Source organism: Streptomyces sp. SCPE 10 (assembly GCF_051980735.1).
In the GTDB taxonomy this organism is placed as follows: Bacteria; Actinomycetota; Actinomycetes; order Streptomycetales; family Streptomycetaceae; genus Streptomyces; species Streptomyces misionensis.
The window spans coordinates 618,745-674,822 of record NZ_CP197069.1 but is presented as its reverse complement, the minus strand read 5'-3'; the positions used below and the strand labels follow the sequence as shown (position 1 = coordinate 674,822).

Genomic DNA, 56,078 nt, shown 5'->3' with positions numbered 1-56,078 from the left:
CCGACGACCAGCACCCGGGCGTGCGGGGCCCGGGCGTGCACGGCCCGCAGCACCTGGGCGATCTTCGGTGCCGTCCGCCGGACGGCGAGGGCCAGTTCGTCCTGCCCCGACGCCTCGTAGGCACGCTCACACGGGTTGCCCGTCGGGTCCTTGAGGCCCAGGCCGGCGCATCTGCTGATGATCGGGCCGAACCCGACGTCGTTGCCGCCGATCTGCACCGTCACCAGGTCCGTGTCCCGGGACAGCGCGTCGAGCTGGGGCGGGTTGCCGCCCTGGGCCTGCCACATCTGCGCGGTCGTCGCCCCGGAGCAACTGGCGTCGGTGAACGTGGTCGCTCCTTCCCGGCCGGCCACCAGCGAGGGGTAGTTCCGGTCGGAGCGTGCACAGGCGGCGTCCACCTGCGTGGGGATGGCGGGACCCGAGGTGTAGGAGTCGCCCAGGGCGACGTAGTCGAGCCGGTGTCCGTGGTGCTGCGCGGGGTGCGCGGCGGCCGGGACGGCAAAGGCGGCGACGAGGGCGCACCCGCCCACCGCCGCCGCCACGGTCGCGGCCCGCCGCCGGACTCTCGCCCCGCCCGCCGGACGACTGTCGTTGCTCATGGTTCCCCCCTGGGACCGGTACGCGGCGCGGACGGCGCCGTACAGCGGCGTCCGCGCGATCGACCGGTTCTGTATACCGTCCGGTAGGTCCCGCCGACCAGGAGCCGGGGGCGACGAGTTCGGGGGAGTGGCGGGGCGCCTTCGGGGTCAGGCGGCGGACCCCGTCCGCACGGGCGCCGGTTCCTGGAGCAGCGAGTCGTCCTCCGGGCGCGCACCGGACAGCCGGTGGCGGGCCGCGATCAGCGCCATGTCGACGTCCCGCGTGCCGGTGGCCACACACAGGGTGTAGGAGATGTCCGCGAGCCTTTGCCGCGCCCCAGGGGTGCTCTCCTCGGCGCCGAGCAGGGTGAGGGCCTCGTACTGGGCGATGAGGTCCTTCAGTACGGCGGGGTGTGCCATCAGCATGGGGTGGGCCTCCGTGGTGTGTCGCCGATGTACGAAATCGCAATCGCGATTACCCCCGTTCACGCCCCGCATGCCACCCCGGTCGCCCCTTTCCCACGGTCCGCTCCGGACGCGCGGTTCCCGTGTCCGTGCCCGCGTCCCGCACGGGCAGGAGGGAGAGTCCATACCGGACAGGAAGACGGAGCGTCACTCGCAAGGGTGCTCTCCGGTGGCCGTGCGCCGGTTGCGCCCTCCTCGCCGGGGTCCTTCCGTGATCATGCCGGTGTGAGTCTGCACATGCGAAGTGCCGTACCGCGCCGGGTCGTTCCGGCCGTGCTCGGCACCCTCAGCGTCCTGTCCCTGTTGTCCGCCCTGCCCGCCGCCGCGCAGCCGGCGCGCCCGGGTGCCCGGCCCGCCGCGCCGCCGCCCCGGCAGGTCACGGCCGCCGAGGCCCGCACCGACGCCTATCTGCGCTCCGTCAAGGACCGGCCCGCGGCCCTGCGCGCCTTCTTCCGGGAGCTGCCCAAGGGCGGCGACCTGCACAACCACCTCTCCGGCGCGGTGAACACCGACTACCTCGTCGAGCTGGCCGCCGAGGACGGCCTGTGCATCGACACCGCGACGATGACCGCGGTCCCCCCGCCCTGCGGGGCCGGCACCCGCCCCGCCGCCGACGCGCGCACCGACCGCGCCTTCCACGAGGCGATCGTGCGCGCCTGGTCCATGCAGGACTTCCCGCCGGACCAGAACGGCCACGACCACTTCTTCGACACCTTCGGCAAGTTCGGCGAGGTGACCTGGCGGCACCGCGGCAAGCTGCTCGCCCAGGTCGCCGACACCGCCGTGCGCAACAACCAGTCGTACCTGGAGACGATGGTCACCCCGGCCTCGGACGGCGCGAAGAAGCTCGCCGACGAGGTGGGCTGGGACGCCGACCTCGGCGCCCTGCACCGCAGGCTGGTCGCGGGCGGCAGGCTGGACAAGCTGGTAGCCGACGCGCGCAAGGAGGCCGACGACGGCGACGCCGAGTTCCGCGCCACCGAGCACTGCGGCACCGCCGGGGCCCGGCCCGCCTGCGGGCTCACCGTCCGCTGGATCTCCCAGGCGTCCCGGGGCAGTTCACCGGTGCGGGTGTTCACCCAGCTCGCCCTCGGCATGCGGCTGGCCGAGGCGGACCCGCGCTTCGTCGCCGTCAATCTCGTCCAGCCCGAGGACTGGGACAGCTCGCTGCAGAACTACAGCCTGCAGATGCGCATGGTCGGCTATCTGCGCACCCGGTACCCGAGGGCCCATGTCACCCTGCACGCCGGCGAGTTGTGGCCCGGTCTGGTCAAGCCGGCGGATCTGAGGTTCCACATCAAGGAGGCCGTCGACGTCGCGCACACCGAGCGCGTCGGGCACGGCGTCGATCTCGTTCACGAGGACGACTGGCAGCGCACCGCCCGCACCATGGCGGCCCGGCGGATCGCCGTCGAGGTGCCCTTCTCCAGCAACGCCCAGATCCTCGGCGTCAAGGGCGCCGAGCACCCCTTCACCACCTACCGCCGCTACGGCGTCCCGGTCGTCCTCGCCACCGACGACCCCGGCGTCTCCCGCATCGACATCAGCCACGAGTACCAGTACGCGGCCGCCACCTACGGCCTGGGCTACCCGGAGCTGAAGGACCTGGCCCGGGCCTCCCTGGAGTACGCCTTCCTGCCCGGCGCCGACCTGTGGCAGGGCAACCCCACGGCCCAGGGCTACCGCCCGGTCGAGGTCTGCCGCGCCGAGCACCCCGGGCTGCCGGTGCACGGCGCGCGCTGCCGGCAGTTCCTCGCGGGCAGCGCGAAGGCGCGTCTGGAGTGGCGCCAGGAGGCCGCGTTCGCGGCGTTCGAGCGGGCGCACGCACGCGGATGAGGTGAGCCGCTCGCTCCCGGGCGCCCCTTTGGGGCCCCCTCCCGGTCTCCGCGCGGGGGCCGGGACGGGGCCCGCGCGGCCGGAAACCGCCGAGTGGCCGGGAAACACGCCGTCGCACAACCGGTTGCCCCGGTTCCGCCCATGGGTACGGGTCGTGTACACGCCATTACGCCGGGTGTGCCACGGCATCCCATCCGGCATCGCGCGCCCCCGGGATCACCGCCCGCACGGTGCGCGGATGCCGCACCCACATGATCACCACAGCGCCATCACATCGCCTTCACCGAATGGCCGCTTTCGGTCGGTCGCCTCCGAGGTTTCCGGGACGGGGCAGACGGCGCACGGAGCGCGCCCCTAGCCTCCCGGGCCATGCGATCACCTCTGCTGAGACGCCTCGGTCTCACCGCCGTCCTCGCCGTCGTCCTCGCCGTCTTCGGCTTCACCTCCGGTGCCGGCGCCGACACGGCCCCCGCCTCCCTCTCCTTCGCCACCGACAGCGCCACCACCACCCCCGGTGGCTCGGTCAAGCTGTCGATGACGCTCACCAACAACAAGACGTACGACGTCCTGTTCGTGTACCAGACCATCGACCCGACCTGGCTGACGACCCAGCGCCCGGACCTGAAGTACAGCTTCACCGGATGCAGCCTGGCCGCCGCCGACGGCAGCGCCACCCCCTGTTCCGGCACCGGCCCGACGAACCTCGGCACCGACTACGGTGCCACCATCCCGCCCGGTCAGAGCCGCACCGTCACCCTGACCCTCCAGGTCGCGGCCGACTCCGGCTGCAACGGCAACATCGGCTTCTACTCGTACTTCTACGCCGAGTTCAGCGACAGCACCAACATCAGCGGCGGCCCCGTGTACACGCCCGAGACGCGCGTGCTCTGCGCCTGACGCGCACCACCACGACGTCGCCCGGCGGATCCAGGCGGTCCGCCGGTGCGCCGTGTCCCGCGACCCTCGCGCGGGACGGGAAAGTGGTCATCCGGGTTGCTCCGTACCGCAGTTGGACACCAGCCATTTTCCGTCAGGTTCTGTGACTCGGCCACAAAAGCTACACACATCCATCACTATGTGACGCGACGGATGCGTCGACGACCGGCTTCTGAGGGGGACGCCGGCGTGGCGCGAGGGGGTGCGTCCGCTCCATGTGAGCCGTGCTCACCCCTGTCCGGGGAGGGGACTTCACCGCATGAAGCGGACCATTCGCACCAGCGCGCTGACGGTGGGCGCGCTCATCGCCGCGCTCGGCCTTCAGACAGGACCGGCCCAGGCCGACACCGGCACCCCACGCATCGATCTCCGAGTCCTGGTGGTGAGCGACGGCGGCCCGGCCACCGACGCCATCGCCGCCGAACTCACCTCCGAGGGAACGCCGTTCACCAAGGTCGACCTCACCAGCAGCGGCCGGCCGACCATCGACGCCGGCTTCCTCGCCGACACCGTGGACGGCCGGGCGCGCGCCAGGTACCAGGCCGTCGTACTGCCCAACGACAACCCGTTCCCGGCCGGCAGCACCGAGATGAGCGCGCTCGCCGCCTACGAGCAGACGTACGGCATCCCCCAGGTCGACGCCTACACCTACGCCCGCCCCCAGGCCGGACTCCAGGTCCCGACCTCCGGCGGCTACTCGGGCGGCATCGACGGGGTCCAGGCCCAGGTGACCGCCGCGGGCCGGGGCGGGCCCTTCGGCTACCTCAAGGGCGCCGTGCCGTTCGAGGACAACTCGCCCACCGTCAACGAGAGTTACGCCTACCTGTCGACGCCAGCGCCCGGCGCCGACTTCACCCCGTACGTGCAGGCCACCATCCCCGGCACCACCACCCAGGGCTCGCTCGTCGGCGAGTACCGGCACGACGGCCGGCGCGAACTGGTCATCACCTTCGTCTACAACCAGTACCAGCAGCAGTTCCGGCTGCTGGCCCGCGGCATCGTGGACTGGATGACCGGCGGGGTGCACCTGGGCACCTCCCGCAACTACTTCGCCGTGCACGTGGACGACGTGTTCGCGGCCGACGACCGCTGGGACAGCCAGCTCAACTGCACGCCCGGCGACGTCGACTGCACCAACAGCTCGGGCACGCCCAGCCCGATCCGGATGACCCCCGCGGACGTCGACTACGCCGCTGCCTGGGAGCAGAGCCGCCACTTCACCCTCGACCTCGCCTACAACGGCTCCGGCAGCGTCGACCAGCGCGAGGACAACAACGGCGTCGACCAGCTCGCCGACAAACTCATCGCGGACCGCAACCAGTTCCGCTGGATCAACCACACCTACACGCACGCCTTCCTCGGCTGCCAGCAGGACACCACCGTGGTCCCCTGGAAGTGCGAGACCAACGCCGCCGGCGCCACCCAGTGGGTCAGCCGCCAGAGCATCGACGACGAGATCGCCCTCAACCGGGTCTGGGGGCAGACCAACGGACTCCCGCTCGACAACAGCGAGTTGGTGACCGGTGAGCACTCCGGGCTGCGGATCCTGCCGCAGCAGCCCCTCGACAACCCCAACCTGGGCCCCGCGCTCACCGACAACAACGTCAAGTGGCTCGCCGCAGACGCCTCCCGTGATCCGGCCCAGCGCCAGATCGGCCCCGCCACCACCGTCGCCCGCTACCCGATGAACGTCTTCTACAACGCGGGCAAGGCCTCCGAGGAGGTCGACGAGTACAACTGGCTCTACACCAGCCGCGCCCAGGGCGGCAGCGGCATCTGCGAGGACAACCCCGCCACCACCACCTGCCTGCCCGCCCCGCTGGACACCGGCACCGGCTACCAGGACTACATCGTGCCGCTGGAGACCCGCATCGACCTCGGCCACGTGCTGTCCAACGACCCCAAGCCGCACTTCATCCACCAGTCCAACCTCACCGAGGACCGCATCGCCTACCCGGTCCTCAACGGGGTGCTCGACGGCTACGCCGCGCTGTTCGCGGACAACACCCCGCTGGTGAACCTGCGGATGAAGGACATCGGCGCCGAACAGCAGCGCCGCGCCGCCTGGCAGAGCGCCCTCGACGCCGGACAGGTCACCGCCTACCGGATCGGCAACACCGTCACCGTCCAGGCACCCGCCGGCGTCGACGCCACCGCCACCGTGCCCACCGGCACCACCCTGGCCGGCACCGCGTTCGGCACCGCCTACGCGGGCGAGCGGTCCGGCTGGACCGCCTCCGCAGGCACCCCGCTCACCTTCACCCTCCCCGCCACCGCGTCCACCGCCGCCTCGCACGCACCCGGCCACACCCGGCCCGCGGCCACCGCCCCGGCCCCGCGCACCAAGCTCCCCAAGGGCGTCGCCAAGCAGGTCCCGCACACCCCGGACAACTGAACGCGCACCGACCCGAGGGCCCGTCCGGCACCACCGGACGGGCCCGGGTTCCGGCCGCCCGGCGGCGGCCGGAACCCGCACGACCACCCCACACCTCTGGCCGTGGAGCCCCATCGATGCACGTTCACCACGGTGCGCGCCGCCCGGGCGCGGCGCACGTCACCCTGCTCACCGAAGGCACCTACCCGCACAGCCACGGCGGCGTCAGCGTCTGGTGCGACCAACTCGTCCAGGGCATGCCCGACCTCGACTTCGACGTCATCGCCGTCACCGGCACCGGACGCGAGGCCGTCGTCTGGGACCTGCCCGCCCAGGTCCACCAGGTGCTCTCCGTGCCCATGTGGGGTGAGGCGCCCGAGGGCCGCCCGCCCCGGGGCCGCGCCCTCGCCCGCCTCGCCACCACCTACGAACGCTTCCTGACCGCGCTCCTCGACCCGTGCGCCGAGGACCAGTTCGCGCCCGCCCTCTACCTGCTGGCGCGAGCCGCCGCCGACGGGACGCTGAGCCCGTTCCTGCGCGGCGACCGGGCCGTCGCCCTGCTCGCCGCCGTGTGGAACCGCCCCGGACTCGCCGTCCGCGAGGCCCGCCCCACCCTGCACGACGCGGTCACCGCCACCGCCCTGCTCGAACACGCCCTGCGCCCGCTCGCCGCGCCCCCGCCCCGGCACGGGGTGGCCCACGCGGTCAGCGGCGGCGTCGCCGTACTGCCCGGCCTCGCCGCCCTCGACCGGCATGGGGTCCCGCTGCTGCTCACCGAACACGGCGTCTATCTGCGCGAGCGCTACCTCGGCTACCGCACCGCCCCCTACCGCTGGCCGGTCAAGGCCGTCGTCCTCGGCTTCTTCCGGCTGCTCGCCGAGGAGAGTTACCGCCGGGCCGCGCTCATCACCCCGGGCAACCGCTACAACCGGCTCTGGGAGGAACAGGGCGGCGCCGACCCGCGGGCCATCCGCACCGTCTACAACGGCGTGGACCCGGCCGCCTTCCCGCCGGCCGGCCCCGAACCCGAGGCGCCCACGCTGAGCTGGGCGGGCCGGGTCGACCCGATCAAGGACCTGGAGACCCTCATACGGGCGTTCTCCCTGGTCAGAGCCAAGATACCCGAGGCCCGGCTCCGGCTGTTCGGCGGCACACCCCGGGGCGGCGAGGCCTACCGGGAACGCTGCACGGCGCTGGCCGCCGAGCTGGGCCACGCGGACGCGGTCACCTTCGAGGGCCGTGTCGAGGACATCAAGGACGCCTACGCGGCCGGGAACGTGGTGATGCTCTCCAGCATCAGCGAGGGCTTCCCGTTCACCCTCATCGAGGCCATGTCCTGCGGGCGGGCCACCGTCTCCACCGATGTGGGCGGGGTGCGGGAGGCAGTCGGCGACACCGGGCTCGTCGTGCCCCCGCGAGATCCGGACCGGATGGCGGCAGCGGCCCTGGAACTGCTCGGCGACGGCGCGCGGCGCAGGGCGATGGGGGAGGCGGCCCGGCTACGGGTCATCGAGCAGTTCACCCTGCGGCAGACCATCGACACCTTCCGCTCCATATACCTCGAACTTCCCGACCACGCCCGGCGGTTCGCCGTACAGGCTGTGCCGGAGGCCGAGCCCCGGGCCGCCGCGGGGAGCCTGGCCGGATGAGCGGACCGATGGCCCTGGAACCGGGCGGCGCCGAACAGGACACCCTGGCGTTGCGGCTCGCCCGCCCCGACGAACGCACCCTGGCCCTGCGGCTGCCCGGCCACGGCACCGACGACGCGGCGGTCAGCCTGCTCGCCGCCGAACTCGCCGACCGCATCGGCCCCGCCGTCCACCCCTACGAGGTCGCCGCCCTGCTGGAGGCCGAAGGCCTGACCGCCGAGACCATCAAGGACCGGTACGGCCACCCGAACCTGTTCTCGCTCGCCACCGCGCTCTACGAGCGGGTGCCCCGCACCTTCCCCGAGCCCGCCCCGGCCGCCGACCCCTGGCGCCCCGACCACGTGCGCTGTCTGCTGCGCGGGCTGCTGTTCGCCCTGCCGGGCCTCGCCTACCCGCTCACCGCGCCCCTGTGGCACCCGGGTGGGCACGCCGCCGCCCTGATCGTCGCGGGCCTGGTCTCCTGGGCCTGGGGCCAGGGCCTCGGCCACCGCGCCCACCTGCGGATGACGGCCGGCCGCCGCGAGGCCGCCCGCACCCTGGCGGTCGGCGCCCCCGTGGGGGCCGCGCTCGCCACCGCCACCGCGGCCCCGCTCACCGGCGGCGGAACCGTCCTGCTCGCCGTGGCGGCCCAGTCCCTCTACCTCGCGGCGGCGGGCGTCCTGCTCGTCCTGGCCCGCGAGAAGGTGCTGCTCGCCGCGCTGACCCCGCTCATCGCGGGCACCGCCTGGCAGTCGGGCTGGCAGCCCGGCACCGTACCGCGCCTCGGCCTGCCCCTGCTGGCGCTGCTCGCGACGCTCGCCGCCACCGCGCACGCCCTGCGCGGGCCGCTCACCCGGCCCGCGGCCGAGGGCGGCAGGCGGCCCCCGCTGCGCCGGTCGCTGCCCTACGGCCTGTTCGGGCTGGCCGCCGGGCTGCTGGTGCTGCTCGAAGGGCGGCGGGAGCCGTACGCGGTGATCGTGCTGACCCTCAGCATGGGACCCGCCGAGTGGCTGCTCTACCGCTACCGCGGCCTGTCCGTCGCCGCGCTGCGCGCCACCGCCACCCCCACCGCGTTCCTGCTGCGCTCCGCCGCCGTACTCGGCCTGTGCCTGCTCGGCTATCTGCTGCCGCTGCTCCCCGCCGCATACCTCACCGGCGCCCCGCCGGCCCCGCTGCTGCTGCTCGCGGCCACCCTGTGGACCGCGCTGCTCCTCCAGGCCTTCGGAACCGCCTGGCCGCCCGCCGCGATCTGTCTGGCCGCCGCGGCCGCGGCCGGCGCGGCCACCGTGCTGCGCCTGCCACCCGGCCCCGCCGCGCTGCCGCTCTGCTGCGCGGCCGCCGTGCTGTCCCTGCTGGCGTGCGCGCTGCGGCTGCTCGGCCGCCCGGCGCGGCACGCCTGAACCCACACTCTCCGCCAACTCGCTGGAAGGACCACCCAGTTGACCTCCCAACCGCTCGCCGCCGTCACCGGGGCCGAGGGCTTCATCGGCTCTCACCTCACCGAGGCGCTCGTCGCCTCCGGGCACCGGGTGCGGGCCATGGCCCAGTACAACTCCTTCTCCTCCTACGGCTGGCTGGAGACCCTCGCACCGGACGTCCTCGACCAGGTGGAGATCGTCCTCGGCGACGTCCGCGACCCCGGCTCGGTGCGCGGTCTGCTCGACGGAGCCGACGTCGCCTACCACCTGGCCGCCCTGATCGCGATCCCGTACTCCTACCAGGCGCCGCACAGCTACGTGGAGACCAACGTCACCGGCACCCTCAACGTCCTCGAAGCGGTCCGCGCCCTCGGCACCCCCCGCCTGGTGCACACCTCCACCAGCGAGACCTACGGCACCGCGCGGACGGTGCCGATCACCGAGGACCACCCCATCAACACCCAGTCCCCGTACGCCGCCTCGAAGGCGGGCGGGGACCGGCTCGCCGACAGCTACCACGCCAGCTTCGGCACCCCCGTCGTCACCCTGCGGCCGTTCAACACCTTCGGCCCGCGCCAGTCGATGCGCGCGGTCATCCCCACCGTCATCGGCCAGGTCGCGGCCGGGGAGCGCACCATCACCCTCGGCGATCTGCGGCCCACCCGCGACTTCCTGTTCGTCAAGGACACCGCGCAGGCCTTCCTCGCCGTCGGCGGCGCCCCCGCCGAGCACGTGGTCGGCCGCACCTTCAACGCCGGCACCGGCGGCGAGATCTCGGTCGGCGACCTCGTCGCCCTGATCGGCAAGGTGATGGACACCCCGCTGGACGTCCGCGCGGACCCCGCGCGCATCCGCCCGGCGGCCTCCGAGGTGATGCGGCTGGTCGCCGACGCCGGGCGGCTCACCGGCGCCACCGGCTGGCGGCCCGCCCACACCCTGGAGCAGGGCCTCGCGCACACCGTGGAGTTCTTCCGCGACCCGGCCAACCTGGCCCGCTACAAGACCGGCATCTACAACATCTGACCCGTCCGGCACGTCACGACGTCTTCCAAGGAGGAACCCATGCACGCAGTGATCCTGGCGGGCGGCAAGGGCGTCCGGCTGCGGCCCTACACCACCGCGCTGCCCAAACCGCTCGTCCCCATCGGCGACCAGCACGCCATCCTGGAGATCGTGCTGCGCCAGCTGTCCTCGGCCGGCTTCACCCGCTGCACCCTCGCCATAGGCCACCTCGGCGAGATCATCCGCGCCTACGTGGGCGACGGCTCCCAGTGGGGCATGACCGTCGACTACGCCACCGAGGAGAGTCCGCTCGGCACCATGGGCCCGCTGCTCAACCTGAGAGAGAGACTGCCCGAGCACTTCCTCGTCATGAACGGCGACATCCTCACCGACCTCGACTACGCCGACGTGCTGCGCCGGCACCGGGACTCCGGCGCGCCGCTCACCATCGCCACCTACGCGCGCAAGGTGCACATCGACTTCGGCGTGCTCACCACCGACGCCAGCAAGGTCGTCGCGTTCACCGAGAAGCCCAGCATGGACTACCGGGTCTCCATGGGCGTCTACGGCCTCTCCCGCGCCACCCTCGACGGCTACACCCCCGGCCTGCCGCTCGGTTTCGACGAACTCGTCCTCGATCTGCTCAAGGCCCAGAACCCGCCGCACGCCTACGAGTTCGGCGGCTACTGGCTGGACATCGGCCGCCCCGACGACTACGACCGGGCCAACGCCGAGTTCACCACCCGCAAGTCCCTGCTGCTCAAGGGAGCCTGAGTCCCGCATGCGCATTCTCGTCCTGGGCGGCACCGGATACCTGGGCCGCCATGTGACGGAGCGGCTGCGCGCCCTGCCGGGCGCGCGGCTGTCCGCGGCCGGCCGCACCGGCGCCGAGTACGCCGTCGACCTGGCCGCCGACCGCCCCGAGCGGCTGGCGAAGACGCTGGCGGCGGCCGCCCCCGACGCCGTGGTCAACTGCGCGGGCGCCACCGGCGGCGACCCCGTCACCCTCGCGGAGGTCAACGCCCGCGGGCCCGCCGTGCTCTGTGCCGCGCTGCGCGAGGCGGCCCCGACGGCCCGCCTGGTCCATCTCGGCTCCGCGGCCGAGTACGGCCCCGGCACCCCCGGGGTCCCGGTGACCGAGTCGGCGCCCGCCCGCCCGGTCACCCCGTACGGTGCCACCAAGCTCGCGGGCACCCTCGCGGTGGCCACGGCAGCCCTGGACGCGGTGGTGCTGCGGATCGGCAACCCGGTGGGCGCCGGGGCGCCGGCGGCGGGCCTGCCGGGCCGGATGGCCGCGCTGCTGCGCTCGGCGGGCCCCGACCCCTCGGCGGTGCTGCGGCTCGGGGACCTCTCGGCCTACCGTGACTTCGTGGACGTCCGCGACGTCGCCCGCGCGGTGGCCCTCGCCGTCACCGCGCCCGGACCCCTGCCGCCCGTGCTCAACATCGGCGGCGGCGGGGCCGTACCGGTGCGCGAACTGGTGCGGGGACTCGCGCGGATGGCCGGTTTCCGCGGCCGCCTGGAGGAGAGTGCGGGCGGCTCGGCGCGCTCCGCCGAGGTGTCCTGGCAGTGCTCGGACGTCTCCGCCGCGGCCCGCGTCCTCGGCTGGCGCCCGGCCCACGGCCTGGACGACTCCCTCGCCGCGCTCTGGGCGGCCACGGCATGAGCCTGCTGGTCCCGCTGTACGTGCATCCGGCCGAGGACCCGGGCGCCTGGCACCGGCTGATCACCGGGGCCGCCCGCACCCACGCGGTCGTGCTGAACCCGGCGAGCGGGCCCGGCACCGCCCCCGATCCCGCCTACACGGCGGCGGCCCGGGCACTGCGCGCGGCGGGCGCCCGGCTGCTCGGCTACGTCGACACCGACTACGGCACCCGGGACCGCGCCGAGATCACCGAGGAGGCGCGGCGGCACCGGGACTGGTACCGGACCGACGGCTGCTTCCTCGACCGGGTCACCGCCACCCCGGCGGGCCTGCCCGCCTGCCGGCGCCTGGTGCGCGAACTGCGCCGGCAGGGCGCGGGCACCGTCGTGTTCAACCCCGGTGTCCATCCGGCGCCGGGGTACGTCCGGCTCGCCGACCTCACGGTCACGTTCGAGGGACACTGGTCAACGTACGTCTCGGCGTTCACCCGGCCTTCCTGGATCGCACGCCAACCGCCCGAACGGCTCTGCCATCTCGTCTACGGCGTCCCGGCGGCCCTGGTCCCGCTCGCGGTGCGCACGGCGGCGGAGCGGGGCGCCGGGGTCTGCGGGCCGGTGACGGGCGAAGGGCCCAATCCCTGGGCCGCGTTGACGCCCGCGCTGACCTGGGCGAACGGTGTGCGAAGCTAAGGCGGTCCATTCGCGCACCAGGGGAGAGCCGCACCGCCATGGCCGTCATCCATCACACGACCCTCCAGCCCTCCAAGCTCGACCTGCTCACCGAGTGGCTGCCCACCCGCCCCTGGTACCGCGGCGGCCCGGACGCCCCGGTGCTGGAGAAGTCCGGCGGCTTCCGGCTGGACGACCCCGCGGGCGAGGTCGGTATCGAGTTCATGATCGTCACCGATACCGCGGGTGCCGAACCCACGGTGTACTTCGTGCCGTTGACCTACCGCGGCGCGCCGCTGGCGGGGGCCGAGCACGCGCTGGTCGGCACGATGGAGCACGGCGTGCTCGGCAAGCGCTGGGCGTACGACGGCCTGTGCGACCCGGTGCTGGTCACCGAACTGCTGCTGCTCGTCGAGGGCAAGGCGCAGGCGATGGCCCAGAGCATCACCGACACCCCGGACCACGAGGTGTCCCGCGCCTACGCGGGTGCCCCGTTCGCGCCGGAGGGCCTCACCCCGGCACCGGCCGACGACACGGACGGCACCCGTCTGCCCGCACCGCACGGCACCGTCCTGCACATCCACCGCGTCCTCACGCCGGCGCCGGCGGACGAGAACCCGCCGCTCCCCGCCGAGGACGCCCTCGGCCACGTGGCCACCGGCTGGCCCACCCCGGCCGGTGACCGGCGGCGGGCCGTCCTCCTGACCCTGCGCCAGGCCTGAGCCGCCCGTCCGCCGCCCGCCCGGCGCGGGCGGCGGACGACCGTCCTCCTTTTGCCGTCCCGGCCGTCCTCGGCGCGTCCCACCCCCGGCGTGCGCCCTTCCGTCCGCCCAACCGGCGGAAGTGTATGGCATGTCCGGGTCAAATCTGTCACTCTTTCGGCAGTCGCCGCCCCGGTCCCAGCGGGGCGCGACCGGCTCCCCGGCACAGCACCGGACCACGGCCGCCCCGGCGCACCCCGCCGGCCGGACGGCCATCGAGCAGGCCGGAATCCCGGCCGCCGCAAAGGAGTAGCGTGTGAGACCGACCCCCCACAAGGCCGCGGGCACCGCCGCGCTCACCGCCGCCGCCCTGGCCGCCTTCTTCCTCCCCGCCGTCCCCGCCGCCGCCCGTCCGGCCGCCGCGCCCGCGGACTGCACGGCGGCCCAGGTGGTCACCGACGGCGGCTTCGAGAACGGCGGTTCGGCGTGGACCGCGTCCCCGTCCACCGTGATCACCAGCCGCACCGGGCAGACCGCCCACGGCGGCAGCAGCTACGCCTGGCTGGACGGCACCGGCAGGACTCGTACCGACAGCCTCGCCCAGAGTGTCACCATCCCCGGCGGATGCGGCACCGCGACGCTCAGCTTCTGGCTGCACATCGACACCGCCGAGACGACCTCCGCCACCGCGTACGACAAGCTGACCGCGAAGATCGGCGGCACCACCCTGGGCAGCTGGTCCAACCTGGACAAGAACACCGGCTATGTGCGCAAGTCCTTCGACGTGTCGTCCTTCGCCGGGCAGACGGTGAACCTGTCCTTCACCGGCACCGAGGACTCCAGCCTCCAGACCAGCTTCGTCCTGGACGACATCGCCCTCGACACGTCCGGCGGCACCGCACCCCCGGCCACCGACCCCACCCGCACCCCGGCGGCCCCCTCGTACACCGTGAACCTGAGCAGCGACACCAGCGGCACCGCCTGGACCGGGCACGAGAGCGCGACGTTCACCAACGCCTCCGCCACCGCGCTGAACGAGGTCTACCTGCGGCTGTGGGACAACTACCACGGCACCTGCGACGCGATGCCGATCAAGGTCACCAACGTCACCGGCGGCACCGCCGGCGACCTCTCCGTGGCCTGCACCGCCCTGAAGGTCACCCTGCCCGCCCCGCTCGCCCAGGGCCAGAGCGCCACGATCGGCTTCGACCTCGGCATCACCGTGCCCAGCGGCGCCGACCGCTTCGGCCACGACGGCGCCTACAGCTTCATCGGCAACGCGCTGCCCGTCCTCGCCGTCCGCGACGCGGCGGGCTGGCACCTGGACCCGTACACGGACAACGGTGAGGCCTTCTACTCCCTGGCCGCCGACTTCAAGGTCACCCTCGACCACCCGAGCGGTCTGCTGGTCCCGGCCACCGGTACCTCCACCGACACCCCCGGCACCGGCGGGCGCACCGTCACCACGGCCACCGCCTCCCGGGTCCGCGACTTCGCCTGGGCCGCCGGGCCCTTCACCAAGATCTCCGGCACCTCGCCGTCCGGGGTCGCGGTGAACGTCTACTCCGTCTCCGGCATCAGCTCCACCAGCGCCCGCTCCATGCTCGGCACCGCCGAGTCCGCCGTGGACGCCCACGCCGCCCGCTTCGGCGCCTACCCGTACGGCGAACTGGACGCGGTGCTCGACAACAACTACTGGTTCGGCGGGATGGAGTACCCCGGATTTGTCCTCGACCTGGTCAGCAGCACCGCGCTCACCCATGAGATCGGCCACCAGTGGTGGTACGGCATCGTCGGCGACGACGAGTACAACAGCCCCTGGCTGGACGAGTCGTTCGCCGACTACGCCACCGACCTCGCCCAGGGCAACACCGGCACCAACTGCTGGAACAGCGTCTCCTGGGCGTCCAGCACGGAGAAGATCACCAACTCGATGGCCTACTGGGACGCGCACTCCTCGCGCTACTCCACCGTGGTCTACGGCTACGGCAAATGCGCCCTGCACGATCTCCAGCGCGTCCTCGGCGACACCGCCATGGCCAAGCTGCTGAAGGACTACGCGACGGCGCACTGGTACGGCGTGTCGACCACGGCCGACTTCAAGGCCGCCGCGCAGGCCGCGACCAGTACGGACCTGACGTCCTTCTGGACCCAGCACCGCATCGACGGCTGACGGGCACCGGCCGGTCGCGGGCCCTGCCGTGACCGGCCGGCACCCCTGTGCGGGCCACTCGGATGGCCCAAACGCGGTATCGGGCGGGCGCGTTGGGCGGGGCCCGGAGTGCGGCGCCGCCCGATGCCGGGTCAGATGGAATCCGTGCGAAGCTCGATACTCCTCACCCGCGGCCGTGCACGCCTGACCGTCACCGGCGTGCTGACCGGCCTCCTCCTCACCCTGTCCGTCCCGGCGGCCGTGCCCGACAGCGGCGCCGTGACCCCCGAGCGGGGCAGCGCCTACATGGGCATGGGCGTCCTCGCCCACGACGGCAGCGCCGCCGACGCCACCGACGACTCGCTCTCCGACTCCCGCACCGGCCAGACGGAGGGCGTCGACGTCTCCAGCCACCAGCGCGACGTCGCCTGGTCCACCCTCTACGGCAGTGGGGTGCGCTGGGCGTACACCAAGGCCACGGAAGGCACCTCGTACCGGAACGCCTACTTCACCCAGCAGTACAACGGGCCCTACCAGCTGGGCATGGTGCGCGGCGCCTACCACTTCGCGACCCCGGACAGCACCGGCGGCGCCGCCCAGGCCGACTACTTCGTGGCCCACGGCGGCGGTTGGTCGGGCGACGGCAGAACGCTGCCCGGCGTCCTCGACATCGAGTGGAACCCGTACGGACCGGCCTGCTACGGCAAGTCGAAGAGCCAGATGGTCGGCTGGATCCGGGACTTCCTCAACCGCTACAAGGCGCGCACCGGCCGCGCGGCGGTGATCTACACGGCCACCAGCTGGTGGACCCAGTGCACCGGCAACTACGGCGGCTTCGGCGCGAACCCGCTGTGGGTCGCCCGCTACGCCTCGACGGTGGGCAAGCTGCCGGCCGGCTGGTCCTCCTACACCATGTGGCAGTACACCTCCACCGGCAAGACGGTGGGCGACCACGACCGCTTCAACGGCAACCTCGACCAGCTGCGCGACTTCGCCTCCGGCTGACATCTCAGGCTTGTGGCGCGCCACCGCCCGCGGCCAGGCGCGTGAGCCACTCACGCAGCAGGCGCTGCTCGGCGTCGCTCAGGACGCCGGCGCCGTCCGGGAGGGCGGCGCGCAGCGCGCGGGCCGCCGCGGCGGGACCGGACTCCGCGGCGGGGACCAGCGGCTCGGCGCGCGTGACGGCCGCGATCATGGACTCGCGCAGGATGGTCAGCAGCGCCGGATCGCGGCGGTCCGCGGGGGTGGCGTGCCAGGTGGTGACCGCGCCCTGACCGGTCGCCTGGATGATCTGGGCGGCCAGCTCCTCGTCGACCCGCAGCCACCCCCCGGCCGCCAGCCGGCGCACCCGGCCGTGGAGGATCTCCAGGCCCGCGCGGTGGGCCGCGTCCGATCCCCGGCCCGCGGCCCGGTTCATCACCGCGAACAGCTCGGGGCGGGAGACACCGAACTCCACCACCATGTCCCAGCCGCGGCGCAGCTCCTCCACCGGGTCCTGCGGGGCGGGATCGAGCTGTGCGCGCTTCCGCTCCAGGAACTGCGCGTAGCCGTGCTCGGCGACGGCTTCCAGAAGCCCCTCCTTGTCGCCGAACAGGCGGTAGATCGCCGGCGGCTGCATGCCGGCCGCGGCCGCGACCGCGCGGGTGCTCACCGCGTCGGGGCCGCCGTTCTCCAGGAGCTCGACGGCGGCCTCGACGATGCGGTGCCGGGGACTGTCGGTTGCGTCGCGCATAGCCATGAATCGATGATACCGAAAATCTGGTTCCACTGGAATTTCCAGTGTTACTGTTGCTGAGCTTCCATCGGAAACAGCCACGGAGATATCGATGATCATCGTTACCGGAGCCACCGGAAAGCTCGGCCGCCGCACCGTCGAGCGCCTGCTGGAGCGCATCCCCGCCGACCGGGTCGGCGTCAGCGTCCGCGATCCCCGCAAGGCCCGGGACCTCGCCGACCGCGGCGTCCGGGTGCGCCAGGGCAGCTTCGACGACCCCGCCTCGCTCGCGCACTCCTTCGAGGGCGCCGAGCAGCTGCTCCTCGTCTCCCTCGACCGCACGGGCCGGGAGTGCGTCGACGGCCACCGTGCCGCCATCGACGCCGCCGTGCGCGCCGGCGTCGGCCGCATCCTGTACACCAGCCAGATGGGCGCCGCCCACGACTCCCGCTTTGAGGCGTGCCGGGACCACGCCGAGACCGAGGACCTGCTGCGCGCCACCGGTCTGCCCTGGACCGCGCTGCGCAACGGCTTCTACGCCTCCAGCGCCCTGCAGTTCCTGGAGTCCGCCCGCCACACCGGTGACATCGCCCTGCCCGCCGACGGCCCGGTCGCCTGGACCGGCCACGACGACCTCGCCGAGGCCACCGCGGCGCTCCTCGCCGGGCAGGCCCGCTTCGAGGGGCCCACCCCGCCGCTCACGGGCCCGGCGGCGCTCGACTTCGACACCGTCGCCGAGATCGCGTCCAAGGCCACCGGACGCGCCTTCACCCGCACCGTCGTCCCCGACGACGCCTTCCGGGAGCAGACCCTGGCACACGGCGCCCCGGCCCCGATCGCCGACCTGCTGCTGAGCATCTTCGCCGCGGCGCGCAACGGCGAGTTCACCGCCGTCGACCCGACGCTGGCCGACCTGATCGGGCGAAAGCCCGCCGACTTCGGCACCCAGCTGGAGCGCGCCTGGGCCGAATAGAACCCGGCCGTGTCAACGGCCCGGCGGCCGACCCGACTGCCGGGACCCGTCTCCTCGATCAGCGTCACGCGGCAGTACCGGCTCGAGTTGCCGCCGGCTGCGTTCCGGGTTACTTTCGATACGCAACCGTAGCGTATCGAAAGTGGGGGGGCGGAGTGGCCAGCGCACCGAGTGACCCACGGGCTCACGGCACCGACGGGGCGCCCGCCGTGGGGCGGCCGCGTGACACCAGTCGCGGGTTGGCCATCCTTGAGGCAACGCTGTCCCTGCTCACCGAGGTGGGGTACGAGCAGTTGTCCATGGAGGCGGTCGCGGCGCGCTCCGGGTCGGCGAAGACAACGATCTACCGCCGCTACCGCGACAAGGCCGCGCTGGTGGCCGCGGCGGTCGAGCACCGCGCACAGGCCACGCCTCCCGAGCCCGCCGCGGACGATTTCCGGGAGAACCTGCTCGGGCTCGTCTCCTGGCTGGCCCGGCAGATCGCCGAGCAGGAGATCGGTCTTCTCGGGGCGCTGTTCGCCGGGATGCGCAGCGATGTGCGGCTCGCGGAGGAAATGCGCCGGATCCTGCGCCGCGACGAGGCCGCGATGACCGACGAACCGCTGCGCAAGGCGGTCCGGCACGGAGAACGGCTCACCCCCCGGGCCGCCGGTCTCTTCGCCGAGGTCGCCCCGGCGGTCATCGTGCACCGCATCGTGATCGCGGGCGAGCCGTGCGACGAACCGTTCGTCGCACGGCTCGTCGACGACATCCTTCTGCCGCTCCTGCGCAGCCACTGACCCCAGACCGCCACACGTGTCGAACGCGCGCAGCAGGAACGAAAGGACTCCCTCAACGTGATCGTCATCACCGGTGCGACCGGCGCGCTCAACGGCGCCACCGTCGAACATCTCCTCAAGCGCGTGCCCGCAGAACAGATCGGTGTCAGCGTCCGCGACACCGCCAAGGCGCAGCACTTCGCCGACCGCGGGGTGCGGGTGCGCCAGGGCTCCTACGAGGACCCGGCCGCACTGCGGCACTCCTTCGAGGGCGCCGAGCAGGTCCTGCTCGTCTCCTCCAACGACCCGCACGCCGACGCGGTCGCGCTGCACCGTGTCGGCATCGACGCCGCCGTCGCGGCAGGCGCCCGGCGCATCCTCTACACCAGCCACCAGGGTGCCGGCGCGGACAGTCCCTTCCGTCCGGCCCGCGACCACGCCGCCACCGAGCAGCTCCTGGCCGACTCCGGCGTCGCCTGGACGGCACTGCGCAACGGCTTCTACGCCCACAGCCTGGGCTGGCTGCTGGGCCCCTGGCAGCAGACCGGCACCATCACCGCCCCGGCCGACGGCCCCGTCTCCTGGACCGACCGCGCCGACGCCGCCGAAGCCGCAGCGGTCATCCTCGCCGGAGACCGTGCCTTCGAGGGCCCGGTCACACTCACCGCCCGCCAAGCCCTCACGTTCGACGACGTCACCGCACTGGCCTCCGAGAAGACCGGCCGTGACATCGAGCGCATCACGCTGGACGACGAGGAGTGGATCGCGGCCAAGGTCGCCGCCGGCACCCCGGAGGCAATGGCGCGGATGATGCTCACCACCTTCCGGGCCGCCCGTGAAGGCCGCTTCGCCGGAGTCGACCCGCTGCTCACCGAACTCCTCGGCCACGAACCCCGGACCGTGGCCGACCAGCTTGCAGCGGACATCGACGCCGCCTGAACGGAGGAGCCGACGGCGTGCTCGGCAGGGAATCTCACCGATGACGATCGGCCTGGGCCGGCTCCGGAGACTGCCGGACAGCGCCCGGCGGCCGACCATCCGGCTCAGGGCGTGGCCGAGGCCAGGAGCTGGTCGGCCAGGCGGTTGGCCTGGGTGAGGAGGGCGCCGTAGGTGGCGACCTCGTCGGGGTCGTCGGTGGTGGAGCGGGCCAGGTCGCGGCGCAGGGTGCCGAGCGTGTCGCGCAGGCCGGCCACCTCCGTGCGCAGCTCGTCCTCGCAGTCGTCGCCGAACCTGCTGTGGCTGTAGAGCCGCAGCGCGCGGGCCGTCCGGTACAGGAACCGGGCGTAGCTCAGGGCGAGTTCGGGATGCGGGCGGCGGGCCGCGCGTTCCTCGGTGACGGCCTCCAGGACCGTGCGGGTCACCCCCGCGGTGTGCACGGCCGCGTAGTCGAGCACCGCGAGCGCGTCGTCGTACCCCTTGCCGGGCAGCGGCAGCGCACCGGTGCGGCGGCGGACGTTGGCGCGCAGGCTCTCCCGGCTCCATTCCACCGTGGAGCGGGCCTGGTCGACGAGTTGGTGCAGCCGCAGCGCCCGGTCGTGCCAGGCGCTCGCCTCCTCCGTCTCCCAGCGTCCCCGGGCCAGTCCGTCGGCCACCTCGTGCAGGATGTCGTGGGCCTCCTCGGTCGCGTCCCGCAGCACCGCCCGGGTGTCGCGCAGATACAGCGGCGGGCGGACGAGCGCGTTGACGGCGATGCCGACGCCCGCGCCGAACAGCGCCGCGGCGATCCGGTCGGCCGAGGTGGCGACGGTGACGGCGCCGTTGGTGAGGACGAACAGCGCGCCGGTGGCCGCGTAGATGCCCTGGCTGCCCAGCCGCCGCCAGTGCCCGAGCAGCATCGCGGCCGGCAGTACCACCGCCATCGTCACCGCCGTGCTGTGCACCAGCAGCCCGACCGCCGTGGCCGTGACCGTCCCGGTGGTGATCGCCGCGAGCTGCTGGAGCCCGTGCGCCAGCGACCGGTAGACCGTGGACTCCACCAGGACCACCGCGACCCACGGCGCGACGAACGCGACCGGCGCGTGCAGCCACCACCCCGCGATCATCCAGGCCACCCACGCGGCCAGCGCCGCCTTCAGCGCCTGGACCACCAGATCCCGCTCCCGGCCGGGCTCCGACCAGGCCCGCCGCGCACTGCGCACCGCCGCCGACAGATCCAGCCGCAACACCTGCCCCGCCCGCCGCACGGCATGCCCGACGGCCCGTACGGCGGCTCCACGCCCACATCGCATGGGTTCCGGGTGGCCACTGCGGGCCGGGATATGCGCCCGCCCGGGGCAGAACCCGCTGGTGACCGCCCCGGGGCGCCCGCCTGGACGGGCCGGCGGCCGGTCGCGCCCCTCGCCCCCGACCGCCGGGCGCACGGCCCTACGGCACCCGCGGTCCGGTCGCCGGCCGCGGCGCCGTCCAGTCCGCGTGGCGCAGGACGGCCCGCATGGTCACGCTCGACGGTGCCAGGCGCAGGGCGGTGTTGCGGAGGGCGACGGCCAGCGGGTTGGACAACTGCTGGCCCATGCGGCCGGCCTGGCGGGCGGCGCGGGCCACGGCCTGGGCACGGGGACGGCGCTCGGCGTCGTAGCGGGACAGCGCCGAGGGGAGGGACGGCGCGTCGGCGAGGGCGGCGGTCAGGGAGGCGGCGTCCTCCAGTGCCTGGCACGCGCCCTGGCCGAGGTTGGGTGTCATCGCGTGGGCCGCGTCGCCGAGCAGGACCACCCGGCCGGAGACGAACGACGGCAGGGGAGTGGCGAGTTCGTTGATGTCGTGGTGGAGGACGTCCTCGGGCCGGGTGGCGTCGAGGAGCGCGCCGACCGTGCCGTGCCAGCCGGCGAGGCGGCGGCGCAGCATGCCGAGCGGATCGCTGTGCCGTACGCCGGGCGGCGAGTTGAGCACCGCGTGCCACTCGGCGTGGCCGTCGGTGAAGGCGATGTGCCCGAACTCCGCGCCCCCGCCCCAGGTCAGTTCGAAGTCCGTGGGCAGTCGCAGCGGACGCTCGGTGATCGCCCGCAGCACCGTGGAGCCGCTGTACGCCGGGCCGGGGTGGTCCGGGAAGAGCCGGCCCCGCAGCCGGCTGCCGACCCCGTCCGCCGCGACCACCAGGTCGGCCGCCATGACGCCGTCCGGCAGCGGCACGCCCACGGTGTCCGGGTCGCCCAGGTGGAGCGAGGGCACGGTCGCCCCGATGCGCAGGCACTCGTCCGGCAGGGCGGCGCGCAGCAGCCGGTGCAGGACCGAGCGGCGGATGCCGACGATCGGCGTGCCCAGCGCGCGCTCCAGCGCGGCCCCGTCCATCCGTGCCAGCCACCGGCCCGACGGGGTGCGCGTGCCCCCGGTGTACTGCGGACGCGCCGCCGCGCGGACGGCCGCTCCGACGCCGAGCGCGTCCAGGGCCCGCAACCCGTTGGCGTGCAGCGAGATCCCCGCGCCCGCGTCGTCCAGGACGGCGGCCCGTTCCACGACCCGTACCCGCCAGCCGATCCGGCGCAGCCCGATGGCCGCCGCCAGCCCGCCGATGCCGCCCCCGACGACCACCGCCGTCTCACCCATGCCGGCCCCCTTCACCTCGGTCTTCTACAGATGTAGAAGACCGTACCGCAGGGTTTCTACGGCCGTAGAAGCAGGGGTGTAGAAAGAAGGGGTGCCCACAGACCGACGTACTCTCCTCGCCGACACGGCCATCACGGTGCTCGCCGACACCGGCATCCGGGGGCTGACGCACCGCGCCGTCGACCGGGCCGCGGACCTGCCGCCCGGCACCACCTCCGCCTACTTCCGCACCCGCCAGGCCCTTCTCACCGCGCTGGTGCGACGCCTCGTGGTCCTCGACCAGGCGGAGCTGGAGGAGATGTCGGCGCGGCTGCCGGTCCGGGACGCCGGTGAACTGGCCGCCGGGATCGCCGCGTTGGTGCGGGTGCGGCTCACCGGGGATGGACGCCGCCGCTCGCTCGCGCGCTACGCCTGCGCCGTCGAGAGCGCCCGGTACCCCGAGCTGCGCGAGATCCTGGTGCCGCGCGAGAACCGGGCGCGGCAGGCGGTGTGCGATTTCCTCGCCGCGCACGGGGTGGCGGAGCCGCAGGAGCGGACGCTCACGTTGCTGACCTGCGTCGACGGGCTCGTGTTCGACCGGCTGGTGAACGGCGGCGACGTCCGGGAAGAGGAGATCGCGGGGCTCGTGGCGGCGGCGCTGCGCTGAATCCGGACACGACGGCGGCGCCGCCTCCGTGGGACCAGGAGACGGCGCCGCCGCGCTTCACACGCCCTGGGGCGTCAGACCAGCCATCCGACGAGGTGGACGAGGCCGGCCAGGACGTTGGTGAGGATGTTCATGATGGTGCCGCTCCTTGCGATGTACCTATGCGTTGGGACTGTGCTCAGCTACGGTCTGCAGCCCGTCACTCGCACAACGTAAGTATCACCCGTTCGAAGCAGTCGATCCGCTCGAATGGACGATGGCCACCTGTTCGAGGGAACAAGTGATCTCTTGTTCGATCATGCGGCTTCCGGCCCCCGGAGTAGTCTCGGGTCGCAAGGCCGCACCCGTCGATGACGACAGCGCGAGGAGAGACGTGGAACTGGAACCGCAGGTGTTACCGGATCAGGTCGGCCCCGAGGTACTGGCCCGCGTGCGGGACAGCTTCGACCGGCAAGGGCTGATGCGTCATCTGGGAGCCCGCATCACGCACATCGCTCCTGGTCGTGTGCACATCACGCTGCCCCGGGGGGAGGAGGTCTCCCAGCAGCACGGCTACATCCACGCCGGCGCGACCAGCGCCATCGCCGACAGCGCGGGCGGCTACGCGGCCTTCACCCTCTTCCCGGAGGACTCCACCGTGCTCACGGTGGAGTACAAGATCAATCTCTTGGCCCCCGCCGGGGGCGACCACATCGAGGCGGTGGGCACCGTGCTCAAGTCCGGCCGGACGCTGACGGTGTGCCAGTTGCAGGTCTTCAGCCACGAAGGGGACGAGAAGACCCTCGTCGCCACCGGACAGCAGACACTCATCTGCCTGGAGTCGCGCCCGGACCGTTAGACCCCGGTCGGCCGTCCGCCGTCCCGCCCGGCGGACGGCCGGCCGGGCGGGGCGGCGGGCCCGGCCGGCCCTCGCGATGCTCAGTCGTCGTAGCCGTCGAGGTCGGAGAGGCGGATGCCGGAGACGGTGTACGTGCCCTGACCCGCCGCCACGAGTTTGCCGCTGTCGCTGTAGACGTCGCTGCGCGTGACGTAGATGGTCTTCCCCGCGGTCACCACCTCGCTGGTGGCCAGGATGCCCTCGTGCCGCACCGGGCGGATCAGATTGATGTGGTAGTCGACGGTGAGGACGCTGTAGGTCTCCTCCATCGAGTTGGCCGCCATGAACCCGGCGGTGTCCGCGACCTCGAACAGCATCGCCGCGTGCAGGAAGCCGGCGTTCTGCGTCAGATCGCCGTTGAAGGGGATGGCGACCCTCGCCACTCCCGCCTTCTCGATCTCGATGGTCTTGTCCAGGAACTGGGAGATCCGGCACTTCATGCAGCAGCGGGTGAGCCTCTCGAAGTGAGTCGACGCGGAACCCAAGGCAATCTCCTTCGGCGAACGTGGGCGGTCGTTCGCGGCTAGGGCCTCTCGTTTGGATCGTGCCGGGCTCGCGGGCCCTGGCACCGCTCCCTGATCCGGCCCGATCCAAAACGAAAGATCCTAGTCCCGCGACACGACGAGACTGGCATTGATCCCGCCGAAACCGAAGGCGTTGATCAGACAATGGCGCAGCTCGGTCCGGCGCGCGTCGACCGGGATGTCGACGTCCGCGAACGCGGGATCGGTCTGCTCGTACTTCAGGGTGGGCGACACCGTCTGGTGCCGAAGCGCCATCAGGGCGGCGGCGAGGTTCATCGGGCCGTTCGCGCCGAACGTGTAGCCCGTGTGGCCCTTGATGGAGGTGACGACCGGTTGCCTGCGGGCGCCCGACACCAGCTCGGTCACGGCGGCGAGTTCGGCCGCGTCGCCCCGCACCATGCCGGACGCCTGCGCGTACACACAGTCGACCGCGTCCGTGGCCACCGCCGCGTCGGCCAGGGCGTCGGCCATGACCCGTACGACATGAGGGGTCGAGATGCCCGTGATGTCGTCGCACCCGCTGTTGGTGGCGTAGCCGGTCAGTTCGCCGTACCACCGCGCGCCACGCGCCTCGGCGTGCGCGCGGTCCTCCAGCAGGAAGACGGCCGCCGCCTCGCCGACGACCATCCCGTCCCGGCGGCGGTCGAACGGGCGAGGCGTGCCCGCCGGATCGTCATGGCGGCTCAGGGCCGTCATGGCCTGGAAGCCGGAGTAGGTGATCGGGGTCGTCACGGCCTCGGCGCCGCCGGCCAGCGCCCAGGTGCGGGCACCGGACCGGATCGCGCGCATCGCCTCGCCCACCGCCTGGCTGCCGCTCGCGCAGGCACCGGCGATCGTCATCTGCTCGTCCGTGATCCCGTGCTGCAAAGCGATCGCGCTCGCGGCCATGTTGGGGATGAGTGAGGGGATCAGAAACGGGCTGGTCCTGCGCACCCCTTGGTTCTCCTGTCTGAGGACACCGGCCTCGATGCTGGGCAGTCCGCCCATGGCCACGCCCAGGAAGACGGCTCCCCCCGGCGGCAGATCCGCCCGAGGGGTGCCTGCGTCGTCGTGCGCCCGTACGGCGAGTCCGCTGTCCGCGACGGCCTGGTCCGCGGCGGACAGCGCGTAGCGGACGAACGCGCTCATCCGCTTGAACTCGAACCGGAACGGGCCCGGGGGGAGTTCCACGGCGGAGTCGTCGACCTCGCCGGCGAGACGGCTGCGGAACCGGCTCGGGTCGAAACGGGTCACCGGCGCGATCCCCGAGCGTTTGGCCACGAGGCCGTCCCACAGCTCGCCGGCCGTCGAGCCGAGCGAGCAGACCACTCCCGCGCCGGTGACCACTACGCGTCGGCGCCGCACCGGGGGCCGGGTCAGGCCTGCTGCCCGGACACGGCCTGGGCGCCGCGGATGTAGTCCTCCAGGTCCTGAAGCGTCTCGATCTTCTCCATGACGGATTCGTCGAAGTCCACCGAGAAGCAGTCCTCCAGGTAGAGCAGCAGCTCGACCAGCTTGAGGGAGCTCATCCCCTCGATGGAGTTGCCGATGTGGGACTGCGGGGTCAGATAGGAGACGTCACGTTCCATGAACTCACCGATGTGCTCGGTGATCCGGGCGAAGAGTTCCCGGTCCTGCTTCTCGTCCTGCATCGTGTTCCCCTTCCGAGGTCATGCCCGTCCGCTCAGTGGTGCCGTGGCCCGGTGCGCGTCGATGGTCCCGTCCTCGATCATCCGCCGGCACAGATGGCGCTGGATCTTGCCGCTGGTGGTCCGGGGCAGTCGCGCGCGGGGCACCCAGTGGTAGGTGACGCCGTTGATCCCGAACGTCTCGTCGAGCGCCTGGCTCACCCGGCCGGTGAGGTCCCGCCGGTCACGGCCCTGGGCGAGCCGTTCGTCGAGCAGGAGGTGGAGCTGTTCGGTGTGCAGCGTCGCGTCCCGGACGCCGACCGCGACGACCGCGGGAGTGCGGGGGCTCCGCATCACGGCCTCCACGAACCGCTCCACCTGGTCGGGGACGTAGTTGCGGCCCGCGATGATCACGATGTCCTTGCTGCGGCCGGTGACGTACAGCTCACCGTCGAGCCGGTAGCCGAGGTCGCCGGTGCGCAGATGGCCGTCGGGCCCCCTGAGCCCGTCCCCGGCCGAGGCGGACACGGTGGCCGGGTCCGCCTCGGCGGTCGCGCCGCCGGGCTCGGGGAGGTAGCCGTCGATCACGCTGGGTCCGGCGACCTCGATCTCGCCGATCACGCGGTCGGGCAGCGGCTTCCCGTCCGGGTCGACCACCCGCAACGCATGGCCGGGCACCACGGGGCCCACGCACATCATGCCCGTGGAGCGCGGATCGCCTTCCGCGCGCGGCTCGGCGTATCCCCGTCCCGCGACCGCCTCGGCGTCGACCCGGTCGACGGTGTACGGCCGGGTGACATCGGAGATGGTCACCGCGAGCGTGGCCTCCGCGAGCCCGTACACGGGCCTCAGCGTCGCCTCGGACAGCCCGAACGGGCCGAACGCCGCCTGGAATTCACGCAGGGTGCCCTCGTGCACGGGTTCCGCGCCGCACAGGGCGACCCGCCAGGTCGACAGGTCGAGACCCTCGGGCGGACGCTTGGCCGCGACCCGCGCGCAGATGTGGAACGCGGAGCTGGGCGCGGGCGACAACGTGCCCCGGTAGCGGCCGATCCAGTGCAGCCAGGACATCGGGTTGCGCAGGAAGTTGAGGGGATCGGCGAGCACCATCGGGATACCCGCGTGCAGAGCGTACGAGATCCCGATGAGCCCCATGTCGTGGAAGAGCGGGAGCCAGCTCACCAGCGTGTCGTCGGGCGTCCCCCGGATCGCCTCCGCGATGGCCCGGACGTTGGCGACGATGTTGCCGTGCCGGATCACGGCCAGCTTCGGCGCGCCGGTCGACCCGGAGGTGGCCTGGAGGTGGGCGATCGAGTCCGGTGTCGCTCGCGGCGCGTCCAGCGGTTCCCGGGTGCCGCGCAGGGCGTCCGGTGTGATCACCGGTACCGGCAGCGACGGGGCGACGGCGTCGGCCAGTTCGGGGGTGGTGACCACCCGCGCGGCCCCCGCGTGTGCCACCAGCCGGCCGAGGTGGGCGCAGTAGCGCGTCATACCGCCGGTGGTGGGCTCCGCCGCGACGACCGGCACGACCCCGGCGTGGAGGCAGCCCAGGTAGACCGAGAGGAAGTCGCGCGAGGTGGGCAGGACGAGGATCACCCGGTCGGCCGCGTCGACGCCCTGTGCCGTGAGCCCGGAGACGGTCCGCGCGATCAGGCGGCACACGTCGGCGTAGCTGAGCGCGAAGGTGTCCTGTGACCTTTCGACGACATGGAACGCCGTCCGGTCCGGGGTGCGCGCCGCGCTGTCGAGGAGCGCGTCGACGACGGTCGCCGCCGGGCGACGGCCGGTCATCGGGCGTACGCCTTCACGAACTCGACGTCCGAGCGCCTGGACGACCCCTGGAGCCAGGTGCGGAGGTCGCCGTACCGGGTGTCGAAGTCCGCTTTGAGCAGGTCTTCCTTCAGGGTGCCGGCCGTGGTGTAGTACGGCTTCTCCAGCTCGGCGAGGAAACGGATGTGCTGCTCCATGCCGGCCCGCCCGCGCTCCACGCTGCGCGCGTACGCCTTGAGCCGGGCCCGCCGCTGCGGCCGCCGCTCGATCTCGAACGCCCGCTTGAAGAAGATGTCGTAACTGTCCAGGATGCCTTGCTGGAGCTCGCTGGGGCGCATGTGGCGGGGGAAGATGCCGACGAAGGAGTAGTGCTGGTACGTCGGCACTTCCATGATGATCCGGTGGTCCTCGATGTCCTGGCGCGCTCCGAACAGCAGGTCCTGGAACGGGTATTCGGCCAGGCACACGAAGACGGGGTGCATGATCCGGGCCTCGGCGCACCAGTACGCGGTGGCCTCGATCGCCTGACGGTCCTGTACGTCCAGTCCGAAGATGATCGCGGAGTGGATCGCGATGTCGTGCTCCGCGAAGCGCAGCAGGCGCTCGGTCTGTTCCGAGGCGTCCACGCGCTTGTTGAAGGCCTGGAGGACGCTCGGGTCCTCCGACTCGACTCCGAGGCAGTACTCCTCGAAACCCGATCGCTTGAGATCGAGGACCAGGTCCATGTCGTCGGCGTGGTTGATCCGGCTCATGGCGATGAACTTGTAGTCGCGGTCGCGGAAGGTCTCGGCGATCTCGCGGCAGTAGTCCTTGCGGGTCGTGAAGTTCAGGTCCGTGACGTAGAAGCGGTTGCAGCCGGTCTGCTGGTGGATGGCGTCGAGTTCGCTGCGCACGTCCTGTGCCGTCTTGGTGCGGAAGCGGCGTCCGAGCAGCCGGATGGCGTAGCAGAAGGAGCAGTTGAACGGGCAGCCGCGTGACATCGAGACCGTCGCCCAGTGCAACTTGGGTGCGCGAGCGAGGAGCTTGGGGTTGATGGCGTTGGCGAAGCTGCCGAACCGGGTGACCTTGTTCAGGGTCAGTCTGCCGTCGGCGCCGATGTAGGCCAGGTTGTCCACGTCCGTGACCGCCTGGCCGTCCTCCAGCGCCCTGATCAGCTGGACGCAGGGGATCTCTCCCTCGGCGGTCACCGCGTAGTCCGCGTAGCGCAGCGCCTCGTAGGGCGCGAACGCCGCGTGCGGTCCGCCCATGACCACCACGCAGTCGGACCGCTTGTGGCGCTTGATCAGCTCCAGCGTCTCGATGTTGGACCAGAAGTGCGTGGCGAGCGCCGAGATCAGGATGTAGTCGTACTCGGCAAGGGGGAAGTCCCCGGGCTTCTCGCCCCAGAACATCTGGCACATCTCGACGCGGGCCGCCGGGAACTCGTGCTGGACGAACGAGGCGACGTAGTAGATGCCGTCGTTGTAGGTGGTGGCCAGCGTCGAGGCGTCCGGATAGGACTCGTGGAAGCCCAGTTGGACGCAGAGGATCTTGAGGTCCCTCATGACGCGGGCTCCGCCGGGGTGGTCTGCCTGGTGGCGTGCCGGCGCGCGAACTCCCTGCGGACCTTGTCCTTCATCTCCTGCTTGAGCTTGGCGGCGATGCGCTCGGGGTCGTTGACCCGCCGCTGCGCCCAGGCCAGCAGGTCCCGCGCCTCGCTGCGGTTCATCTTCGGGTGCTTCCACACCAGGTTGTACAGGTCGTGCTTGCTGAGGTCCGGCTCGTCGACCAAGTGCTCCATCTGCCGGTACAGCCGGGTGCGGTGAAACGGGGTCAGCAGTGTCAGCTGACAGGCGAACAGCCCTTCCTGGCTGAGCTGTTCGATGTCGTACTGCATGTCCTCGATGCTGTCCTCGGCGAATCCGACCATGAAGGTGCCCAGCGCCCGGCGCCCGTTGTCGATCAGCTCGCGCACGGTCTGCCGGACGTTGTAGACGTCGTCGCGTTTCTTCACGTCGGCGACGTTCTTGTCCCGGTACGACTCGATACCGACGATGGCGCCGTCCATGTAGCGGTCGGTGAGTTCGGGGATGCGGCCCCGGATGAGGTCGGCGCGGGTCAGACAGATCCACGGCAGCTCGCGCTCGGCCAGGGCGTCGACGACCTGTTCGGCCAGCGAGTTGGTGAGGAAGAAGCTCTCGTCGTAGATGATGACGTGGCCGACCTTCGCGTCCCGGTAGGCGTCGAGGGCCGCGTAGGTGTCCTCCATGAAGATGGCTTCTTCTTTGGGATTGAAGACCGGGGTCGAGCAGAAGGTGCAGCCGATGTTGCAGCCGCGCTTCGAATACAGGTATCCGACGGGAGAAGTGATCCCGCGGAATCCGCTCTCTCCCATCATCGCGGGGTGCCGGACCCGGGGCAGCGGTGTGCCGTAGACGTACTGGTGGATCGGGGCCTCGCCGGCGCCTTTCACCAGCCTGGTGAAGTGCTCGTCTATATCGGGTGTGAGGACACCGTAGTTCCCGCCCCAGATCTCGGGTACCTCTGCCTCGCGTGCGGCCTTGGCCATCTCGATCGCGACCGGTGTGGACCAGGTGTAGAAGCTGATGCCGACCATGTCCCACGGTTCGGAATGCAGGGCGTCGAGGTATTCCTGCCAGGTCGGGTATTCGAGGATCTCGACGTCCGGCACATTGTGCTTGATGAATCGGAGGCCGGTCGGCGGACACGTCACGGAGAGCCGGTCCTCGATGTCCACGGCGCAGGTCCAGGCCATGTAGGTGTCGGTCCGGTCGTACCAGTTCCCGCCCACTCCATTGGGCTCGATCAATGCCTCTTTGGGAGCAGTGGTCAGGAGCACCCTCTTCATTTACCGTCCCCTTCGCCTGGAATTTGTGGTTCCGCGAACAAGCCGTGTTCGACAGCACGTCAAAATCGTGTGCGCATTGCCGGTGAGATGGATGTGAGCTGAAGGTACTCTGAGTTCGCGACCCTAGGATTGGCTGATCTTATGTGTCAACCCATGAGTGATCGCGAAAACGGGTCGGCATCCGATTCAGGCCACCCCTTGAATCGATATCGCCATCGCCGCCGACTGCGTGCCCGCGGTGTTCGGATCAGGCGGGTGGCGTGCGTCGAGACCGCCTCTCGCGGGGGCCCCGGCGAGGGCCTCGGCCACCGGGACGCCTTACGGGACCGGGTGGGGCAGGGGGCGGCGCCGTCGCCGGTGACGGCCGTGGTCGGCGTCTGCCGGGGGCCCTGGGTCTCGTGGACGACATGCGGCCGGAAACCGGCGGCGGCCGGGTGGTGCCGGGCGGGTGATCAGGGCACGCGCGGCCCAAGGTCCCTCAGCCCCGGTGGGCCTCGGTGTCGCCGTTGACGGTGCGCAGCGTCAGCCGGTGCCGGTGGTCCCCGGAGGCGGCGGCCGGAACGTCCACGGTGGAGCGGCCGTTGGTGGTGCTCGCGTCGGTCGCGTACGGCGGGGCGTCCGCCGGGAGGGTCACGCGCACGGAGCCGTTCCGGGTCACGCCGTCCAGCGTGTCGGGCGAGGTCGTGCACAGCAGGTCGACATCGCCGTCGACCGTCTCGGCCGCCACGCCGCGCGCCGCCAGACCGGTCGCCCGGACCGAGCCGTTGCGGGTCACGAGGCGCTGACGGGCCCCCTTCGTGCCGGAGTCCTGCACGGTGACATCCCCGTTGACGGTGCTCAGGCTCAACGCGCCCCGCACACCGCTGACATCGATCCCGGCGTTGCGGGCCCGCACGGTGAGCGTGACACCGCTGGGCACGCGCACGAGCGGCATCCCGCCGCAGTTGTCCGCGGCCCGGCCGTCGCCCTCGTCGCAGGGCAGGTCGAGGGTGTGCGTGCTGCCGTCGCCGTTCCAGCGGGCGAGGTTCCGGTCGTCCACCGCCACGCTGTCGTCGTCCGTGCCGACCACCCGCACGCCGCCCTGAGTGGTGATGACAAGACGGCTGCCGTCGGCGAGCGCGGCCTTCTCGAACCTCCCGCCGCGTTCGCCGTGCACGGCCCCCGGCAGGGCCCGGTCGCCGCCGTGGTCGCAGGCGGTCAGGACCAGCAGCGGCAGCAGGGCACCCGCGACACAGGCCGCTCGGCCACCACGACGGGACGTGCGCCCGGCGTCCGGGCGGTTGGGGCTGCTCCATGATGACGTCATGGAGATGCGGGTGCCCGCGAGGACGCGGTTGTGTGCACCCCGCTCACGCGCCGGCCGCGGCGGAAGCCCGCACAGCGGTGCCCCGGCAGACTGCGGGGTCGTCAACTCGCCTGTGACAGAACGAAGACGGGGCGAAGAGCCGCCTGTGACTCGGTGCGGGATACAAATACTTCCGACCGCACGCACCGCGCCGCTTCTGGGGGAACACCGTGAAGTACACCCGCATCGCCGCTCTGGCCGCCGTCGGCGTCGCCGCCACCCTCTCGCTCACCGCCTGCGGAGGCAGCGACACCGGCAAGGACTCGTCCGCCCAGGGCTCCTCGGCCTCGTCTTCCTCCTCGTCCACGAACGATGGTCCGGCCACGGACGGTTCGTCCTCCGGCGGCGGTTCGACGCCGGACGGCGGCTCGAAGCCGCAGGGTGGTCCGGGCTCCGGCGCCGCACAGGCCGGCGGCGCCACCGGGTCAGGCTCCGGACAGAGCACCAAGGCCGGTGACACCGGGAGCGGCGCGACGCAGACCGGCGGCAAGGTCACCTTCTGCAAGACGGCGAACCTGGCCATCGACGCCCACAACGCCGCACCCGACACGGTCTCCGGCAGGATCGACGTCACCATGGTCAACCGGGGCTCGACCACCTGCTCGGCGACGGGGTTCGCGGGCGTCGACATCAAGGACGCCGACCACACCTCCAGCCCCATCGAGCGCGGCCCGGCCCAGCCGCGCATCACCATCCTGAAGCCCGGCGACGCCGCGGTCTTCGACATCGCCTACGACATCGACAACAGCGGCAACAGCCTCACGTCCCCCACCGACATCCTGGTGACGCCCCCGAACGAGACGCACACGGTGAGCCTGAAGTGGCCCGCGGGCGCGGGGAAGATCAAGGGCGCCTACACCGACGTCCAGGTCTACCCCACGCACACGACCAAGTAGGGATCCGGCCGCCGGGGACCAGGGGGCCGGCCGCGGCCCGGCGCGGCCGGACGGGGCGGCGCGCGCGTCGGGCCCTACGCGTCGACGGTGATGCCCAGCCGGTCGGCGACGGTGGTCAGGGCCGCGCCCAGGGGGAGGGCGACCCGGCTGACGGCGTGCCGATCGCCCCGCGTCGGGCCCTGGTTGACGATCAGCACCGGCTTGCCGGCCTCGGCCGCCTGCCGGACGAACCGGAGCCCCGACATCACCGTCAGGGAGGAACCGAGCACCAGCAGCGCGTTCGCCTCGCGCACCAGGCGACGGCAGTGCTCGACCCGCTCCGGCGGGACGGACTCCCCGAAGAACACGACATCCGGTTTGAGGATGCCGCCGCAGACCGCGCAGGGCAGCACGCGGAAGTCTCCCACCTGCTCGTCGGAGAGGTCCGCGTCGCCGTCCGGGTTGATCCCGGCGGCCACCGGATCGAAGCCGGCATTGGCCTCCTCCAGCCGCCGCGCGAGCGCGCGGCGCGGGCTGAAGGTGCCGCAGGACAGGCACACCACCCGGTCGAGGCTGCCGTGGAGTTCCACCACGTCCTCACTGCCGGCGGCCTGGTGCAGGCCGTCGACGTTCTGGGTGATCACACCCGCCAGCAGGCCGTGCCGCCCGAACGCGGCCACGGCCCGGTGCCCCGCGTTGGGGCGGGCCCGGCCGAAGGTCCGCCAGCCGAGGTGGCTGCGCGCCCAGTAGCGGCGCCTGGCCCGGGCGTCGGCGGTGAAGTCCTGGTAGGTCATCGGGGTGTGCCGGCTCAGGCTCCCGCCCTCGCCCCGGTAGTCGGGGATGCCCGACTCGGTGGAGATCCCCGCCCCGCTGAGCACCAGCACCCCGCCCGCCCGCAGGGCGTCGACGACCGGCCCCGGGTCCGTGCCGCCCGGCGGCAGCTCCTCGGTGGGTGTCCAGCTCAGCGTGGGTCGCATCCGCATGCGACCAGGTTACGGGGCCGGACTCGTTGCTTAGGGCGGGGCGCCCGGCCGGTGCGGGGGAGCCGGGCACCGCAGACACCCGGCGCCCGGACCGGCCTCCGCCGTGCGGGCCAGGACCGTCCTCCCCGACCAGGCTCCCGTCGCGCCGGGAGGGTGCTCAGGGCGGCACCGCCCGCAGCGCCTTCAGCACCGCCCACACCACCGAGATCAGCGGAACCGCGACGATCGCCCCGACCACCCCGGCGACGATGCTGCCCGCGATCACCGAGAGGGCGACGACCAGCGGATGCAGCCGCACCGCCCAGCTCATCACCACGGGATGCAGCACATGCCCCTCCAGCTGGCCGATCACCACGATCAGCGCCAGCACGGCCAGCGCGACGAGCGGGCCCCGACCGGCCAGCGCGACGACCGTGGCCACCGCGAGCGCCACCGGCGAGCCCACCAGCGGCACGAACGCGGCGAAGAACTCCAGCAGGGCCAGCGGCAGGGCCAGCGGTACCCGCAACAGCAGCAGCGCCACCCCCACCAGCACGGCGTTGGTGGCGGCCACGATGATGATGCCGCGCGTATACCCGGCGAAGGCCCGCCAGGCCGCCCGCCCCGCCCGGTCCCAGCCGCCGCGCGCCCCGGCCGGCACCAGCTGCTCGCGCGCCCAGTTCCACAGCCGCTCCCCGGAGTGGATGAAGAACACCGAGGAGAACAGCGCGAGCGCCGCGCCCGTGGCCAGCTCCACCACCCGGCCGAGGCCGCTGACGGCGCTGCTGAGCAGGCTCGACCGGTGCGCCGAGAGGTAGCTCGTCACCTGGCGTTCGAGCGCGGTCAGCCGGCCGGGGCTGAGCCGGAACGGCGGCCGTCGCAGCCACTCCTCGATGCGGTGCACACCCCCGCCGAACTCACCGGCCAGCCGGGGCCACTCGCCCGCCACCGCGTTGCCCACCAGCGCGAGCAGCGTCAGCAGCACCAGCAGACTGCCGAGCAGCGCGACGGCGACGCACAGCGGGCGCGGCAGGACCCGGTTCAGGAGGTCGGCGAGCGGGCGCAGCACCGAGGTGATGACGAGCGCCAGGAACAGGGCGACCGCGATCAGCTGGAAGCTGCCGAGGACGCTGAAGACGCCGTAGACGACGATGCCGACGAGGATGAGCCGCCAGGCGTAGGCGGCGGCGGTGCGCAGCCAGGGCACGGTGCGCTCGGTCACCGGCACCCGGGCCTCGGGGCGCGGCGACGCCGAAAGACGAACGGAGTACGCGGGGCGGCTGCCGAGCACCGCGCGCCCCGGCCGGTGCCCGCCGCCCTCCGGCCCGGCCGCCCGCCGGCGCGCATCGCCCACCATCGCTCCCGTCCGACGCTCCTGGGAGAACCGTAAGCACAGGGGTGCCCGGGCGGCTCGTCCAACGCGTCCGGGCGCGGGTCACGACCCGTCCACGAACGTCACCGTCTCCGCGAGCGGCGCCCGACCGGTCCGCGGGTACGGCACCGACTGGTCCGCGAACCCGATCGACACACCCGCGAACAGCACCCACTCCGGGCGCGGCGCCGCCACCTCGGCGACCGTGCGCCGGTACACCGACCACGCCATCTGCGGACAGCTGTCCAGCCCCTCGGCGCGCAGCAGCAGCATCACCGTCTGGAGGTACATCCCGAGATCGGCCCACTGGGCGGCGCCCATGTCCCGGTCGATGTACGCCAGCAGCAGGCAAGGGGCGCCGAAACACGCCCAGTTGTCCGCCACGGCCGCCCGGCGGCCCGCGGCGTCCCCGCGTTCGATGCCGAGCGCCCCGAACCGTTGGGCGGCCGCCGCCGAACGCCGCTCGGCGTAGGGCGGCTTCGCCTCCGGCGGATACATCCGGTACTCCCGTTCGTCCCCGGGATCACCGGCCGCGGCGCGCTCGGCTGCGCGCTTCTTCAGCTCGGCCAGCGGGGTGCCGGTGAGCACGCGCAGGTGCCACGGCTGGAGATTGCCGCCCGAGGGGGCGCGAGCGGCGGCCGTGAGGACTCGTTCCAGCACCGCCCGTGGCACCGGCTCGTCCGTGAAGGCGCGCACCGCCCGCCGGCTCGCCACCGCCGCGTATATGTCCATGGCCCGCTCCCGTCCGTTGTTCCCACCGAGATGACGGACACCGGCCAGGAGATGTGACACGGGCCGACTGGTGTGACAGTGGACGTGGGCCACGCGGCCCCGGTGCGGGTGGTGGTCACACGACCTTCACAGTCACCCCGGGTGGGGTGGACCCGCGCCGGGGCACTCGCGGGGTGTCGTCGGCCAGGAGGGGGTACCTCCAGTGATCACCGTCGCGGTTCTGCTTCTCCCCGTGCTCAGCCTGCTGCTGTTCGGTCTCGATCAGGTCGAGGACCGATGGGTGACCCGCCCGTCCAAACCCCGCGCCGAACGCCCGCACAGGCGCCGCCGGGCATGGCGCCGCTGACGGTCACCGACCACGCCGTCCGCGCCGTTCGCGTGGGTTCGGACGGCTATTCGCCCTCGCTCGCCCGCTCCACCGGCAGCAGCTCGCGGATGTCCGCCGGCAGGGCGCCCGCCATCCGCTCGGTCAGCTCCGGGGCGAGCGCCGCGTCCAGCACCTCCAGGACGGCCGCGGCCTCCCGCAGCGCCGTCTCCTCGTCGGTGCCCGCCCGGTCGGCCACGCGTCCCGCGAAGGCGGTCAGCCCGAACCGCTCGCCCGCCGTGCCCTCCGCGGCGGTGGCCGCGGTGGCGTCCGCGGCGAGCCGCATCGCGTCCGCCATGTCGGGCGGCAACTGCGCGGCCACATGCCGGGCCAGCCCGGACGGCAGCCGCTCCGACAGGGTCGTCACCACCGCGTGCGCGGCGCGCTCGGCGGAGCCCCGGTCGGGCAGCTGGGCGAGCGCCTGCACCTTGCCGATCATCTCGTCGTGCCGCATGAGTCCGTCCCCTTCCGCACGAAGCCGGGGCGGTGCCCGGACCCTGGGCACGCCCGCACCGGACGGGTACCCCGGTTGCGCCGGGTGCCGCATGGCCGGTCCGCGCCGACGGGCGGCGGCCCGCGGCGCCCGGTAGCGTCAGGGGACCACCTCGGGGGTAGACGCCAGCGGCAGGACATCGGCGGAACGGCAGGCGAGGTGTGCATGGCGGGAGTGTGGCTGGCGGCACCGTTGTGGGACATACACAACGGCCAGGGACCCAGGCAGCTGGCCGAGCTGGGGCTCGCGCTGGTGCTGTCGACCCTGATCGGCTGGGAGCGCGCGGCCCAGCAGAAGAGCGCGGGCCTGCGCACCCACACGCTGGTGGGCATCGCGAGCGCGCTGATGATGGAGGTCTCCCAGCACGGCTTCTCCGCGGTGCTCGGGCTGGAGCACGTCTCCTTCGACCCCTCGCGCGTCGCGGCCCAGATCGTCTCCGGCATCGGCTTCATCGGCGGTGGGCTGATCTTCGTCCGACGGGACGCGGTACGGGGCCTGACGACCGCCGCCACCGTCTGGCTGACCTGCGCGGTCGGCATGGCCTGCGGGGGCGGGCTGCCGGTCCTCGCGCTGGCGGTGACCGCGCTGCACTTCCTGGTGGTGCGCGGCTACTCGTACTTCTCCGGCCGGCTGGTGCCCGGCACGGCCGCCGCCGTGTTCGAGGCCCGGCTGACGTACCGCACCGGCTCGGCCCTGCTGCCCCGCCTGATCCAGATCTGCACCCGGCTCGGCTTCCGCATCGTTCAGGTCAAAGTCGAACGCCTGCCGGGCCGCACGGACGACGCCGCCCGCGTCCTGCTCGAACTGGAGGGCACCGAGGACCCGGCCCGGCTGACGTCGGAGCTGTTCCAGGACGAGGGCGTGCTCGACGTGGAGCTGACCCCGGCGGCGGACGACGAGTGAGCCTCAAGCATCCTCGGTCTGCTGGGTCCACGTCCAGGCGTACTGGAGCCAGTCCGACACGGCCACTGCGCCGAAGCCGCCGCAGACCAGCCGGGTGAGCCGGGGCGCCGCCGCGTAGGAGCACACCAGCGTGCCCGCGACCCAGGCGGAGACGCAGAACGGGCAGGACAGCAGGTCGCCGACGGCGCGCCGCAGCCCGCCGCCGCGGGGCTCGTCCATCACCTCGTTCGCCTCGCCCTCGCCCGACCGGCGGGTGAACGGCGCCCGTACGAAGCTGGTGACCTTGTCCCGGGTCAGCAGCCGGGACGCCTTGTACGTGGCGGTGCCGAGCAGGACGACGTCCCACGGCGGCATCCGCTCCGGCGGCCGTACGCCCCGGCGCCGGGCGAGCAGCGCGAAACCGCCGGTGCCCGCCGCGAACACGGAGGCGAGCGTCGCGTAACCGGCGAGCGGCACCTCGCCCCGGTCGTCGTAGCGCCCGGTGTCCGTACCCGCGTCCGTACCTGTGTTCTCGTCCGTCGTCATGAGGCCTCCACCAAGGACTTCGCCCGGAGCGGACCGGGTTCCCCCGGGACCCGGGGCGACACGTGCGCGGCGGCCGGCACCGGGCTCCCCGGCGCGGGCCGGATGGCGGAAGACGGCCGGGCGGCGCGGGCGAAACGCCGCGGCGGTCCTTCGTGGCGCGCGGCGCAGCGGCGACCATGCCGCGTCATGGACATCCTGCTCGTGGCCAGCGCGTTCAACAGCCTCTCCCAGCGCTTGTACGCCGAACTGTCCGACCGGGGGCACCGCGTGGACGTGGTCCTGGCGTCGCACGGCGACGACCCGGTGCGGGCCGCCGTACGCGAACACCGCCCGGAACTCGTCATCGCCCCGATGCTCACGACCGCCCTGCCGGAGGACGTGTGGCGGGAGCACACCTGCCTGATCGTCCACCCCGGACCGCCCGGCGACCGCGGCCCCTCCTCGCTGGACTGGGCCATCGCCGAGCAGGCCCCCGAGTGGGGGGTGACCGTGCTCCAGGCCGAGGCCGGGATGGACGCCGGCCCGGTCTGGGCCGCCGAGCCCTTCCGCGTGGCCCCCGTCGGCAAGAGCGACCTGTACCGCAACGAGGTCTCCGACGCCGCCGTCACCGCCGTCCTCGCCGCCGTACGGCGCCACGCCGAGGGCTCGTACAAGCCCCGCCCGCAGAGCGATCCCTCGATCGGCGTCGTCTGGCGCGACCCGCTGCGCCAGGAGCGGCGGCGCATCGACTGGGCGTACGACGACACCGCCACGGTGCTGCGCAAGCTGCGCGGCGCCGACTCCCGGCCCGGCGTCCTCGACGAACTCCTCGGCCGGGAGGTGTTCCTGCACGGCGGCCACCCCGAGGACGAGCTGCGCGGCCGGCCCGGCGAACTGCTGGCCCGCCGCTCCGGAGCCGTGTGCCGGGCCACCCGGGACGGCGCGGTGTGGATCCCCGAACTGCGCCCGCGCAAGAACTCCGGCGACCCCGCGCCCTTCCGCCGCCCGGCCACCGATGTCCTCGCCGCCCTCGACCCGTCCCTCGAACTCCCGGAGGCCGAGGCCCCGTTGGAGCTTCCGGAGCACCGGCGCACCTACGCCGACATCCGCTACCGGCAACGCGGCGACGTCGGACTGCTGAGCTTCTCCTTCCCCGGCGGCGCCATGAGCACCGGCCAGTGCCGGCGCCTGCTCGCCGCCTACGAGCACGCGCTCACCCGCCCCACCCGGGTCCTGGTGCTCGGCGGGGCGCGGGACTTCTTCTCCAACGGCATCCACCTCAACGTCATCGAGGCGGCCCCCGACCCCGCCCTGGAGTCCTGGGCCAACCTCCAGGCCATGGACGACCTGGCCCAGGCGGTGCTGTGCACCACCGACCGGCTGGTGGTGGCCGCGCTCGCCGGCAACGCGGCCGCGGGCGGCGCGATGCTCGCCCTCGCCGCCGACCAGGTGTGGTGCCGCGCGGGCACCGTCCTCAACCCGCACTACCGGCGCATGGGCCTGTACGGCTCGGAGCTGTGGACGTACAGCCTGCCGCGCCGCGTCGGCCCGCGGGAGGCCGAACGCCTCACCGGCCAGGCGCTGCCGGTGAGCGCGGCGGGCGCGCTGCGGACCGGGCTCGTGGACCGCGTCGTACCCGCCGCGCCCGGGGAGTTCGCGGCCGAGGCGGAACGGCTCGCGGCCGGGCTCGCCGCCGTGCCCGACCTGGACCGGCGCATCGCCGACAAGGCCTCCGCCCGCGCCGCCGACGAGGAGCGCCGCCCCCTCGCCGATCACCGGCGGGCCGAACTCGCCCGTATGCACGCCGTGTTCTTCGACCCCGAGGCCCCCTACCACGCCCTGCGCGCGGCCTTCGTCCGCAAGACCCCCACCGGCACCCCCCGCCCGCTCACCCCGCCCCCCGGGGAGTCCAGGTGACCGCCCCCCTCCTGGTCGCCGGGGTGGGCAACATCTTCCTCGCCGACGACGCCTTCGGGCCCGAGGTGATCCGGGCCCTCGACCGGCGCCCGCTGCCGCCCGGGGTCCGGGTGCGCGACTACGGCATCCGCGGCCTGGACCTCGCCTACGACCTGCTCGGCGGCTGCGAGACCGCCCTGCTCGTGGACGCGGCGCGGCGCGGGCACCGGCCCGGCACGCTGTCCCTGATCGAGGCCGAACCCCCCGACGGCACCGTCCCGCCCGAGGCGCACGGCATGGACCCGGCGAAGGTGCTGGCCCTGGCCGCCCACCTGGGCGACGAGCCACTGCCCCGGGTGCTGGTCCTGGCCTGCGAGCCGGAACTGCTGCCGGACGGCGACGAGGACATCCTGCCGGGGCTCAGCCCCTGTGTGCGCGCCGCCCTCGAACCCGCCGTGGCCGCGCTGCACGCGCTGGTCCCGCCGCTGCTGGCCGATCCGGGCGCGCCGGCCGCCGCGTTGCGCCGGTCGATGGAATCCGGCCCGGCGCACGCGGCTGCGCTGCCCGCCCGGGCGGCGGGCACGACCGAAGATCGGTGACACCCGGGCCGCGCGGGACGCGGCCCGGGCCCCCACCCCCCGATTCGAGGAGCAGCGCCCATGTGCCGGTCCGACGTCAGACAGGCCGTCCTGGCGAAGAACGACGACCTTGCCGCGAGCCTGCGCGAGGAACTGACCGGGCAGGGGGTGGCCGTGGTCAACTTGCTGTCCAGCCCGGGCAGTGGCAAGACCGAACTCCTCGGACGGGTGCTCGCCCACGCGGTGCGGCGGGGCGTGCCGGTCGCCGCGCTCACCGCCGACCTGGCGACCGAGAACGACGCCACCCGCCTCGCCCGCTCGGGCGCCCCCGTCCAGCAGCTGCTCACCGACGGGCTGTGCCACCTGGAGGCCCGTCAGGTGCGGGACCGGCTGGCGGGCTGGCTGCCCCGGGACACCTCGGTGCTCTTCGTGGAGAACGTCGGCAACCTGGTCTGCCCCGCCTCCTACGACCTCGGCGAGACCCTGCGGATCGTGCTGATGGCGGTCACCGAGGGCGAGGACAAACCGCTGAAGTACCCGACCGCGTTCGGCTCCGCCCACCTCGTCGTCATCACCAAGACCGACCTCGCCGAGGCGGCCGGCTTCGACGAGGCAGCGTTCCGGGAGAACGTGCGGCGGGTCAATCCGGGGGTGGAGATCGTACGGTCCTGCGCCCGCACCGGCGACGGGGTCGCCGCCCTCCTCGATCGGGCCCTCGCCGTCCGTGACGGCGGCCCCGCGCACCGGCCACCGCTCGCCCCGCATCCGCACGGCCACCACCACACCGAGTCCGCGCCCGTCGCATGACCGCCCCCGCGACCGGGCCGGTCCGCCGCCGGCTCACCGTGCACGGCACCGTGCAGGGGGTGGGCTTCCGGCCGTATGTGCACCGCCTGGCCGGGCAGCTGGGCCTGGCCGGGTTCGTCGGCAACACCGGCGACGGGGTGCTGATCGAGGTCGAGGGCCCGTGGCAGGAGGTGGACCGCTTCTGCGCGGCGCTGGCCCACCGACCCCCACCGCTGGCCACGGTGACCCGCGTCGCCCACGAGGAACTGCCCGCCGCGGGCGAGAGCGGGCCGTTCGCGATCCGCTCCACCGACCGGGCCGCAGGCCGCGCCCAGCTCCCGCCCGACACCGCGACCTGCGCCGACTGCCTGCGCGAACTCGCCGACCCGGACGACCGCAGACACCGGCACCCGTTCGTCACCTGCACCCACTGCGGGCCCCGCTTCACCATCGCCACCGGCATGCCGTACGACCGGGTGGCGACCACCATGGCCGGCTTCCCGATGTGCCCCGACTGCGCCCGGGAGTACGGCGATCCCGCCGACCGGCGCTTCCACGCCCAGCCCGTCGCCTGCCCCCGCTGCGGCCCCCGCCTCACCCTGACCGGCCCCGGCATCCGCCCCCTGCGGGACGCGGACGCCCTCGGGACGGCCCGGGAACTGCTCGCCGCCGGCCGGATCGTCGCCGTCAAGGGACTCGGCGGCTACCACCTGGCCTGCGACGCCACCGACCCCGGGGCCGTCGCCACGCTGCGCGAACGCAAGGAGCGCGGCGGCAAGGCGTTCGCCGTGATGTGCGCCGACCTCGCCACCGTCGAGCGCCTCGCGTTCCTCTCCGCCGCCGAGCGCGCCGCCCTGACCGGCCCGCGCCGCCCCATCGTGCTGCTGCGCCGCCGCACCCCGGCCGACGGGCTCCGGCCGGCCGACGGGGTCTGCCCCGGCAGCCCGCAGATCGGCGTGCTGCTGCCCTACACCCCGGTGCACACCCTGCTGTTCGGGCTGCCCGGAGACCCACCGGGACCCCGGGTGCTGGTGATGACCAGCGGCAACCGCTCCGGCGAACCCATCGTCACCGACGACGACGAGGCCCGGCGCCGGCTCGCCGGACTCGCCGACGCCTGGCTCGCCCACGACCGGCCCATCGCCTCGCCCTGCGACGACTCCCTGCTGCGGGTGCGTCCCGACGGCACCGCACAGGTGCTGCGCCGCTCGCGCGGCTACGTCCCTCGCGCGCTGCGGCTGCCGGTCGCGGTGCGGCCCGCGCTCGCGGTCGGCGGCGACCTGAAGAACGTGCCGTGCCTCGGCGCGGGGGAGCTGGCCTGGTTCGGGCCGCACATCGGCGACATGGGCGAACTCTCCGCCCTGGAGGCGGCCGACCGCGCCGAGCGGCACCTGCGCCGCCTGACCAACGTCACCCCGGAACTGGTCGCCGCGGACCGGCACCCCGGCTACCACTCCACCGGCTGGGCCCGCCGACGTGCCGGCACCCGGCTGCCGCTGCGCCAGGTCCAGCACCACCACGCCCACATCGCCTCCGCCATGGCCGAGCACGGCCTGGACGGCACCACCCCGGTCATCGGCGTCGCCTTCGACGGCACCGGCTACGGCGACGACGGCACGGTGTGGGGCGGCGAGATCCTGCTCGCCGACTACACCGGCCACCGGCGCTTCGCCCACCTCGCCCCGGCCCCGCTGCCCGGCGGTGACGCGGGCGTGGCCAACCCCTGCCGGCTGGCCCTGGCCCGGCTGTGGGCCGCGGGTCTGCCCTGGACGGCGGACCTGCCCAGCGTCACCGCCTGTTCCCCGGACGAACTCGCTCTGCTGAAACGGCAGTTGGAGCGGCAGGTGGCCTGCGTGCCCACGTCCAGCATGGGCCGGTTGTTCGACGCAGTGGCCTCCCTCGCGGGCCTGTGCCACCGCGCCGGGTACGAGGCGCAGGCCGCGCTGGAGCTGGAGGCGGCGGCCACCCGGGCACGGGACGCGGACGCGGTGGCCTACCCGTTCGGGCTCACCGCGGGCCGGGCCCTCGTGTGCGATCCCGCGCCGATGCTGCGCGCGCTGCTCGCCGACCGGCGCCGCGGCACCCCGGCCCCGGTGCTCGCGGCCCGCTTCCACCGGGGCGTGGCCCGGGCGGTCACCGAGATCTGCCGCCGGGCCCGCGGCGCGACCGGCCTGGACACGGTCGCCCTCACCGGTGGGGTGTTCGCCAACGCCCTGCTGGAGGAGAAGTGCTCCGCCCTGCTGCGGGCCGACGGCTTCACGGTCCTGCGGCACGGCGAAGTCCCGCCCAACGACGGCGGGTTGGCGCTCGGCCAGCTGATGGTCGCGGCCACCGCACCCCACCACGAGACGGAGTGAGACATGTGTCTGGCAGTGCCCGGCAAGGTCGTGTCCATCGACCACCAGGCCGACCCCCTCACCGGCATGATCGACTTCGGTGGCGTCCGCAAGGAGGTCTGCCTGGAGTACCTGCCCGATGTGCGGGTCGGCGAGTACGTGATCGTGCACGTCGGCTTCGCGCTCCAGCGCCTGGACGAGGAGTCGGCCCGCGCCTCCCTGGAGCTGTTCGACCAACTCGGGCTGCTGGACGAGGAGTTCGGTGACGCGTGGGAACAGGCCGCGCGCCAGGGGAGCGAGAGTGAGGTCCGGTGAAGTACATCGAGGAGTTCAACGACCCCGAGCGGGCGCGCCGGCTGCTGGACGAGATCCACGCCACGGCCACCCGGCCCTGGGCCCTGATGGAGGTCTGCGGCGGCCAGACCCACTCCATCATCCGGCACGGCATCGACCAACTCCTGCCGGAACGGATCGAGTTGATCCACGGGCCCGGCTGCCCGGTGTGCGTCACCCCGCTGGAGGTCATCGACAAGGCCCTGGAGATCGCCGCCCGCCCCGGGGTGATCTTCTGCTCCTTCGGGGACATGCTGCGGGTCCCCGGCACCGACCGCGACCTGTTCCGCGTCAAGGGCGAGGGCGGCGACGTACGGGTGGTCTACTCGCCGCTCGACGCGCTCGGCCTCGCCCGCGAGAACCCGGACCGCGAGGTCGTCTTCTTCGCCATCGGCTTTGAGACCACCGCCCCGGCCAACGCCATGGCCGTCCACCAGGCCCGCCGCCTCGGGATCGGCAACTTCAGCCTGCTCGTCTCCCACGTCCGGGTCCCCCCGGCCATCGAAGCGATCATGACCGCGCCCAGCTGCCGGGTGCAGGGCTTCCTCGCCGCCGGGCACGTGTGCAGCGTGATGGGCACCGCCGAGTACCCGGAGCTGGCCGAGCGGCACCGCGTGCCCGTCGTCGTCACCGGCTTCGAGCCCCTCGACATCCTCGAAGGGATCCGGCGCGCCGTCCACCAGCTGGAGCGCGGCGAGCACCGGGTGGAGAACGCCTACCCCCGGGCCGTGCGCGACCAGGGCAACCCGGCGGCCCTGCGCATGCTGGAGGAGGTCTTCGAGGTCACCGACCGCAACTGGCGCGGCATCGGCCGCATCCCCGCCAGCGGCTGGCGGCTCGCCGACGCCTTCCGCGCCTACGACGCCGAGCACCGCTTCGACGTCGGCGGCATCCGCACCGAGGAACCCGCGGTGTGCCGGGCCGGCGAGGTCCTCCAAGGCCTGATCAAGCCGACCGAGTGCGAGGCGTTCGGCAAGGCCTGCACCCCGCGCACCCCGCTCGGCGCCACCATGGTCTCCAGCGAGGGCGCCTGCGCCGCCTACCACCTCTACCGCCGTATGAACGCCCCGGCACCGCAGGGATCGCGTGTCCCGCAGGAGGAGATGAACCCCGTTGGCTGACCTCGCCGCCCCCGGCACCGCCCCGCACACCGCCGTCGACCCGGCGAACTGGACCTGCCCCGCCCCCCTGCGCGACCAGCCGGTCGTCGTGATGGGCCACGGCGGCGGCGGTGCCCTCTCCGCCGAGCTGATCGAACAGATCTTCGCCCCGGCCTACGGCAACCCCACCCTCGCCGCCCTCACCGACTCCGCCGTGTTCCGGCTCGGCGGCGCCCGGCTGGCCTTCTCCACCGACTCCTACGTCGTAAGGCCGCTGTTCTTCCCCGGCGGCAGCCTCGGCGACCTCGCCGTCAACGGCACCGTCAACGACCTCGCCATGAGCGGTGCCCGGCCCGCCTTCCTGTCCACCGCCTTCGTGCTGGAGGAGGGCGTGGAACTGGCCGTGGTCGAGCGGATCGCCCGCGCGCTCGGTACCGCCGCCGAGGCCGCGGGCGTCGTCGTGGCCACCGGTGACACCAAGGTCGTCGAGTCCGGCCACGGCGACGGCGTCTACGTCACCACCGCGGGCGTCGGCCTGGTGCCCGACGGCGTCGACATCCGCCCGCAGCGCGCCCGGCCCGGTGACGCCGTCATCGTCAGCGGCCCGATCGGCCTGCACGGCGTGGCGGTGATGAGCGTGCGCGAGGGCCTGGAGTTCGGCGTCGAGATCACCTCCGACACCGCGCCGCTGGCCGGGCTGGTCGCGGCCATGCTGGAGGTCACCAAGGACATCCACGTGCTGCGCGACCCCACGCGGGGCGGCCTCGGCGCCTCCCTGAACGAGATCGCCCGCGCCTCCGGCACCGGGGTGCGGCTGCGCGACCGGGCCGTCCCGGTCCCCGAGGAGGTCGCGAACGCCTGCGGCTTCCTCGGTCTGGACCCGCTGTACGTGGCCAACGAGGGCCGGCTCGTCGCCTTCGTGCCGCCCGAGCACGCCGAGGCGGTGCTCGCCGCGATGCGGGCCCACCCGCAGGGCACCGGCGCGGCGCTGATCGGGGAGTGCGTGGCCGACCACCCCGGGATGGTCGTCGTCGCCACCGGTCTCGGCGGCACCCGGGTCGTCGACCTGCCGCTGGGGGAGCAGCTGCCCCGCATCTGCTGACCGGTCACCGCGCATGAGGACGGCCCCGCCGCGGCGGGGCCGTCCTCATGCCTCCACTCCCGTGATCTCCAGCTCCCGGCCGCTGCGCAGCTCCTGCGAGGGACGGTCGCAGTGCGGGCACCAGAAGAACGGCGGCATGCCGACCGCGAACTCCTCGGCGCAGCCGCCGCACCAGGCCAGCGCGGGCACCGCCTCCACCTCCAGCCGGGCACCGGCGAGCGCCGTGCCGTCACGGGCCACCTCGAAGGCGAAGTGCAACGCGTCCGGCACCACACCGGCCAGCTCGCCGACACGGACGGTCACCGCGGACACCCGGTCCGCGCCGTCCGCGCGGGCGAGCCGTTCGGCCTGCTCCACGATCGCCGTCGCGATCGACAGTTCGTGCACGGGGCGCCCTACGGGTAGCGGCGGTTCGCGCCCGGCCCGCCGGTCATCCGGAAGATCCGCAACTCCCGCATGATGCCCGGCAGTTCCTTGATCACGAGGGCGGTGACGACACCTCCGGCCAGCGCGGCCTGGAGCAGCAGCACCTGCCGTGCGGACATCCTCGCTCGCCCGCGCCTTCTGCTTCGGCAATCGCTCATGACGGTCACTTTCCGTTCTCTCATCCCGGCGAGATGTTCGGCATGCCCTCCACCAGGGCGTCATGCCGCTTCCAGTGGATCCCGGTGGAGCGGCGCGCGTCGGAGCTGCCGTCCCGGTGGTGTCCGGTCTGCTCCTGGTACGGGCCCTTGTTGCCCTGGTGCAGCCCGGGTACGTGACTCGGCGTGTCGGGCTTCGCCTGGGGGCGGCCCACTCGGATGGTGCCCATGTCCGATCTCCTTCCAGGTCCTACGACCGTTCGGTCAGGTCCCCGAAGAACCGTTCTACGGCCGGCCAGACCCGTCCGCCACCGGAGAGGCCCCGCCACTCGCGGCGGATCAGCGCGGTCATCCGGTAGCAGTCGTCGACCGGCACGATCCAGTGCTCGTCCAGGCCCCGCACGGTGTTCACCAGCAGCGCCTCCACGTCGGGGGCCATGGCGGCCAGCTGCGGCACCGTGCCGGCCAGCTGCCGCCAGGCCGCCGCGTCCACCTCCCAGCGCATCGCCCCGGCCGGGCTCGGCCCCTGCGCGGTGACCGAGCCGTCGGAGCGCGGCACGAAGAACACCAGGCCCACCGGCACGCCCAGCGCGGCCGTGTCGACCGGCGGCAGCCGCAGCCGGCGCCGCGGCACCAGCCGGTAGCGGCCCTCGCCCGCCGCGCCGTCCGCGAACAGCACCGAGCAGGGGCCGCACACGCACCGCACCTCGGCGGTCCCGGTGTCGTAGAGGTGCGGGTGCTCCTCGGCCACCCGGGCCGCGCACAGCTCGCAGCTCTCGGCCTCGGCGGCGCGCCCGGCGGCGGAGCGGATGACCCGGGCGAGCGCGCCGTCCGCGCTCACCGCGCCTCCTGCGGCACGGTCCGCCGTCCGACGGTGTTCAGCGGCACGAACGCGGGAGCCGGCGCGCGCTGCTCGCCACCCGGCACGATCTCCACGTCGCCCAGCTCGGGCGCGACGGCCAGCACGGCCGTCCGGACCGCCGCCGCGATGTCCGCGGAGCCGCCCCCGCAGCCACCGCCGCAGCCGCCCCCGGAGCCACCGGGGTCCAGCCGCACCCGCGCCACCTCGCCCTCGACGCCGGCCCACACCAGGTCGCCGCCGCGCTCACGCACCGCGGGCCGCAGCCGCTCCACGGCACGGGCGGCCCGCTCCGCCGGGGGCTGCGGGTGGATGTCGTGCAGCACCATGAGGTGTTCGACCAGTTCGTCACCGGCCAGCCGCCGCCACAGCCGCTCGTCCGCGCCGTCCACGATCCGGGCCAGCGCCTCGCCGTAGACCTCGGTCAGCAGCCGCACCGCCTCCAGGGCCGGGCCGGGCGCGGACTCCAGGCCGGCCAGTGCCTCGTCCAGCCGCGCCAGGCGTGCCTCCACCGCGGGGTCGGTCAGCCGCTCGGCGGCGTCAGGCATGGCTCGCCCCGTACGTCGGCGAGTGCACGGTGGTCAGGGTCTTGCCCTTGCCCATGTACATGTGCACCCCGCACGGCAGACAGGGGTCGAAGCTGCGCACGGTGCGCATGATGTCGACGCCCTTGAAGTCGTCCGGGCCGTTCTCCTCGAAGACCGGCTGGCCCTGCACCGCGTCCTCGTACGGGCCCGGCGTGCCGTAGATGTCCCGGGGGCTGGCGTTCCACGGGGTCGGCGGGTACGGATGGTAGTTGGCGATCTTCTTGTCCCGGATCACCAGGTGGTGCGAGAGGACCCCGCGCACCGCCTCGTGGAAACCGCAGCCGATCGACTCGTCCGGCACCTCGAAGTTCTCGTACACCTTGGTGTCGCCGCTGCGCATCATCCCCATGGCCTCCTCCAGGAACTGGAGCGCCATGGCGGCGGCGTAGGCGATGAAGTACGGCCGGGCGCGGTCGCGTTCGAGGGTGTTGCTCCACTTCGGGATGCGCCACTCCAGGGTGGTCTCCGGCAGCTTCTCGCCCTTGGGCAGGGTGATGCGGATGCCGCCGCCGGTCGCCTTGACGTACGGCGTGTCCACCAGGCCGCTCAGCGCGGTCGACCACAGCCGGGCCAGCGGGCCGCCGCCGGTGTCCAGGGCGAGGTGCTCGCCGGTGTCCGGGTGGTACCAGCGCGGGCTCATCACCCAGCTGTAGTTGCCCTCGAAGTCCCGCTTCTGCGGCACCGGCACCGTGGTCTGGTTCCACGGGTGGCGCATGTCGACGGGGTTGCCCAGCGGGTCGTGGGTGACGAACGGCTCCTCGTTCACCCAGTCCTCGTAGAAGGAGCTGCCCAGCATGATGCGCAGCCCGAGGTTGATGTCGATCAGATTGTTGGTGACCAGTTTGCCGTCGACGACCACGCCGGGCGTGACGTACATCGCCTTGCCCCACTCGTTCATGGTGGCGTAGCGGTAGTCGACCACGTCCGGGTTCTGGAACGCGCCCCAGCAGCCCAGCAGGATACGGCGCTTGCCGACCTCCTCGTAGCCCGGCAGCGCCTCGTAGAAGAAGTCGAAGACGTCGTCGTTCATCGCCACCGCCTTCTTCACGAAGTCGATGACGCGCATCAGCCGGCTGAGGTAGTCGGTGAAGGTGTTGGGCTGCGGCATCGTGCCGACGCCCCCCGGGTACAGCGTGGAGGGATGCACATGGCGCCCCTCCATCAGGCAGAACATCTCCCGGGTGATCCGGCTGACCTTCAGCGCCTCCTTGTAGACCTCGCCCTCGAAGGGGTTGAAGGCCTTCATGATCTCGGCGATGGTGCGGTAGCCGTGCACGTCGCCGCGGGGCGCGTCGGTGCGTTCGGCGCGGGCCAGCACACCGGGGTTGGTGGCCTTGACCATCGCCTCGCAGAAGTCCACGAAGACCAGGTTGTCCTGGAAGATGGTGTGGTCGAAGATGTACTCCGCCGCCTCGCCCAGGTTGGTGATGTGCTCGGCCAGCTTCGGCGGCTTGACCCCGTAGGCCATCTGCTGGGCGTAGTTGGAACAGGTGGTGTGGTTGTCGCCGCAGATGCCGCAGATCCGTGAGGTGATGAACCCGGCGTCGCGCGGGTCCTTGCCCTTCATGAACACCGAGTAGCCGCGGAACAGCGACGAGGTGCTGTGGCACTCGACGACCTCGCGGTTGGCGAAGTCGATCTTCGTGTAGATGCCCAGGTTGCCGATGATCCGGGTGATCGGATCCCAGGACATGTCCACGAGCTGGGCGGGTTTGCGTCCTGCGGCCCGCGATTCGGTGGTGGTCATCTGCGGTACTGTCCCTCGCTGTTCGTATCGGGCGGATCGGGGGCGGGGTGGTGGACGGCGGCCTCAGGCACGCCAGTGCGGGTCGTAACCGCTGGTCAGCTTGCGCTTGTTGTGCCGCCAGCGGGGCTCGTGGTTCACCATGTCGTTGGTCAGCCCGCGCAGCCGGCGGACGACCGCCCCGTACGGCTTGATCACCATCGACGAGAGCGTGCCGCCGGGGGGTTCGTCCATGAACGGCATGAAGGCGTCGGGGAAGCTGGGCATCGTGCAGCCGATGCAGATGCCGCCGACGTTCGGGCAGCCGCCGATGCCGGACATCCAGCCGCGCTTGGGCACGTTGCAGTTGACGACCGGCCCCCAGCAGCCCACCTTCACCTGGCACTTGGGGGAGTTGTAGTCCTTGGCGAAGTCGGCCTGCTCGTAGTACGCGGCCCGGTCGCAGCCCTCGTGCACGGTCTTGCCGAACAGCCACTGCGGGCGCAGCATGTGGTCCAGCGGCGGCGGGGGAGCGGAGCCGGCCGCGTGCTGGAGCACCCACACCAGGGTCTCCATGAAGTTCTCCGGCTGGATGGGGCAGCCGGGCACGTTGACCACCGGCAGCCCCGAGCGGGCCTTGAACTCCCAGCCCAGGTAGTCCGCGAGGCCCATGCAGCCGGTCGGGTTGCCGGCCATGGCGTGGATGCCGCCGAACGTGGCACAGGTGCCCGCGGCCACCACCGCCCAGGCCCTGGGCGCGAGTTGGTCGATCCACCAGTTGAGGGTCTGCGGCTCGCCGGTCTCCGGGTCGTTGCCGAACGACGTCCAGTAGCCGTCGCCCTCGATGATGTTCTGGTTGGGGATCGAGCCCTCGATCACCAGGATGAACGGCTCCAGTTCACCGCGGGCCGCCTTGCGGTAGGGGGCCAGGAAGTCCTCCCCGCCGAGACTGGGGGACAACACCTTGTTGACCAGGTTCACCTTCGGCAGACCCGGGATGAGGCCGAGGACGACGTCCTCGATCGACGGCTGCCCGGCGGCGGTCAGCGACACGGTGTCGCCGTCGCAGCTCATGCCCTCCGAGATCCACAGGATGGTGATCTCGTCGAAGCCCTCGCGGGCGTCGGCGCGGGCCTCGGTGGTACCGCTCTGTGTGGTCATCTCTGCGGCCTCCGTCGCAGTCGGTCGTGGGCCCGGCCGGAGCCGGCCGGGGTGCCCGTGGTTGCGAGGGGTTCGACCTCGTCGGGCCGGAAGTAGTGGAAACGGCCGTACCAGTCGTGCAGTTCGGCCGCGGGGTCGTCGTCCACGGTCACCGCGAGCCGCACGCCGCCGTCCACGTCGTGGAAGACCCCGGCGACCGTGGCGGCCCGCCCGGCCAGGAACATGTCCTGCGCGTCGGCGCCGCGTGGCCGCGGCCGCAGCAGCACCGCACTGCCGGCGCCCACGGGCACCGAGCCGACGAGCACGGTGTCCATCGCGGGCGCCACGTCCTCGTCGCCGCCTTCCCGCCACCACACGGAGCGCGGACCGGCGGGGCGGCCGGATGCGTCCGCCGCGTCCGCCGGGTGCGGGGCGGCGGGGGACAAGCGGGCGGCCGCGAAGGGGTGTTCGGGCGCCGGTGGCTTTGCCGTAACCGACAGGGTCAGCGAGCGGATCGTGCCGTGCAGGCGTTCGAAGACCTCGCGGGGCATGGTGTCGACCCGGTCGAGGATGTGCGCGGCCCGCGGGTCGGTGGCGCGGGCCTCCGCCTTCTCCTCGTCGGTCAGCAGCATCGTGCGCAGGGTCAGGATCTCGTCGATCTCCGCCGCGTCGTGCAGGTCACCCGGGCTCTCCGGCGCCACCTGGGGACGGTCCGGCAGGATGATCGGCGCCGACAGCAGTACCGGACCCGTCTGCCCGCCGCCCTCACCGCCTGCCGGGGAGGTGGCCGCGCCGCCGAGGACCGGGAAGGTGAACGCGTTGCGGCACTCGCGCGCGTGCCCGGCGAGCCCCGCGGGCGGATCGATCAGCGAGGCGAACTCCACGCCCTCGCCGCCGATCAGCGTGTGGGTGGCGATCAGCGCGTCGCGCAGCGCCTCGTTCCGCACCGCCCCGGCGTCGGCGGGCTCGCCCGTGTTCTCGGTGCGCACCAGCAGCCGGTACAGCCCCGGCGCCAGCGGCCGCACGCCCACGGTAGTCTCCGCCCGCACCTGCCGGCGCCGCCGCAGGATCCGCCCCGCGCCCGCGAAGAGCGGCTCCTGCTCGGTCCCGGCGGGGGCGGTGACCGCCACGGCACGGTCGCCGTCCAGCAAGTCGGCCAGCGGCACGGTCAGTTCGGTCTCGCGCGGCACAGCCTCGTCGAAGGAGAGGTGGGCGGCGCCGTCGTCCGTCCGCAGGGACTCCACCGCACGGTGCCCGCCGCTTCCGTCGGCGGCCTCCACCTGCTTGTGCTGCATCTGGAGGTACCGCACCCGCACCCGTACCACCGCGTCCTCGCGCAGCACCCGCAGCAGGCACTCGGTGCGCTGGTACCAGGAGTCCGCGGAGCCCGAGATCCCCGGCGTCACCGGCCCGTCGCGCTCCACCCAGGCCCGGGGCAGGAGCACCCCGAACTGCCAGCGGACGCGGTTCTTGGGGGAGGAACGGCGGTACGGATAGAGCAGGTAGCCCTCGTAGAGCACCGCGTCCGCGACCGCGCCGAGCCGCTCGAAGGCCGTGGCCCGCGCCGCGTCGGTGCCGTCCATGAGCAGGGGTCCGCTCATGCCGACCTGGTCCGGCATCCCGCCTCCTCGTCACTGGTGCGCCCTGGGCCGCTGAGGGCGCGCCCGGGGGGATTCCTTCCACCACGGTCACACCGGTCACGGCTCCTCGCCCCTTCGGCGCACCCGTATTGGGCCGGTCAGGCGATGCGCGGCCGGGAGAACACGGCGGTGCTCCGCCTCCGGCCCGGCGGGCCACCGCCCCTGCCGTCGGCCGCCGTCCACCGCGGGGACACGACAGCGCGGCTCGTCGCGCGACGAGGTCAAGTACCCATAACAGAGCGGTTGTTGAGGGTCCCCTCGGATGAGAAGACCGTTAGAATCGGTGCTCAGGATCGTGGGATTGTCGAACAAAAGGGGAGTGGTCATGTCCGGAAATTTCGCGGGCCCGGGAGGGCCTGGAGACACCGGAAGAGCCGGCGATCCCGAACCGCCCTGGCCGTGGGGCCCGGGCCAGGGACACAGCCTGCCCCCCATGCCGACCACTCCGCCGCCCGCACCCCCGGACGCCTGGCGGGCCGTCGCCGTCGCCCTGCTCAACCTGACCGGCCTCGGCCTCGGCTACGCGCTGCTGCGCCGCCGGCTGCTGACGGCCGCCTGCTGGGTCGCGACCGGCGTCCTGCTGCTCGTCGCCCTGCCCGCCGACGCCGACGGCGTCCCGGGCGCCGTCCTCGCCGGCTACCTCCTGGTCCTGGTCCTGGCGGCCGCCCACGGGGCCCACCTCGGATACCGCACCCACCTCGCTCGGCCGGGTCGCACGCCCCTCGCGGCGCTGCTCGGCCTGGTGCTGCTCGCCGTTCCGGCCGGCGGCACGCTCTGGTACCGCAGCGCCCATGACGAGGCCGTCCAGCAGGCGCTCGTCGACCGCCTGGCGCGCGCCGACCGCCTGGTGGCGGCCGACCGGACCAAGCCGTACAACGGCGCGCGGAGCGACTTCCGCCAGGCCCTGACCGTCTACCGCGACATCGCCGTCCGCCACTCCGGCTCCCGCGCCGCCCACAAGCTCCCGGACAGCCTGCACGCCTACTACACCACGGTCGCCGCCCCCTACGCCGACCAGGAGTACTGCGACGCCATCGCCCCGCTGACCTACCTGCGCACGGTGCCCGACCACCTGCCGAAGTCCACGCTCGGCTCCCTGGCCGACTGGCCCGACGACCGGCTGGCGACCTCGCTCTACGAGTGCGGGACCCAGCAGATCGCCGTGGGCGACACCACCAACTGGGTCTCCCACTTCGGCGACCTGATGAAGACCTTCCCCCGGTCCCCGCAGGCGGCCAAGGTCACCCCCGCCGTCGACGCGGAGGTGCGCAGCGAGGAGAAGGCCATCGCCTCCCAGGCCTGCGTGGCCGTGGAGAAGCTGAACCGGCTGAACACCGGCATCGGCGAGCTGTCCGCCGCCGCGGGCGACGCCGACGGCGGGCTCGCCAGGGCCGCGGCCCGGGCCAAGCGCAGCGGCGACGACGGGGCGTACTCCTGCGGCATCGAGGAGTACCGGAACGGCGACTTCCGTAGCGCGCAGAAGACCATGACCGACTTCGTCGCCGGTCACCCCCACCACAGGAACCGGGAGCGGGCCCGGAAGATCGAGATAGCCGCCGAGGTCGCCCAGACCATCCCGGCGGCCGGCAAGAAGCTGCCCACCACCGCCTCCGGCGGCAGCATCACCGTCACCGTGAAGAACGACAGCCCGGACGACGTCACCGTCCTGTACACCGGACCGGTCACCGGCAGCTTCACCCTCAAGGGCTGCGGGAGCTGCTCGTCGTACTCGATGTACGAGACGGTGCTGTCCACCTTCAAGCCGTGCGGCGGCGGCAAGGACTACCCGCAGCGCACCATCCAACTCCCGCCCGGCACCACCTACTTCGTGCACAAGCCGGACAGCGGCGAGGTGACCACCGCGGGCTCGGACACCGCCAAGCTCCGGCCCGGGTACATCTACACCGAGTGCGCGTACACCACCCGGGGCATCGGCTCGGGGGCCTGACCGGCGGCGCCGCCGGTCAGGCCGAGCGGGGGGTCACTCCGGCCGGCCGCCCCGGCGGCGCACGGCCACCAGCACACCGGCGCCGGCCAGCACGGCCGCGCCCGCGGCGCCCGCCAGCGGCAGCGCCGCACCAGCACCGGTGTTCGCCAGGCTGCCGCCCGTGCTGCCGCCCGTGGTGCCGCCGGACAGACCGCCGGTGCCACCGGTGGACGCGGTGCCGGTGGTGCCGGTGGTACCGGTGGTGCCACCCGTGGTGGACGATCCGGTCGTGGCCGTGCCGCCGGCGCCCTTGCCGGTGCCGCCCGTGGTCGTCGTGGAGCCGGTGCCGCCCGTCGCGTCACCGCCGCCCTCCGAGCCCCCGCCCGTGCCGCCGCCACCGGTGGCGTCGAGCGTGACGAGCGCGGTGTCGTTCTTCTTCACGTGGTCGAACGGCCGGGGCTCCTCGGCGAGTTCGACATAGCCCTTCGCCCCGGGCACCGCCTTGTCGATCCTCACCTTGAAGGCGTAGGTCTCCCCGCCGCCCTCGGTCACCCAGGACTCGTCGGTGCCGCAGGCGTAGGACTCGGCCCCGGTGTTCTTGCAGTGACCGTCGGCCCTGGCCATCGAGGTGCCCTCGGGCAGCGTGACCAGGACGTGGGTGGCGCTCCGGCCCAGGTCCCGCAGCACCCAGGCGGGGCCCGCGTTCTTGTACGCCACCCGCAGCGTGACCGTGTCCCCGACCCGGCCGCGCAGCTTGGCGCCGGTCACCTGGAAGTCGGCCGTGTTGTCGGCGGTCACCGTGACATCCGCGGCGTCCCAGCCGTCGTGCTGCCCGGAACCGGGCTGCGCCGGGGTCTGGTCGGGCCGCTCGGCCAGCTTGATCGCGGGAGCGGTGCCGCGCACCGGGGCCGAGGCGTTGTCGCCCGGGCCGGTGTCGGCGGAGTCGACCGTCACCCGCAGCCGGTCGTACAGGGCCCGGTCGAGCGCCTTCAGGGACAGCGGGCGCTCCGGCGCGTAGACGACGCCGGGGCGCACCGGCTGGTCGAACTCGCAGACCACCTCGGAGCGCCCCGGCTCCTCGTCGGCCGCGGCGATCTCGTAGCGCAGGCAGTTGGCGGGCACCTCGGGCTGGCTCAGGCCACGGGTGACGGAGTACGACAGCCAGACCTTGTCCAGGGCCGCGTCGCCGGTGTTGGTGAACGTGGGCGCGAGCTGGAGGTCGCTGCCCGGCTTCACCTTCTCGAACGGGGCGATCCTGCCCAGCACCAGGCCGGTCGTGG

Annotated in this window: 53 protein-coding genes (2 of these 53 only partly in view); 27 read left to right on the top strand and 26 right to left on the bottom strand. The window is 73.1% G+C overall.

Translation table 11 applies throughout. The annotated features are described in order from the left end of the window. Both ACSP97_RS03185 and ACSP97_RS03180 read right to left on the bottom strand, forming a co-directional pair. Window positions 1-599, bottom strand: partial view of an SGNH/GDSL hydrolase family protein gene (locus tag ACSP97_RS03185; protein WP_440556267.1) — the 5' portion only. It extends 322 nt beyond the left edge of the window; the window shows 599 of its 921 coding nt (coding positions 1-599); the start codon lies at window positions 597-599; the stop codon falls past the left edge of the window. 147 nt (window positions 600-746) lie between these two features. Beyond that, entirely contained in the window at window positions 747-1,004 is a 258-nt protein-coding gene (locus tag ACSP97_RS03180) for a DUF5133 domain-containing protein (RefSeq protein WP_355328757.1), read from the bottom strand. A 276-nt stretch (window positions 1,005-1,280) separates the two neighbouring features. On the opposite strand from ACSP97_RS03180, the gene ACSP97_RS03175 reads away from it, so the two are divergent. The 12 genes from ACSP97_RS03175 to ACSP97_RS03120 all read left to right on the top strand — a co-directional run bounded on the left by ACSP97_RS03175 (window position 1,281) and on the right by ACSP97_RS03120 (window position 16,408). Next, window positions 1,281-2,879, top strand: coding sequence for an adenosine deaminase family protein (locus ACSP97_RS03175; protein WP_364725989.1), 1,599 nt, complete (start codon window positions 1,281-1,283; stop codon window positions 2,877-2,879). Between the two features lie 369 nt (window positions 2,880-3,248). Continuing rightward, window positions 3,249-3,776: a hypothetical protein gene (locus ACSP97_RS03170; RefSeq protein WP_355328759.1), complete on the top strand. Its 528-nt coding sequence runs from the start codon at window positions 3,249-3,251 to the stop codon at window positions 3,774-3,776. Window positions 3,777-4,074: 298 nt separating this feature from the next. Further along, the gene (locus ACSP97_RS03165; RefSeq protein WP_440556266.1) at window positions 4,075-6,210 is read left to right on the top strand and encodes a hypothetical protein; all 2,136 of its coding nucleotides are present in this window, start codon (window positions 4,075-4,077) and stop codon (window positions 6,208-6,210) included. 116 nt (window positions 6,211-6,326) lie between these two features. After that, complete coding sequence (gene pelF, locus ACSP97_RS03160) at window positions 6,327-7,838, top strand: GT4 family glycosyltransferase PelF (protein ID WP_440556265.1); 1,512 nt, start codon at window positions 6,327-6,329, stop codon at window positions 7,836-7,838. Next, on the top strand, window positions 7,835-9,217 hold the full coding sequence (locus ACSP97_RS03155) for a hypothetical protein (RefSeq protein WP_355151306.1): 1,383 nt from the start codon (window positions 7,835-7,837) through the stop codon (window positions 9,215-9,217). Before pelF ends, ACSP97_RS03155 begins: the two co-directional genes overlap by 4 nt. A gap of 39 nt (window positions 9,218-9,256) precedes the next feature. Continuing rightward, window positions 9,257-10,258 carry a GDP-mannose 4,6-dehydratase gene (locus tag ACSP97_RS03150; RefSeq protein WP_355151308.1) on the top strand — a complete coding sequence of 334 codons (1,002 nt, stop codon included), beginning with the start codon at window positions 9,257-9,259 and terminating at the stop codon, window positions 10,256-10,258. Between the two features lie 39 nt (window positions 10,259-10,297). Beyond that, entirely contained in the window at window positions 10,298-11,011 is a 714-nt protein-coding gene (locus ACSP97_RS03145; RefSeq protein WP_355151310.1) for a nucleotidyltransferase family protein, read from the top strand. Window positions 11,012-11,018: 7 nt separating this feature from the next. Then, the gene (locus ACSP97_RS03140) at window positions 11,019-11,903 is read left to right on the top strand and encodes an NAD-dependent epimerase/dehydratase family protein (RefSeq protein ID WP_440556264.1); all 885 of its coding nucleotides are present in this window, start codon (window positions 11,019-11,021) and stop codon (window positions 11,901-11,903) included. After that, window positions 11,900-12,571, top strand: a complete 672-nt coding sequence (locus ACSP97_RS03135; protein ID WP_440556263.1) for a spherulation-specific family 4 protein — start codon at window positions 11,900-11,902, stop codon at window positions 12,569-12,571. The genes ACSP97_RS03140 and ACSP97_RS03135 overlap by 4 nt, the downstream gene beginning before the upstream one ends. Before the next feature lie 38 nt (window positions 12,572-12,609). Then, the gene (locus ACSP97_RS03130) at window positions 12,610-13,272 is read left to right on the top strand and encodes a maltokinase N-terminal cap-like domain-containing protein (RefSeq protein WP_355151316.1); all 663 of its coding nucleotides are present in this window, start codon (window positions 12,610-12,612) and stop codon (window positions 13,270-13,272) included. 295 nt (window positions 13,273-13,567) lie between these two features. Continuing rightward, on the top strand, window positions 13,568-15,424 hold the full coding sequence (locus ACSP97_RS03125; protein ID WP_382076448.1) for a M1 family aminopeptidase: 1,857 nt from the start codon (window positions 13,568-13,570) through the stop codon (window positions 15,422-15,424). Between the two features lie 135 nt (window positions 15,425-15,559). After that, on the top strand, window positions 15,560-16,408 hold the full coding sequence (locus tag ACSP97_RS03120; RefSeq protein WP_355328778.1) for a lysozyme: 849 nt from the start codon (window positions 15,560-15,562) through the stop codon (window positions 16,406-16,408). 4 nt (window positions 16,409-16,412) lie between these two features. Here ACSP97_RS03120 and ACSP97_RS03115 read toward each other — a convergent pair whose 3' ends face one another. Continuing rightward, window positions 16,413-17,141: a TetR/AcrR family transcriptional regulator gene (locus ACSP97_RS03115; protein WP_355531059.1), complete on the bottom strand. Its 729-nt coding sequence runs from the start codon at window positions 17,139-17,141 to the stop codon at window positions 16,413-16,415. An 88-nt stretch (window positions 17,142-17,229) separates the two neighbouring features. Here ACSP97_RS03115 and ACSP97_RS03110 point away from each other — a divergent pair, with 88 nt between their 5' ends. From ACSP97_RS03110 to ACSP97_RS03100, 3 genes are all read left to right on the top strand, one after another. Continuing rightward, complete coding sequence (locus ACSP97_RS03110) at window positions 17,230-18,090, top strand: SDR family oxidoreductase (RefSeq protein WP_440556262.1); 861 nt, start codon at window positions 17,230-17,232, stop codon at window positions 18,088-18,090. A 239-nt stretch (window positions 18,091-18,329) separates the two neighbouring features. Then, window positions 18,330-18,869 carry a TetR/AcrR family transcriptional regulator gene (locus ACSP97_RS03105; RefSeq protein ID WP_440556261.1) on the top strand — a complete coding sequence of 180 codons (540 nt, stop codon included), beginning with the start codon at window positions 18,330-18,332 and terminating at the stop codon, window positions 18,867-18,869. A gap of 57 nt (window positions 18,870-18,926) precedes the next feature. Continuing rightward, entirely contained in the window at window positions 18,927-19,787 is an 861-nt protein-coding gene (locus ACSP97_RS03100; RefSeq protein ID WP_440556260.1) for an SDR family oxidoreductase, read from the top strand. Between the two features lie 104 nt (window positions 19,788-19,891). Here the strand turns inward: ACSP97_RS03100 and ACSP97_RS03095 are convergent, their stop codons facing one another. Both ACSP97_RS03095 and ACSP97_RS03090 read right to left on the bottom strand, forming a co-directional pair. Beyond that, on the bottom strand, window positions 19,892-21,076 hold the full coding sequence (locus tag ACSP97_RS03095) for an FUSC family protein (RefSeq protein WP_382076444.1): 1,185 nt from the start codon (window positions 21,074-21,076) through the stop codon (window positions 19,892-19,894). Window positions 21,077-21,212: 136 nt separating this feature from the next. Further along, on the bottom strand, window positions 21,213-22,388 hold the full coding sequence (locus ACSP97_RS03090; protein ID WP_440556259.1) for an FAD-dependent monooxygenase: 1,176 nt from the start codon (window positions 22,386-22,388) through the stop codon (window positions 21,213-21,215). A gap of 91 nt (window positions 22,389-22,479) precedes the next feature. Here ACSP97_RS03090 and ACSP97_RS03085 point away from each other — a divergent pair, with 91 nt between their 5' ends. Together ACSP97_RS03085 and ACSP97_RS03080 are read left to right on the top strand one after the other, a co-directional pair. Next, entirely contained in the window at window positions 22,480-23,034 is a 555-nt protein-coding gene (locus ACSP97_RS03085) for a TetR/AcrR family transcriptional regulator (protein WP_440556258.1), read from the top strand. A 379-nt stretch (window positions 23,035-23,413) separates the two neighbouring features. Continuing rightward, entirely contained in the window at window positions 23,414-23,872 is a 459-nt protein-coding gene (locus tag ACSP97_RS03080; protein ID WP_382076460.1) for a PaaI family thioesterase, read from the top strand. A gap of 80 nt (window positions 23,873-23,952) precedes the next feature. Here ACSP97_RS03080 and ACSP97_RS03075 read toward each other — a convergent pair whose 3' ends face one another. The 7 genes from ACSP97_RS03075 to ACSP97_RS03045 form a co-directional block, all read right to left on the bottom strand. After that, window positions 23,953-24,396: a PaaI family thioesterase gene (locus ACSP97_RS03075; protein WP_355531065.1), complete on the bottom strand. Its 444-nt coding sequence runs from the start codon at window positions 24,394-24,396 to the stop codon at window positions 23,953-23,955. A 120-nt stretch (window positions 24,397-24,516) separates the two neighbouring features. Continuing rightward, entirely contained in the window at window positions 24,517-25,779 is a 1,263-nt protein-coding gene (locus ACSP97_RS03070; protein ID WP_440556257.1) for a beta-ketoacyl-[acyl-carrier-protein] synthase family protein, read from the bottom strand. Window positions 25,780-25,790: 11 nt separating this feature from the next. Further along, the gene (locus ACSP97_RS03065) at window positions 25,791-26,066 is read right to left on the bottom strand and encodes a phosphopantetheine-binding protein (RefSeq protein ID WP_355328782.1); all 276 of its coding nucleotides are present in this window, start codon (window positions 26,064-26,066) and stop codon (window positions 25,791-25,793) included. An 18-nt stretch (window positions 26,067-26,084) separates the two neighbouring features. Further along, a complete protein-coding gene (locus tag ACSP97_RS03060) occupies window positions 26,085-27,833 on the bottom strand; it encodes an AMP-binding protein (RefSeq protein WP_440556256.1) in 1,749 nt (582 codons plus the stop codon). Further along, window positions 27,830-29,356, bottom strand: coding sequence for a B12-binding domain-containing radical SAM protein (locus tag ACSP97_RS03055; protein WP_355531071.1), 1,527 nt, complete (start codon window positions 29,354-29,356; stop codon window positions 27,830-27,832). Before ACSP97_RS03055 ends, ACSP97_RS03060 begins: the two co-directional genes overlap by 4 nt. After that, window positions 29,353-30,660: a B12-binding domain-containing radical SAM protein gene (locus ACSP97_RS03050; RefSeq protein ID WP_355151345.1), complete on the bottom strand. Its 1,308-nt coding sequence runs from the start codon at window positions 30,658-30,660 to the stop codon at window positions 29,353-29,355. Before ACSP97_RS03050 ends, ACSP97_RS03055 begins: the two co-directional genes overlap by 4 nt. 478 nt (window positions 30,661-31,138) lie before the next feature. After that, entirely contained in the window at window positions 31,139-31,966 is an 828-nt protein-coding gene (locus tag ACSP97_RS03045; protein WP_440556255.1) for a DUF4097 family beta strand repeat-containing protein, read from the bottom strand. Between the two features lie 209 nt (window positions 31,967-32,175). On the opposite strand from ACSP97_RS03045, the gene ACSP97_RS03040 reads away from it, so the two are divergent. After that, window positions 32,176-32,901: a DUF4232 domain-containing protein gene (locus ACSP97_RS03040; protein ID WP_440556254.1), complete on the top strand. Its 726-nt coding sequence runs from the start codon at window positions 32,176-32,178 to the stop codon at window positions 32,899-32,901. Window positions 32,902-32,975: 74 nt separating this feature from the next. Here ACSP97_RS03040 and ACSP97_RS03035 read toward each other — a convergent pair whose 3' ends face one another. The 4 genes from ACSP97_RS03035 to ACSP97_RS03020 form a co-directional block, all read right to left on the bottom strand. Beyond that, window positions 32,976-33,863: an NAD-dependent protein deacetylase gene (locus ACSP97_RS03035; RefSeq protein WP_355151351.1), complete on the bottom strand. Its 888-nt coding sequence runs from the start codon at window positions 33,861-33,863 to the stop codon at window positions 32,976-32,978. A 157-nt stretch (window positions 33,864-34,020) separates the two neighbouring features. After that, the gene (locus ACSP97_RS03030; RefSeq protein ID WP_440556253.1) at window positions 34,021-35,199 is read right to left on the bottom strand and encodes an AI-2E family transporter; all 1,179 of its coding nucleotides are present in this window, start codon (window positions 35,197-35,199) and stop codon (window positions 34,021-34,023) included. Between the two features lie 78 nt (window positions 35,200-35,277). After that, window positions 35,278-35,946: a nitroreductase gene (locus tag ACSP97_RS03025; RefSeq protein ID WP_440556252.1), complete on the bottom strand. Its 669-nt coding sequence runs from the start codon at window positions 35,944-35,946 to the stop codon at window positions 35,278-35,280. Window positions 35,947-36,338: 392 nt separating this feature from the next. Beyond that, window positions 36,339-36,764 (bottom strand): DUF2267 domain-containing protein, encoded by a 426-nt coding sequence (locus ACSP97_RS03020; RefSeq protein WP_355151357.1) that lies wholly within the window; start codon window positions 36,762-36,764, stop codon window positions 36,339-36,341. 204 nt (window positions 36,765-36,968) lie between these two features. Between ACSP97_RS03020 and ACSP97_RS03015 the strand changes: the two genes are divergently transcribed. After that, on the top strand, window positions 36,969-37,706 hold the full coding sequence (locus ACSP97_RS03015) for an MgtC/SapB family protein (protein WP_440556251.1): 738 nt from the start codon (window positions 36,969-36,971) through the stop codon (window positions 37,704-37,706). A gap of 3 nt (window positions 37,707-37,709) precedes the next feature. Here ACSP97_RS03015 and ACSP97_RS03010 read toward each other — a convergent pair whose 3' ends face one another. Next, window positions 37,710-38,231: a DUF1360 domain-containing protein gene (locus ACSP97_RS03010; RefSeq protein WP_358272964.1), complete on the bottom strand. Its 522-nt coding sequence runs from the start codon at window positions 38,229-38,231 to the stop codon at window positions 37,710-37,712. 186 nt (window positions 38,232-38,417) lie between these two features. Here ACSP97_RS03010 and ACSP97_RS03005 point away from each other — a divergent pair, with 186 nt between their 5' ends. The 7 genes from ACSP97_RS03005 to hypE are packed head-to-tail and all read left to right on the top strand — an operon-like array spanning window position 38,418 to window position 46,341. Continuing rightward, on the top strand, window positions 38,418-40,127 hold the full coding sequence (locus ACSP97_RS03005) for an enoyl-CoA hydratase-related protein (RefSeq protein WP_440556250.1): 1,710 nt from the start codon (window positions 38,418-38,420) through the stop codon (window positions 40,125-40,127). After that, entirely contained in the window at window positions 40,124-40,705 is a 582-nt protein-coding gene (locus ACSP97_RS03000; protein WP_355151363.1) for a hydrogenase maturation protease, read from the top strand. Before ACSP97_RS03005 ends, ACSP97_RS03000 begins: the two co-directional genes overlap by 4 nt. Window positions 40,706-40,765: 60 nt before the next feature. Continuing rightward, window positions 40,766-41,491: a hydrogenase nickel incorporation protein HypB gene (gene hypB, locus ACSP97_RS02995; RefSeq protein WP_440556249.1), complete on the top strand. Its 726-nt coding sequence runs from the start codon at window positions 40,766-40,768 to the stop codon at window positions 41,489-41,491. Next, a complete protein-coding gene (gene hypF / locus ACSP97_RS02990) occupies window positions 41,488-43,827 on the top strand; it encodes a carbamoyltransferase HypF (RefSeq protein WP_440556248.1) in 2,340 nt (779 codons plus the stop codon). The genes hypB and hypF overlap by 4 nt, the downstream gene beginning before the upstream one ends. Before the next feature lie 3 nt (window positions 43,828-43,830). Then, on the top strand, window positions 43,831-44,121 hold the full coding sequence (locus ACSP97_RS02985) for a HypC/HybG/HupF family hydrogenase formation chaperone (RefSeq protein WP_355151369.1): 291 nt from the start codon (window positions 43,831-43,833) through the stop codon (window positions 44,119-44,121). Continuing rightward, window positions 44,118-45,260, top strand: a complete 1,143-nt coding sequence (gene hypD, locus ACSP97_RS02980; protein ID WP_440556247.1) for a hydrogenase formation protein HypD — start codon at window positions 44,118-44,120, stop codon at window positions 45,258-45,260. The genes ACSP97_RS02985 and hypD overlap by 4 nt, the downstream gene beginning before the upstream one ends. Next, window positions 45,253-46,341: a hydrogenase expression/formation protein HypE gene (gene hypE, locus ACSP97_RS02975; RefSeq protein WP_435644317.1), complete on the top strand. Its 1,089-nt coding sequence runs from the start codon at window positions 45,253-45,255 to the stop codon at window positions 46,339-46,341. The genes hypD and hypE overlap by 8 nt, the downstream gene beginning before the upstream one ends. A 45-nt stretch (window positions 46,342-46,386) precedes the next feature. Here hypE and hypA read toward each other — a convergent pair whose 3' ends face one another. From hypA to ACSP97_RS02935, 8 genes are all read right to left on the bottom strand, one after another. After that, window positions 46,387-46,728 carry a hydrogenase maturation nickel metallochaperone HypA gene (gene hypA / locus ACSP97_RS02970; protein WP_355151373.1) on the bottom strand — a complete coding sequence of 114 codons (342 nt, stop codon included), beginning with the start codon at window positions 46,726-46,728 and terminating at the stop codon, window positions 46,387-46,389. An 8-nt stretch (window positions 46,729-46,736) separates the two neighbouring features. Then, complete coding sequence (locus ACSP97_RS02965) at window positions 46,737-46,886, bottom strand: hypothetical protein (RefSeq protein ID WP_167381370.1); 150 nt, start codon at window positions 46,884-46,886, stop codon at window positions 46,737-46,739. A gap of 59 nt (window positions 46,887-46,945) precedes the next feature. Beyond that, window positions 46,946-47,152, bottom strand: a complete 207-nt coding sequence (locus tag ACSP97_RS02960; RefSeq protein ID WP_074990768.1) for a hypothetical protein — start codon at window positions 47,150-47,152, stop codon at window positions 46,946-46,948. A 20-nt stretch (window positions 47,153-47,172) separates the two neighbouring features. Beyond that, the gene (locus ACSP97_RS02955) at window positions 47,173-47,763 is read right to left on the bottom strand and encodes a DUF5947 family protein (protein ID WP_358272968.1); all 591 of its coding nucleotides are present in this window, start codon (window positions 47,761-47,763) and stop codon (window positions 47,173-47,175) included. Then, window positions 47,760-48,329 (bottom strand): NifU family protein, encoded by a 570-nt coding sequence (locus tag ACSP97_RS02950; RefSeq protein ID WP_440556246.1) that lies wholly within the window; start codon window positions 48,327-48,329, stop codon window positions 47,760-47,762. Before ACSP97_RS02950 ends, ACSP97_RS02955 begins: the two co-directional genes overlap by 4 nt. After that, window positions 48,322-50,115: a nickel-dependent hydrogenase large subunit gene (locus tag ACSP97_RS02945; RefSeq protein ID WP_355151380.1), complete on the bottom strand. Its 1,794-nt coding sequence runs from the start codon at window positions 50,113-50,115 to the stop codon at window positions 48,322-48,324. Before ACSP97_RS02945 ends, ACSP97_RS02950 begins: the two co-directional genes overlap by 8 nt. A 63-nt stretch (window positions 50,116-50,178) precedes the next feature. Continuing rightward, window positions 50,179-51,252: a hydrogenase expression protein HypE gene (locus tag ACSP97_RS02940; RefSeq protein WP_070024840.1), complete on the bottom strand. Its 1,074-nt coding sequence runs from the start codon at window positions 51,250-51,252 to the stop codon at window positions 50,179-50,181. Beyond that, window positions 51,249-52,850, bottom strand: coding sequence for a hypothetical protein (locus ACSP97_RS02935; RefSeq protein ID WP_440556245.1), 1,602 nt, complete (start codon window positions 52,848-52,850; stop codon window positions 51,249-51,251). The genes ACSP97_RS02940 and ACSP97_RS02935 overlap by 4 nt, the downstream gene beginning before the upstream one ends. Before the next feature lie 454 nt (window positions 52,851-53,304). Here ACSP97_RS02935 and ACSP97_RS02930 point away from each other — a divergent pair, with 454 nt between their 5' ends. After that, window positions 53,305-54,819 (top strand): hypothetical protein, encoded by a 1,515-nt coding sequence (locus ACSP97_RS02930; protein WP_440556244.1) that lies wholly within the window; start codon window positions 53,305-53,307, stop codon window positions 54,817-54,819. A 33-nt stretch (window positions 54,820-54,852) separates the two neighbouring features. On the opposite strand, the gene ACSP97_RS02925 is transcribed toward ACSP97_RS02930, so the two are convergent. Continuing rightward, window positions 54,853-56,078 carry the 3' portion of a hypothetical protein gene (locus tag ACSP97_RS02925; RefSeq protein WP_440556243.1) on the bottom strand. Its footprint extends 109 nt past the window's final position, so 1,226 of the gene's 1,335 nt are visible here — the last part of the coding sequence; its start codon lies off the right edge, out of view — the gene reads right to left on this strand; it ends in the stop codon at window positions 54,853-54,855.

Coding starts and splice junctions, on each gene's coding strand:
- ACSP97_RS03180 (WP_355328757.1), bottom strand. CDS start 1,004: ATGCTGATGGCACACCCCGCCGTACTGAAGGACCTCATCGCCCAGTAC.
- ACSP97_RS03175 (WP_364725989.1), top strand. CDS start 1,281: ATGCGAAGTGCCGTACCGCGCCGGGTCGTTCCGGCCGTGCTCGGCACC.
- ACSP97_RS03170 (WP_355328759.1), top strand. CDS start 3,249: ATGCGATCACCTCTGCTGAGACGCCTCGGTCTCACCGCCGTCCTCGCC.
- ACSP97_RS03165 (WP_440556266.1), top strand. CDS start 4,075: ATGAAGCGGACCATTCGCACCAGCGCGCTGACGGTGGGCGCGCTCATC.
- pelF (WP_440556265.1), top strand. CDS start 6,327: ATGCACGTTCACCACGGTGCGCGCCGCCCGGGCGCGGCGCACGTCACC.
- ACSP97_RS03155 (WP_355151306.1), top strand. CDS start 7,835: ATGAGCGGACCGATGGCCCTGGAACCGGGCGGCGCCGAACAGGACACC.
- ACSP97_RS03145 (WP_355151310.1), top strand. CDS start 10,298: ATGCACGCAGTGATCCTGGCGGGCGGCAAGGGCGTCCGGCTGCGGCCC.
- ACSP97_RS03140 (WP_440556264.1), top strand. CDS start 11,019: ATGCGCATTCTCGTCCTGGGCGGCACCGGATACCTGGGCCGCCATGTG.
- ACSP97_RS03135 (WP_440556263.1), top strand. CDS start 11,900: ATGAGCCTGCTGGTCCCGCTGTACGTGCATCCGGCCGAGGACCCGGGC.
- ACSP97_RS03130 (WP_355151316.1), top strand. CDS start 12,610: ATGGCCGTCATCCATCACACGACCCTCCAGCCCTCCAAGCTCGACCTG.
- ACSP97_RS03120 (WP_355328778.1), top strand. CDS start 15,560: ATGGAATCCGTGCGAAGCTCGATACTCCTCACCCGCGGCCGTGCACGC.
- ACSP97_RS03115 (WP_355531059.1), bottom strand. CDS start 17,141: ATGGCTATGCGCGACGCAACCGACAGTCCCCGGCACCGCATCGTCGAG.
- ACSP97_RS03110 (WP_440556262.1), top strand. CDS start 17,230: ATGATCATCGTTACCGGAGCCACCGGAAAGCTCGGCCGCCGCACCGTC.
- ACSP97_RS03095 (WP_382076444.1), bottom strand. CDS start 21,076: ATGCGATGTGGGCGTGGAGCCGCCGTACGGGCCGTCGGGCATGCCGTG.
- ACSP97_RS03090 (WP_440556259.1), bottom strand. CDS start 22,388: ATGGGTGAGACGGCGGTGGTCGTCGGGGGCGGCATCGGCGGGCTGGCG.
- ACSP97_RS03065 (WP_355328782.1), bottom strand. CDS start 26,066: ATGCAGGACGAGAAGCAGGACCGGGAACTCTTCGCCCGGATCACCGAG.
- ACSP97_RS03060 (WP_440556256.1), bottom strand. CDS start 27,833: ATGACCGGCCGTCGCCCGGCGGCGACCGTCGTCGACGCGCTCCTCGAC.
- ACSP97_RS03055 (WP_355531071.1), bottom strand. CDS start 29,356: ATGAGGGACCTCAAGATCCTCTGCGTCCAACTGGGCTTCCACGAGTCC.
- ACSP97_RS03050 (WP_355151345.1), bottom strand. CDS start 30,660: ATGAAGAGGGTGCTCCTGACCACTGCTCCCAAAGAGGCATTGATCGAG.
- ACSP97_RS03045 (WP_440556255.1), bottom strand. CDS start 31,966: ATGACGTCATCATGGAGCAGCCCCAACCGCCCGGACGCCGGGCGCACG.
- ACSP97_RS03035 (WP_355151351.1), bottom strand. CDS start 33,863: ATGCGGATGCGACCCACGCTGAGCTGGACACCCACCGAGGAGCTGCCG.
- ACSP97_RS03030 (WP_440556253.1), bottom strand. CDS start 35,199: ATGGTGGGCGATGCGCGCCGGCGGGCGGCCGGGCCGGAGGGCGGCGGG.
- ACSP97_RS03025 (WP_440556252.1), bottom strand. CDS start 35,946: ATGGACATATACGCGGCGGTGGCGAGCCGGCGGGCGGTGCGCGCCTTC.
- ACSP97_RS03020 (WP_355151357.1), bottom strand. CDS start 36,764: ATGCGGCACGACGAGATGATCGGCAAGGTGCAGGCGCTCGCCCAGCTG.
- ACSP97_RS03015 (WP_440556251.1), top strand. CDS start 36,969: ATGGCGGGAGTGTGGCTGGCGGCACCGTTGTGGGACATACACAACGGC.
- ACSP97_RS03010 (WP_358272964.1), bottom strand. CDS start 38,231: ATGACGACGGACGAGAACACAGGTACGGACGCGGGTACGGACACCGGG.
- ACSP97_RS03005 (WP_440556250.1), top strand. CDS start 38,418: ATGGACATCCTGCTCGTGGCCAGCGCGTTCAACAGCCTCTCCCAGCGC.
- hypB (WP_440556249.1), top strand. CDS start 40,766: ATGTGCCGGTCCGACGTCAGACAGGCCGTCCTGGCGAAGAACGACGAC.
- hypF (WP_440556248.1), top strand. CDS start 41,488: ATGACCGCCCCCGCGACCGGGCCGGTCCGCCGCCGGCTCACCGTGCAC.
- ACSP97_RS02985 (WP_355151369.1), top strand. CDS start 43,831: ATGTGTCTGGCAGTGCCCGGCAAGGTCGTGTCCATCGACCACCAGGCC.
- ACSP97_RS02965 (WP_167381370.1), bottom strand. CDS start 46,886: ATGTCCGCACGGCAGGTGCTGCTGCTCCAGGCCGCGCTGGCCGGAGGT.
- ACSP97_RS02960 (WP_074990768.1), bottom strand. CDS start 47,152: ATGGGCACCATCCGAGTGGGCCGCCCCCAGGCGAAGCCCGACACGCCG.
- ACSP97_RS02950 (WP_440556246.1), bottom strand. CDS start 48,329: ATGCCTGACGCCGCCGAGCGGCTGACCGACCCCGCGGTGGAGGCACGC.
- ACSP97_RS02945 (WP_355151380.1), bottom strand. CDS start 50,115: ATGACCACCACCGAATCGCGGGCCGCAGGACGCAAACCCGCCCAGCTC.
- ACSP97_RS02940 (WP_070024840.1), bottom strand. CDS start 51,252: ATGACCACACAGAGCGGTACCACCGAGGCCCGCGCCGACGCCCGCGAG.
- ACSP97_RS02935 (WP_440556245.1), bottom strand. CDS start 52,850: ATGCCGGACCAGGTCGGCATGAGCGGACCCCTGCTCATGGACGGCACC.
- ACSP97_RS02930 (WP_440556244.1), top strand. CDS start 53,305: ATGCCGACCACTCCGCCGCCCGCACCCCCGGACGCCTGGCGGGCCGTC.